Below are 54,939 nucleotides of genomic sequence, written 5' to 3' on the forward strand. Positions count from 1 at the left end.
AAGGATGGCGCCGTGCTCCCGATCTTGCACCTGAATGGGTACAAGATCGCAAATCCTACGGTGCTCGATCGCATCAGCCATGACGAACTCATCGATTTATTCCGCGGATATGGGTACGAGCCCATCTTTATTGAAGGCACCGATCCCGCAGAGATGCATCAGCTCATGGCAGCGACGCTCGACAAAATTCTCGCGGATATCCGCGCGATTCAGCAGCGCGCTCGCAAGCAGGTGACCATCGAGCGCCCGCGCTGGCCATTGCTGATTTTACGTACTCTCAAAGGATGGACTGGCCCAAAAGAAGTGGATGGTAAGCCGGTCGAAGGAACTTGGCGAGCGCATCAGGTGCCGGTGGACGATGTGCGGAACAATCCCGCGCATTTACGCATCCTTGAAGATTGGATGCACAGCTATAAAGCGGAAGAACTGTTTGACCAAAATGGAACTTTCAAAGACGAGCTGGCGGCGCTGGCCCCCGAAGGACGTCGGCGGATGGGGATGAATCCTCACGCCAACGGCGGCATTCTTCTGGAATCGCTGACTATGCCGCATTTTCGTGAGTACGCGGTGAAGGTCGATAAGCCGGGTACGGTGGAAGTTGAAGCCACGCGGGTGCTCGGACGGTTTCTCCGTGACGTAATCAAACTCAATCAGGACAAGAGGAACTTTCGCTTAGTAGGTCCGGACGAAACGGCATCGAATCGCCTCGACGCTGTCTACCAAGCCACCGGCAAAGAATGGATGGCCAGAGTCGACAAAGTTGACGAGAACCTCACGACTGATGGTCGAGTGATGGAAGTGTTGAGCGAGCACATGTGCCAGGGATGGCTCGAAGGATATCTGCTCACGGGCCGGCATGGATTCTTTAACTGCTACGAAGCGTTCATTCACATCATCGATTCGATGTTCAACCAACATGCGAAGTGGCTGAAGACCACTCGCACTTTGCCGTGGCGTAAGCCGATCGCGTCGTTAAATTATCTGTTGAGCTCTCACGTTTGGCGGCAGGACCACAACGGCTTCTCGCATCAGGATCCTGGATTCATCGATCACGTCGCAAATAAGAAGGCGGACATCATTCGCATTTACCTGCCGCCGGATGCGAACACGCTACTGTCGGTCGCCGATCATTGTTTGCGCAGCCGCAACTACGTCAACCTCATTATCGCGGGCAAGCAGCCCGCACTGCAGTGGCTCGACATGGATTCTGCTGTCCGCCATTGCACTGCCGGCCTTGGCATTTGGGATTGGGCCAGCAACGATAACGGCGATCCCGATGTGGTGATGGCTTGTGCCGGCGACGTGCCCACACTGGAAGCTCTCGCCGCCGTCTCGCTGCTGCGCGAGCACGTTCCCGATATAAGAATTCGCGTGGTGAACGTTGTAGATCTGATGACGCTGCAGCCATCGAGCGAACATCCGCACGGACTGGCAGATGAAGATTTTGACGAGCTGTTTACTGTTGATCGTCCGGTGATCTTTGCCTTCCACGGATATCCCACACTCATCCATCGCCTTACTTATCGCCGCCGCAACCACAACAACTTTCACGTGCGCGGCTATAAAGAAGAAGGGACGACCACGACTCCATTCGACATGGTGGTGCTCAACAATCTTGATCGGTTCCAGCTTGCACTGGATGCGATCCGCAGAATTCCGCGACTGAAGAACATCAGCGACAAGGCCACCGAGCGTTTCTACGCGATGATGCAGAAGCACAAGCTGTACGTGTCGGAGCACGGGGAAGATCTGCCCGAGATTCGCAACTGGAAATGGGCCGCGTAAGCAAAAATGGTCGCAGGCGACGCCGTCTTCACCGTGCTGTCACTGAACAGCGGCTCGTCGTCACTGAAGCTCGGACTGTACTCGTTTCATCATGGGAAAGCTGAACGACTTGTCTGGGGAGAAGCCGAACAGCTGGGCAGCTGCAATGGTCAGCTATGGCTCCATGGGGCTGTGGAGCTGCAATCCAATGAAGCGTCATCTGTGGGCTCCGCGGGTGCTGCGGCACAATATTCGATTCAAAAGCTGCTGGACAGTTCGGCGCCGAGAGCTGACGCAGTAGGACATCGCATCGTCCATGGTGGGCCAAGGCTGCGCACGCATCAGCGAATCACCCCTCAAGTAATCGCTCAGCTTAAAGAAGCGATCCCCTTTGCTCCCCTCCACCTGCCGCCGGCACTCGACGTGTTGAAGTGCGCCATGGAAGGCTTCCCCAACGTGCCGCATATCGCCTGTTTCGACACCGCCTTTCATCGCACGATGCCTGAAGTGGCTGCACGCCTGCCGTTTGGCCGCGAATTCTTCGAGCGAGGTCTTCAGCGCTATGGATTTCACGGTTTGTCATGCGAGTCGATCGTGCGCGCTCTTGGATCCGAACTTATGCCGCGCACGGTTATCGCCCATCTAGGGAATGGATGCAGCATCACTGCGGTCAAGAATGGATCATCGGTCGAAACCACTATGGGACTGACTCCGACAGGCGGGGTAATCATGGGAACGCGAACAGGTGATCTTGATCCCGGTGTGCTTCTGAACCTTCTGCGCAGCGGATACGACGAACAAAAATTAGACTCGCTTCTCAATCATCACGCCGGACTGCTGGGTGTGTCTGGAATCAGCAGCGACATGCGCCAACTCCTCAGTGAGCGGGACGGGAATCCAGGGGCGCGCCTGGCAATCGCAATGTTCTGCTACTCCGTCCGAAAAAGCATCGGGGCGATGGCGGCAGTGCTAGGCGGAATCGATTTGCTCGTATTCACCGGCGGCATCGGCGAGCACTCCGCGACCGTGCGAAGTGAAATCTGCTCGGAGCTGCAACATCTCGGAATCGCGCTCGACAACGCCGCTAATCAGAAGAACGCAAGCAGGATTAGCTCAGGTAGCTGCGGTGTGCGGGTGATTCCTGCCGACGAGGATCTTGAGATCGCGCTGCACGCGAGAGCTCTGTCGCAGAGCAACTGACTCCAAGACAGCCAGCAAGCTGTGAAAACCTCTCTCAGCTACAATCGCCACTCATGACCTCAAACAGCATGAAGCTGTATCGCGCGGAAGAGGGAATCCTCGTCGAGCGTGGCGGTTCTCTTCTGCACATCGAAAATGTCTCATGCGATGAGATCGTCACCCGCGATGATTTGTTCGAGCATCTGTCGCAACTAACCAGAAGCGCCCGCCCGCTCTTAAATCGGAACATTACTGAGTTTCATCTGAAGGCACCCGTCGGGAGTCAGGAAGTTTGGGCCGCAGGGGTAACCTATTTCCGCAGCCGCAACGCGCGGATGGAAGAATCAAAGAGTGCCGGAGGCGGTGATTTCTACGATCGCGTCTACAACGCCGAGCGCCCCGAACTGTTCTTCAAAAGTACGGCGCACCGCGTTGTCGGACCCGGCGGCAAGGTCGCCATCCGCAGCGATGCCAAATGGTCGGTTCCCGAACCGGAACTCGCGGCCCTGGTAAGTCCTGCAGGCAAGGTGATCGGCTACACCATCGGCAACGACATGAGTTCCCGCGACATCGAAGGCGAGAACCCTCTGTATTTACCGCAAGCAAAAGTCTATGACCGCAGTTGCTCGCTTGGACCCGGCATTCTTGTAACTTCCACGCCGCTTCCATCTTCGACCGAGATCAGCCTTCAGATTCATCGTGGCGGGAAGCAGGTCTTTGCCGGTTCGACTTCGCTGAGCAGTATGAAGCGCGATATAAAGACGCTCGTCGACTATCTCTACCGGGACAACTCTTTTCCCAACGGCTGCTTTCTCCTTACCGGAACGGGAATCGTGCCGCCGGATTCGTTCACGCTGTTGTGTGGCGATGAGATTCGCATCACCATCGAACCGATCGGAACGTTGGCGAATGTAGTCGGCTGAATTCTCAAGCGTAGCGCAACGTTTCGCTTGACATCCGTTCGTCAGGGGAACATCGTTTTAACGCCCTTAGCGTGGAAAGGAGTCTCCATGAACGCCAACAAGACAGTCCTGATCACCGGATGCAGCAGCGGATTCGGAAAAGTAATCGCCGAGAGCCTGGCTCGCAAAAGCTATCAAGTGTTTGCTTCCATGCGCAATTCGAACACACGCAATTCCGGTGCCCGTGATGAACTCCTGGAGTTAGCGGCACGCGAACAGTTGCAGCTCACAGTCATAGATCTTGACGTGACCGACGATGACTCAGTCGATCGCGCGATAGCGGGAATCATCGCGGAAGCTGGAAGGATTGACGTTCTCATCAACAACGCAGGTTACGCACTCTGGGGCTTGGCCGAGACGTTCAACGTTGAACAAGCCAAACGAATTTTTGATACCAACTTTTTCGGCATCGTGCGCACGAATCGCGCCGTGCTGCCGCATATGCGGCGCGAGCGCGATGGCTTGATCGTTCACATCACCAGCGCTGCCGGCAGAGGCGTGCTGCCGGGCATGAGCGTGTACACGGCCACGAAGTTCGCCGTGGAAGCTTTGGCGGAGTGCTATCGCTACGAACTCTCGCAGGCCGGAGTCGACTCCATCACGGTAGAACCGGGACCATTCCGAACTGAAGTGTTCGCCAAAGCGGAGGCAGCAGCCGACCTCACACGAGCTCATGAATACGGAGCAGTGGCAGACGTTCCGAACCAGATCGCAGCAGGTCTGGAATCCTCTGCGGCCCCCATGCAGGAAGTCGCCGATGAAGTCATACGGCTGATCGAAACTCCAGCCGGCAGCCGACCCATGCGCACTCTGCTTGGGCCAATCGTCGGAGCTCTGCAGCCGATCAACGATGTCTCCGCGCAAATCCAACGCGAGCTCCTAACCGGATTGGGACTCGGCCACTTGCTCTCCGTCGCCGCAGCAAAAGGTCAAGCAGCGTAGCTGGAGTAAGCGAAGGGATATTTACAAAAGGCAGCGCAGCACCATCGGCTTGGAGAGCAAGGCTCTGAGAAGATCCTTGGACCGTGTTTTTCGTCTGTTTTAACCTTGGCGCGCGCAACAATCGTGCAGCGCAAAGTTTCAAGCTGGCGGATAAGCGAGCATCGCATCCTTGCAATTGCAAATACCCTCGCGAATCTGGGGATGTCCACCAGCACGCCTCCACTGCCGGTCTGGTATCCTGCCCAGTCGCATGAACAAGGTTTTCGCTAACGCTGACGAAGCAATACTTGATATCCAGGAAGGGGCCACTGTGATGTTTGGCGGCTTCGGCCTGTGCGGGATTCCGGAGAATCTCATTGCCGCTATGGTGCGCAAGGGACCGAAGAATCTCACAACGATCAGTAACAACGTCGGCGTAGATCATTGGGGCCTCGGGCTCCTTCTTGAAGCGGGACAAATCACCAGGCACATCGGCACCTATGTCGGCGAAAACAAGTTTCTTGAAGATCTAGTACTCACGAAAAAGATCGATCTTGAGTTGGTTCCACAGGGAACATTTGCGGAGCGCATTCGCGCCGGAGGAGCGGGCATTCCCGCTTTCTTTACTCCCACCGGGGTCGGCACCGTGGTAGCCGAAGGAAAGGAGACCCGCGAGTTCGACGGACGCCCTTACTTGATGGAGCGGTGGCTCAAAGCGGATTTCGCGCTCATCAAAGCATGGAAAGGCGACAAATGGGGCAATCTCGTCTTCCGCAAGACGGCAACGAATTTTTCGCCCATGATGGCTACTGCAGCGAAAGTGACGATCGTTGAAGTGGAGCACTTGGTCGAGGTCGGAGAGATCGAACCGGACCAGGTGATGACGCCCAGCATTTATGTGAAACGCATTTTTCAGGGCACTGGTTACGAGAAGCGCATCGAGCGAAGGACGGTGAGAAAGAAAGCTTCGTAGCCGCGAAGCCACGAAGCTCCGAAGCTCGCCAAGCGAATGTCGGAGTCGCCAATAGAGCAATGATCGCGTTTCGCTACCTCGATCTGCAGGGATTCAGCATTTGCCTGCGACTTTGATGAGCAGGACTGCATTGAAGACAACGCCAAGTGCCGCAAAAACGAAGGTCGCCACGGTCAGCGCGCCGCTTGCACTCCGCGTGCGCCAGCGTGACCACAAAAGCATCAGCACCAGTTCGAGGATCAGCAACACGGCAGCGGGTTTTCTGAATCTGCAATAAAGCTCGACAGCTGGCAATAATGAAAGCGAGAAAAAGAAGAGGACAAGTGCAACGGCAAGAAACAGCAGTGTGGTTCCTTGTGAATTGCGCATTAGCTCGATTGTACTAAGTAGCTGAGTTTATGAGCACCCCTCTCAAATCGGACAAGAGCAAAGACGTCGAAAAACGGGAGCGCATTGTGCGCCGCATCGCACGCGAGTTGCGCGACGGCTTCTACGTGAACCTGGGCATCGGCATGCCCACGCTGGTTGCGAATCACGTTCCTCGAGGCATGGAGGTCGTGCTGCAAAGCGAAAATGGCATGCTCGGCATCGGACCGTATCCATTCGAAGGCGACGAAGATCCCGACTTGATCAATGCCGGAAAAGAAACCGTTACCGAAATTCCCGGGACGGCATACTTCTCCAGCGCCGATTCGTTCGCGATGATTCGCGGCGGCCACATCGATTTCAGCGTGCTGGGCGCGATGGAAGTTGATGAAGAGGGAAACATCGCCAACTGGATGATTCCTGGAAAAATGGTGAAAGGCATGGGAGGGGCGATGGATCTGGTGGCCGGCGCTCGCCGCGTCGTAGTCGCGATGGAGCACACTACGCGCGAAGGCGCTCCCAAAATTCTGAAGCACTGCACTCTTCCCCTAACCGGGCTGAAAGTTATCGACACAATCGTTACCGAGATGGCTTATATCCGGGTGACGGCAGCAGGACTGGTCCTCGAGGAGATCGCGCCGAGTCTCACGGCCGAACAGGTGCAGCAAGCTACAGAAGCGAAGCTGATCGTGTCGCCGGATCTCAAAGAAATGCGCTGTTGAGTCTATTTACTTCTCGATAAAGGCGGGCTTGACCGGTCCACCGTCGTCCTGCTCTTAAGCTGTCACCGATCAACCATTTACCCCGGCGCGTATCAACTCAAAAGATACGTGCGGTGACCAACGTCACTTGTCCTTCCTTTAAGACAAGCTCATAAATAGCCCAATAAACCAGCGTCTTTCGAGGGCGGTTCACCCTGAACTGCACTATATGGGTTTTGGTCGCGTCAAGACGGTATTAATCCTCGCAGCAGGACTGTGTGCCTCGACGGCCGGATCTGCCTCAATCCCGAGCCAGCCCCTGATTCTGGAAGCCCCGCCCTCACCCTTCGACATGGAAGACGGAGAGCTTGATCCGGGAGTGATTCCCAATTCGGCAGTGGCGAGCAGTGACCATTGCGACCAGCTTGCGCGCATGCAGGAAGAGTTCGAGCACGGCATGGCAGTCTCGGATCTGAGTCGAGTTCAAGGACCGGAACAGCATGATCCGCTCGGCGTCTTCGGCAAATTTCGACTGGCTGTCGCTAACGTTTCCGATCCTTTTTCGGTGATGGTTACAGCGATGGATTCCGAATTCGGAAATGCCACCGGTCCGGCATCATCTTTGCCGCGCGGAGCCGATGGCTTCGGCGAGCGCTTCGGTGTATCACTCGCTGGACAGGCATCCAGCGAATTTTTCTCCACGTTCCTCGTTTCCAGTTTGTTCCGTCAGGATCCGCACTATCATCGCGATCCCGATGCTTCGACCAGGAGCCGCATCGGCCATGCGTTATCCTATGTAGTGGTGACGCGTTCCGATTCGGGAAACCGGATATTCAACTTTGCAGAATTTCTGGGGACAGCGTCATCGTCGGTGGTCGAAAGCAGCTTCCATCCTGAATGGAAGCGCGGCCCCGGAGCCAGCGCGCAGCGAATCTTCGTGAGCATCGGCTCCGATGCGGCCTGGAATCTCATGACCGAGTTTCTACCCGATGTAGCGCGCCACGTGAACCCGCGATTCATCGTCCTGCGACGATTGGCGGAAAAAGCCGCTGCCCAGAACTAGCGGGTTCCTGTCATTCCGAACGCCTGTTTTGGCATGAGCAATCCCTATCGATTTAAACAGCTGTCTCCTTATCTATCTTCCGCGTTAAACCACGTCCGCTCCCCGCAATCCGCGTCAGGTTTTCCCATTCGACACTGGTCATGCCCGGGGCATATCCTGAGCGCATGAGTTGGTCTCGTCCGGCAGGCGATCGCGAATTGGTGCAGATCATCGATGCGGCGCTTGCCGATGCTGCGCAAAAAGCTGGGAAATGGCTCGCCTGCCGTCCCGGCTGCACGCAGTGTTGTGTGGGAGCTTTCGCGATCAGCGTTCTGGATACAGCACGGCTGCGAGATGGGTTTGAGCTGCTGCAGCAAAGAGATCGCGCACGAGCAGAACGCGTAAGCCATCGTGCTCGCGCGTATGTGGCGCGCACAGCCTCCGAATTTCCCGGTGATCCTCAAACGGGAATCCTGAGTGAGGATGAGGATGCGCAAGAGGCGTTCTCTCATTTCGCCAACGACGAACCGTGTCCCGCGCTCGATCCAGATACAGGCACGTGCGATTTGTACGAGTATCGTCCGATGACTTGTCGCGTCTTTGGGCCTCCAGTGCGCAACGAGGGCGGCGGATTGGGAATTTGCGAGCTATGCTTCCGCGGAGCTACTCATCAGCAGATCGCAAACTGCGAAATGACGCCGGATCCTGAAAACCTCGAACAATCCATTCTCGACGAGATGCCCTCTAACTCCGAGAACACCATTGTCGCCTTCGTCCTGGCGAAATAACGCTGAATGCCACTTGAATTGCTGCAGGTCGGCGAACCCGTGCTGCGCGAGAGAGCGCGTGAGCTATCGCGCGAGGAAATTCTCTCTGATCGGACTCGAGAACTGATTGCGCTTATGCACGAGACTCTGCGCGATGCGCCCGGCGTAGGTCTCGCTGCTCCGCAAATTGGAGAAGGCATTCAGCTCGCGATTATCGAAGACCTCGCAGAATACTCTCGCGATCTGCCGCCGGACGAGGTCACTGCGCGGGAACGAACGCCGGTGCCCTTCCACGTCATTATCAATCCGCGAATCGTCTCGTACGGCGAGCACAAACTCGAGTTCTTTGAGGGCTGCCTTAGTCTCGCCGGATTCATGGGCAAGGTGGCGCGCTCGCGTGAGGTCGTCGTCGAATGTCTGGACGAGCAGGCGAAGTCGCGCGCCATCCGCGCCTCTGGCTGGTATGCGCGTATCCTGCAGCACGAGATCGATCACCTGAACGGCATCATCTACATCGACCGTATGGATACGCGCACCTTCGCTTCGGTCGAGAATTACAAGCGATACGTCGGGGCGTCCACTCGCGCGTCGTCCAACTGAGCTGGACAGATCCGCCGGCTCTTCAATTCGCCGGAGTGACAGTCAGTGGATCGCCTGTCTGATGATCCTGGATCTGAAATGTAAGAAAATCGTGAATGGCTGCAACCGCCTGCGGATTTCGGCTTGAAACCTTTACGCGAGCGCCATGCGGCGTGTCCTGCACGTCGTACCGAATGTCTTTGCGCAGCTTTTTCATCGTGGGCACGCCGGGTGGCGTCTGGGCGTGAATCAACATAGGTGCATTGAAGTTCCCGTTATGGAACATCTGTGCGATGTGCTCCAGGTGGGTACGTATCTCTTCGCGGCTGGTCGCATCCGACGGATTGGTTGCGAGCGCCTCGATTGTGCCGCCATCCGGAGTCAGCCGGAAATGATGAATCGTCTTCTCATGCGAGAAGCCCATCACCTGATCGCCCCGCTGGACTACTCCTTCGTGGTGCTGGTCAGGAGTTTGCTGAGCAAGAGCACATAAGCTCAGCGCGACGGCAAAAGCTACGCAGGAAGCGCTTTTCATGATGCTTTGGACGTGCTTATCCAGATTGGGTAAGCACACTGGGATTAGTGGCCGAGAGTATCGAGGATGTCATGCATGGAAACCAAACCCACCAGGTGCGTGGGATCGGCTCGATGCATGACGGCGAGAAAGGGCCAGTGATGCGCGTGGCGAAGCGCAACTTCCAGACGGTTGTCGGGATAAACGGGCGGCATTCGCGTTTCCGGAAGACTGTGCGCCAAAGTTCGGGTGCCTTCCCCTTTGCGGACAAGATCCTGCAGAGCCGACGCGTCGATGCTCGACCAGCCAAACGGAGGATCATGGACGAGGACCTGTTTGGCGCCGCTTTTCTGTGCGGCTGCCAAAGCGTCTTCTATGATGTTCTGTAATTCCAGAATGGGAACATTTACAGGATGCATGGCATCTTCGATGCGCAGCACACGCTCTTCCCGTTCCTCTTCCATCGAAGGCAAATCGAGACCGTCCTGGCGGCTGAGCAGATCAAAGATTCCCACCGGCTGCAGGCTGCGAGAAATCAGGTAGGCGATAGTGTTGGCGAGAATCACCGGCACGATGATTGAATAGTTCCCGCTTACTTCAAGCACCATGAACACTGAGGTCATGGGCACACGCAGGAATCCGGCGAAGAGCACGCCCATGCCGACGAGCGCGTACGTTCCGATGGATCCGGTAACCAGATGCGGAAAGAGCAGGCGCTCAACTCCGCCGACAGCGCCGCCGAGCATGGCTCCGATGAAAAGCGTCGGCGCAAACATTCCGCCGGGTGTGCCGCTGGTGAACGAGAGAACAGTCGTAAGAATCTTCAAGCCGGCGAGGATCCCGAGCACTTGCCATGTGAACTGGTTGTGCATGGCGCGGTCGATGAACTCGTAACCTGCACCCATCACTTCGGGACGTCCGGCCCAGCCGATGGCTCCGATGATGAGCCCGGCGATCGCGGGCTGCAGGAATTGCGTCCAGCGCGGGAGCGCCTTCATGCGCGGACGCAGAATCTCAATCGCCTTACTGAAGACAATTGATGCGAAGGCACCCACTATGCCCAAGGCCGCGTACGCGAGAAGTTCTGACGGAGCAGTGAATTGGACGGCAGGAATGCGGAAAAGCGGCTGGGACCCGAGAAAGTATCGCGTAACTACGACGCTCGAAATTGCCGAGAGCACTACCGCGCCGAAAATCCCGGCGCTCCATCGGCCGATGACCTCCTCGATCACAAACAAAATCGCGGAGATCGGCGAGTTGAAAGCCGCGGAAAGTCCCGCTGCGGCTCCGATCGGGGCAATCAGCCGCAAACGCTCGCGCGTAAGCCGAAGCCTTCTGCCCAGAGCCGAAGCTATCGAAGCGCCAATCTGGAGCGATGGGTCTTCGGGACCGAGAGACTGTCCTGATCCAATGGCAATTCCGGAGCAGATGAATTTTCCAATCGCGGTGCGAAATGGAATATATCCATCGAAGATATACAGTGCCGATTTGGTCTGATTGACTCCACTGCCGCGGACCTTCGGGAACAGGAAGATCACGAGCACGGCGACCAGCAGTCCGGTCAATGCTGGCGCAAGTAGAATGCGCGGATACGGCGGAGAAAGCGACGGTCCAAGCAGAGTAATTCGCACGTATTCAATTGCAATACGGAAACAGACCACCGCCAATCCGGAGAATATGCCGATAAAAATCGCCAGTAGCAGGAAGAAGCGTTCGCCCTGCACTCGTTCTCGTTTTGGGAACAGCTCTCCCGAGTCCGGTGCTGTAACCGCAGCTGCGGGGACGTTCATTGCTGCAGGTCCTCCGCGTTTTGATAGATACGCAGCATCGCCTGGTCCTCGGCGCTTGGAAGTCCGCAGGGGTCCTGCTGCTCGACGGTGGTGACCAGACTGGCAACAGGAGCCAGGAGTTGCACCAGGTCGGCTCCGGTGCGTGCGCGTCGAATCTGGCCGTCAAGATAAACCCAACGAGCACGTGCTACCTGGAGCGGATTCATCCCGATTGTAGTCAGATCGATATTTTGAGCTTCTGCGCATTGCCGTAATCGATGGTCCGCAACATCCATGGCGAGCAGCAGCCGTTGGCGGCGCTCCTTGGTATCAATACGGCTCTCGAAGGGATTTGAGTCGATGACCAGCGTGACCAGTTGAATGAGCTGCTCAGTCGCGGGATCGTCATGGATTTCGTCAGCACCTTTGAAATATTCGAGAGCATTGCGAAATCTGCCCATGTGAAACGCCGCGCGTCCTGCTCCCAGCAACGCAGTTATATCGCGTCGATTCGCGCGAACCGCAATGCGATAGAAATCGAGCGCGCTGCGATCATCGCCAATGCGGCTGAAAGCCTGCGCTACCCAAAGCTGAGCGTTGCCGTTCTTCGGCATCTCCGCCGTGTAGGTTAAGAGTTCGCCGCGCGCTTGCGTCTTCAGGTCTTTCGAGATCAGGAAATTGATGAACTCCTGGCGGACCTGTTGCCGCTTCGTAACCGGATCGTCTTCCCATGCGCCATAGATGGCGCCATTGAAGTACCGGATCGCGTTGTCCGGCTCATTTTCTTTTTCGGCCAAGCGAGCCAGTTGCAGATTCACCGGGCCGCTTCCTGGCTGATCCTCAAGCAAGTTCAGAAAATATGATTTCGCCTCGGCCAGTCGATTTGATGCTTCCAGTGCCTCTGCAAGCGTGAACAGGTATTGAGAGTTGTCGTGCGAATACACCAATGCGGTTCGCAATTCGCCGATCGCTTCGGCAGGACGGTCGGCGTTGAGTGATGCCCGACCTTTGTCGAAGGATGACGAGCTCAGCTGCTGGCGCCGCTGAACATATAAACGATTTACGCTGAAGGTAAGAGCAAAGAAAACGGCGGCCATTAACGACAGCCAGACGACATAGATCGGCCGCCGATAAGCACGGATTCGCGCGCGTCCTGCGCGAACGCGCGCAGTCCACCAGGACTGTCGGGGAGTGCTCATTTAATGCTGTTTACAAAATAGCATCTGAGCGAGGTTAGGGCTGTCGAGTTGTATGAGACCAAGGCTATCGAAAGTGCAACATCGGACGTTTTAGGCGAGGGATGAGGATATCTGCATTGCTAAGGCATGCTTACGGCTGCATATTTACTGCACGCGTAGCGAACGATGGCGGACTGTCTAGAGACTGTCATCCTTCGCACAAAAGAAGCGCTTCAGGATGGCAGGTCTATGACATGCAGATCGATAAGATGGCAGGTCGTAAAACGTTTGATGAGAGCTTCGCCGACAATTAAGTCGCTATCCGAAATTCCAGCCCCACACAGTAGAATTCTCCCAGCTTTGCGACGTAATAAAAACCGCAGCCCGCTGCTGCGGAGGAGAATCTACTGTTGTTCAGGAACCGATGATCCCCAAACCAGTCGTCTTCCGCAAATTGTTTCTCAGTCTCATTCTCATCAGCGTTGTTGCTGCTTCTTCGCGCCTGGGAGCAGAAAAACCGACTCTCGCGCAGGATCAGGGCTTTGTCGCTCTGCAACAGGAATTGCAGCGCCTGCGCACCACCGCGCGTTTGATGCACACCACCGCACATCCCGACGATGAAGATGGAGGCATGCTAACGCTCGAATCGCGCGGCAAAGGCGCGACCGCCTTACTCTGCACGCTTACCCGCGGCCAGGGCGGTCAGAACAAGTCTGGTGACGCATTCTCTGACGAGTTAGGAGTGCTACGGACGCTGGAACTCCTGGCTGCGGATGAGTACTACGGGGTCGAGCAGCGGTTCACGCGCGTTGCAGATTTCGGTTTTTCTAAAACTCCGGAAGAGACGTTTGAGAAGTGGGGCGGGCACGACATCGCGCTGGGCGACATGGTTCGCGTGATTCGCACCTTCCGTCCTGACGTACTTGTGGCGCGTTTCAGCGGAACGCCCCGTGACGGACACGCTCATCACCAGGCGTCATCGATTGTGACGCAGGAGGCGTTCAAGGCCGCAGGCGATCCCAATCGATTTCCCGAGCAGATCAAAGCAGGTCTTCTTCCCTGGCAACCGAAAAAGCTCTACATCGGACACTTCGGCTCCACTGAAGACTCGAACGTGAAGTTCGACATTGGGACCTACTCGCCGTTGCTCGGCATGTCCTATACGCAATTCGCGGTGGAGGGCCTGGCGCACCAGACGTCGCAAGGCACAGGCGGTTTCCGCGTGTCTCCCGGACACCGCTACACGTACTACGCGCGCGTCGATTCCACTCTCCCAAAACAGGAATTGAAGAGCGAAGAATCGGATTTCTTCGACGGCATCGACACTTCGCTCCCCGGGCTGGCTTCAAGGCTGGGTTCTGACGAGAGCAAAGCTCAGTTTTTACGGCCTGCTCTCGAGCAAATGACGAAAGATGTGAACCAAGCAGCACAGGCAGCCAAGCCCACCGATCCCTACGAGGCCGGAGCGCCACTGATCGAAGGTCTGAAGGTCACGCGTGATTTGATCAAGCAAGTCGATGGATCCTCGCTTTTGGCACCCGAAAAGCTGGAGCTGCTGACAAACCTCCGCACCAAGGAAGCGCAATTCGAACGAGCGGCGGATCTGGCAATGGGCGTGCTGCTCGACGTATCCGTCGATCCTCCCGAAAGCGGGCAGGGCGGATTCTTTCGTCTTGAACAGACTTTTCAAACCGCGGTGCCCGGACAGACATTTACGCTTACCGCACGCTTTTACGATCGCGGAACACAAGAGGTAGATCCGGAGCAGATTGCGCTCGACATGCCTCAGGGTTTCAAGTCGGAAATCGTGAAGAGCGATCTCAAGCCCCTGCACTCCGGCGATATGGCTTCTGTGCAGTTCCGCGTGACTGTGCCCGAGAACGCGCAATACACGAAGCCCTACTGGGGACGCAAAAATCCGTACAAAGAGAGCGTCGACACGATCAGCGTGCCTGCGTATGAGACCTTGCCTTTGCCACCGTGGCCTTTTCAGGCGCACGCGGATTACAAGATCGCGCAGGGCGAAGGGGTTGCTCATGCGGTCGTGATGGCAAAGTTCATCGATCCGCTTACCGGTCAAGGGCAGCACGAGCTTCCTGTCGCGCCGGCGCTTTCCGTTGAATTCGATAATCCATCAGAACTGGTCCGTATCGACTCGGGAAAGCCGTTTTCTGTGGGCGTGCGCGTACGCAGCCAGCTCACCAGCGCCGCTGACGCAACGCTGCGATTTCAACCTCCGCAGGGCTGGACTGTTTCGCCTTCCAGCCGCGCGGTGCATCTGGAGCACGAAGGTGATGTCGCTGAATTGCAGTTCTCAGTGCAGCCGAAACTCGATCGCGAGCAACACTACGATTTCAACGGATTCGCCGACTATAAAGGCAAGGAGCTCAACCAAGGTTTTGATGTGGTCACGCGCAGCGATCTCGACCGTTTTTACTACTATCGTCCAGCCACCCTCGACGTGAGCGCCGTGCGTGTGAACCTGCCGCCTGGGTTGCGCGTGGGATACGTGATGGGAGCCGGCGATGAGATTCCTGCTGCGCTCAAGCAGCTCGGCATGGACGTGCAGGTGATCTCGCCGGCGAACCTGCCGAATCTCGATCTGTCCCGCTTCCACACCATTGTTATGGGCATTCGTGCTTACGATGTCAGCACGGACGTGCGCGTAAATAATCCCAGGCTGCTCGATTTTGTTCAGCAGGGAGGGACGCTGATTCTTCAGTACAACTCAGGTACTGGCGCGTTCAACGCCGGACACTACACGCCGTATCCCATAACCGCCAGCAATGCGCGCGTGAGCGTGGAGGAAGCGCCGGTAGAAATTCTCGATCCGCAGAGTCCCATTTTGAACTATCCCAATAAAATCACGACTCATGACTTCGACGGCTGGGTGCAGGAGCGCGGGCTTTACTTCATGAGTAACTGGGACGATCACTTCCATCCGCTGCTCGCGTCCAATGATCCAGGCGAGCAGCCGCAAAAAGGCGGCCTGCTGGTCGCCCAATACGGGAAAGGAACATACATTTACAGCGGCTACGCCTTCTTCCGTCAGCTTCCCGCGGGAGTGCCCGGTGCGATCCGGCTCTTCGTAAATCTCCTAAGCGCTGGAAGCCGGGGTTGAACACGAAGGACACGAAGATCACAAAGGTTGTTTGTCTCTGGTGCCCGCGTATTTCTACACGGAATCGTTGAACTCAAATGAGCAATCCTTCGTTTCCTTTGTGACCTTCATGTTAATCCGTTTTTGTTTTTCGCATGAAGATGGCCGTCAAATCTGAACAAGGGCTACTGCGCGGGATCGGGCTGCGCGAGGGTATTTCGCTCAATGTGATCGAGATGATCGGCGTTGGGCCGTTCATCACCATTCCTCTCATTATTCACGCGAGCGGCGGTCCTCAGGCGATGCTTGGCTGGATTCTCGGCGCGCTACTGGCAATGTGCGACGGCATGGTGTGGGCGGAGCTCGGAGCAGCGCTGCCGCGCGCCGGGGGATCTTATGAGTATCTGAAAGAAGTCTATGGGCCGCGCCGGCTGGGTAGATTGCTGTCCTTTTTATATGTTTGGCAGCTCATGATGAGCGCGCCGCTTTCGGCGGCGTCAGGCTGCGTCGGCATTGCCCAGTATGGGGCGTACATCTTCCCATCTCTGCAAAACGTCATTACTTCGCACAAATTTCAATTTGGCTCTGGGCGGCTGGCCTCACTCAGCGCCGAGGTCTCGCTTACTCACGGTACCTTGATCGCGATCGCCGCTTGCGTGGTGGCGATTGTTTTGGCGTTTCGCCGCGTGGACATTGCGGGAAAGATTTCCAACTGGCTGCTGGTTGGAGTGCTGGGCACCATCGCCTGGGTGATCTGGACCGGCATTGCTCACTTCAACTCTGCGCGTGCTTTCGACTTTCCGGCGGGCGCTTTCACTGTGAATCACGGTTTCTTTTTGGGACTCGGCTCGGCAATGTTGATTGCTACGTACGACTACTGGGGCTACTACAACATCTGCTATCTCGGTGCAGAGGTGCGCGATCCGGGCAGGACAATTCCGCGCGCAATTCTGTTCGCTATTGTGATCGTCGCTGCGATTTACGTAGTAATGAACATCAGCATTCTCGGCGTCGTTCCCTGGCGGGAACTCGATCAATCAGCGGTTACAGAATCACGTTTTTATGTCATCTCGACGATGATGCAGCAGGTCTATGGAACCCGCGCCGGACAGATCGCCGCTGTGCTGATCATCTGGACTGCCTTTGCTTCCGTGTTTTCGGTTTTGCTGGGTGTCTCGCGAATTCCCTATGCGGCCGCGATGGATGGCAATTTCTTTTCCGCTTTCGGGAAACTCAACCTGCGCGGACGATTTCCTTCGACCGCTCTCCTCTGTATGGGCGCGCTCACGTGCGTGTTGTCGATGTTTCGACTGGCCGACCTCGTAGCTGCGCTGGTGGTCATCCGTATCATGATGCAGTTCGTGCTGCAGGCGATTGGAGTAATGATCTTTCGCCGTACGCAGCCGGGGCACGAGCGTCCATTTCGTATGTGGCTTTATCCCATTCCGGCGCTTTTGGCCCTTGTCGGCTTTCTCTACATTTTGATTTCCCGCAAGAACTTCGAGCGCGAAGTGCTCTTCGCTACGGTTCTGGTTGTAGTCGGCACCGCGGCCTATTTGCTGCGCGCACGAGGCCGTCGGGAATGGCCATTCGCGGCATCAGAGCTCGCCCGCTAGTCCCAGGGTGGTATTCTTTCGGGTTCTAATTTCATCCCAGGAGATGCAACCGTGAGACTCAAAAACATCGCAGTTGTTGCGACGATCGTTTGTATGTCATGCGCGCTGAGCGTCGCTCAGTCCAGCGGATCGACTTCCAGCTCGACGCAGGCTTCAACGGCAGCTCCGACGATTGCTTCCATCGTCAACGGTCAGCTCAGAGGCATCGAACGCGAAATCATGGGTGCGGCTGAGGCAGTGCCGGAAGATAAGTTTGATTTTTCGCCCGGCACGGCGAATATACCTGGAGATTTCAAGACTCCTGAACCGGTCCGCACCATGAGCGAGCAGTTCAAGCACATTGGCGAAGCCTTAGATGCATACAGTGCGGGAATCATGGGCCAGAAGCCACCGTCGAGCTCCGGCGAGAACGGACCGAAAAACATTAAAACCAAGCAGGAAGTAATTGACTATCTCAAGGGAGCATTCGCGAAGGCACACAGTGCGATTGACACGATCACCGCGCAGAATGCAACCGAAGAAATGCCGAGTCCGTTCGGCGGGAACAGGAAAGTGACGCGTCTGAATCTCGCGGTGCAGATGGTCGGCCATAGCAACAATCATTATGGGCAGATCATTGAGTACCTCCGTATGAATGGAATCGTGCCTACCGAGAGCCGCCCGCGAAAGTAGAAACCAGCTTCAGTGGCAGTACTCATCGAGGCGGTAGCTAGCTTCCGCCTCGATGATCCACTAAGTAAGGAAGTGCTTGCATTGGCGGCAACTCACATCTGCGCTTCCCATTTATAGCTAACTGTGATCTCCCACGCGCGTCTTAATTAGGGAACATTCGCGGACGTCTCTGCGTAAAATCGCAGTAGCGTTGCTCAGGTCTAATCCTTCCAGCTTGATAGTCGATGTTTTGAGGTCAAGATGTTGGAATTGAGCCGAAAAGCGGCGGGAATTGCGCAATCGGAAATTCGCATCATGTCCGTCGAGTGCGAGAGAGCTCGCGGCATCAATCTCGCACAGGGAATCTGCGACACGGAAGTTCCCGAACCGGTACAGCGGGCGGCAATCGATGCCATCCGCTCACGCCAGAATTCGTACACGCGCCTAGACGGAGTGGCCGAGCTTCGGCGCGCAATCGCCCGGAAAATGCGCGATTACAACGGAATTGAAGCTGACCCAGAACGGGAAATCGTTGTTACCGCTGGTTCTACAGGCGCCTTCTACTCCGCGTGCCTGGCGCTGCTAAATGCAGGCGATGAGGTCATAGTCTTCGAGCCCTACTACGGCTACCACGTAAACACGCTGCGCGCTTTCGATTGCGTGCCGGTCTATGTGACGATGCATCCGCCTCGCTGGATCTTCAGCCGCGAACAATGCGAGCAGGCGATTACGACGAAGACACGCGCCATCATTCTCAATAGCCCCGGCAATCCCTCAGGCAAGGTATTTACACGTGATGAGCTTGAGTTCATCGCCAACCTGGCGATTCGTCACGACCTGTTTGTCATCACAGACGAGATCTACGAATATTTCCTCTACGACGACAACGAGCACCTGAGTCCGGCTTCTCTGCCTGGAATGGCTGAGCGCACGATTACCATTTCGGGATTCTCCAAGACCTACAGCATCACGGGATGGCGCATCGGATACGCCGTATGCGACGCGCGCTGGGCGCATTCAATCGGCTACTTCCACGACCTCGCCTACATTTGCGCGCCTTCGCCCTTTCAGCACGGAGTCGCGGCAGGTCTCGAAGAGCTAACCTCAGACTTCTACTCCAGCTTGGCGGATGAATATCGCGCCAAGCGTGATTTGCTCTGCACCACCCTTGAGCAAGTGGGACTTTCCCCATCGTGGCCGCAGGGGTCCTACTACGTGCTGGCGGATGTCTCAGCGTTGCCTGGCAGCAACAGTAAAGAAAAGGCCATGCATCTACTCGCCAGCACCGGCGTGGCCGCCGTTCCGGGTGAGGCGTTCTTTAGCGGAGGCGGTAAGAACCTGCTGCGTTTCTGTTTCGCCAAGACTGACGCTGATCTGGAAGAAGCCTGCCGCAGGCTCAGTCGAATGTCGGTAGCCGCGGCTTCGCGTTAGTCGAGACCGATTCCATCACGATAAACAAAGGTTGGATCCGGCTTCCATCGCTGAAGCGATGTCCGTTTACGAGCCTTTTTCACGCAGCCGAAACTGGCTGGTGGGCAACGATGGTCGACGGGGCGGCCCCGCTCTTCACCAGAGCGTGAGCCTCAGCGTATTGCTCGTATGCATCGCGCTCCGCAGCCCATGCGCGGAATGTAGGCAGCATTTTCAAACCAGCTTCGTAACCGACTTTCACGATTCCCAGCGCTTTCTGGAAGTCATCGAACGCATAGGCGCTTACGTCGGGCTCTATGAGCAGGTCGGCGTGGGCTTGCCATAGACAATTCATGTTGGCCTGAGCGATTGAGAAGCACTGGCCGATGACTTCCAGCACGTGACGCGGACTCTTCTGTACCCAATGAGCACTGAAGAAGATTGCCGCCACGCGATCGGCGCCCATATCCTTCAGCGGCTTGGCCGGCACAGCATGACCGAGCAGGCCATCGACCATCAGTCGGCCGCGCACACTTACAGGAAGAAACACGCCGGGATAGGCGCAGCTTGCGCGTACGGGATCGATCAGGTCTCCCTGGGTGAAGACGACAGGTTCGCCGGTCAGGAAGTCAGTTGCCGTGACGGCGAGCGGAATGCGCAGTTCCTCAAAAGTCTTAACTTTCAGGATGCGGTGCAGGAAGCCTGTCATACGGTCGTTGGTACAAAGACCGAAGCGGGAAATGGTGTAACGGGCGAAGTCTTTGAAGCGAACGATGGCGGCGATCTCTTCGAGTTCTTTTGCTGATACTCCGCTGCAGTAGGCCGCGCCGATTACGGCGCCGACGCTGGTTCCGGCTATGAAGTCAGGAAGAATTCCATTCTCTTCTAATGCTTTGAGGATGCCGACATGCGCGAGTCCGCGGGCGAATCCCCCGCCGAGGGCGAGTCCGATGCGACAGGGTTTCGGAGCTTCAATACGCGGTTGATGCGCGCTCTTTACTTCGCGTGCCAGAGCTCGCACGGACTTATGGAGGCCGTCGAAGAGTTTCACCAGGGCACCTCGCCCAAGCTGGTCACGCCGCCTCGGGCCGCGGCTTAAGGCCAGCACTATTCGGTAGATACGATGCTCAGGTGTCACAAACAAGATGCAGCTCTGATGCAGGTTTTCGTCGTTATTCGCGAGGCAACCAGATCCACGCGTGGCGCCCCGAACGCGTACCGGGTCGGCTTGCTCGTCTACAATCTCGGTATGAAGTACGTTTTTCGCCTGGCGTTAGTTGGCACATTCGGTGTTTTGGTCCCATCTCTCGCGGCCCAGCAGCCCGCCGCTTCGACACAGAACAGGCAATCGACGCACGCCTCTGATCCGCTGCCGCGATCCGACTCCGATCAGTCCACCGAAGCTCCGCCGCTGTCCCCTAATGAGAGTTCGAGCAAGCAGACGCAGATTGACCTATCTCCGCCCGCGAACGACGCAGCCACGCATCCGAATAGCGAGATCCCGGATGTAACCGAGATGCACGCATGGAATCCACACAAGGCTCAGAAGGATATCGAAGTTGGCGAGTTTTATCTGAAGCGCAAGAACTATCGGGCGGCCGAGGATCGCTTCCGCGAAGCCCTGGAGTATAAGCCAGGAGATGCCATCGCGACGTATCGATTGGCGGAGGCACTGGATGGGCTGGGACAGTATCCCGAGGCAATCAAGAACTATCAGGAGTACTTGAAGATTCCCTCTAACGACAAGTTCGGTTCGGAGGCGAAGAAAGCATTAGCACGGCTGGAGAAGAAAGAATCAGCGGAGAAGAGATGAACGGGTTGGTGATTTCGCGATTCGTGATTGAAAATCGCGAATCACGAAATCGCGAAATTACTTCTCCACGCGCACGAAGTCATCCGTCGTCGCATTTACCACCACGCCCAGATCCGGCTCATTGGAGTTCTTGCCATAGTTCACGTGCCAGACCAGCATCTGGCGGCGCGGTTCCCAATTCAGGCTGAAGTTCACTGGAGTATCCGGATCTTTTTTCAACAGGGCTGCTCCGCCGTGTTTCTGCGCAGTTTCAAGTGCTTTGTCGGAATCGATCTTCAGGTACACAAGATCGAATGGAGCCGTGGAAGTATTGTTAGGGCTGAAGCTGTCTTCGCTGCCCGGATTGATGCCCGGGCTGGGCGCGTCTGGTCCGGTCAATCCCGACCACATGTATGTCTTCATTGCCTGGCGCGAGCGTGAACCGAACAGTCCGCGCCATACGGCTGATTTGCCATCATGGCCTAGTGGCGCATTGGGATTGCCACCGGCGTTTTTGTAATTCTGCGACTGAATGCTGATGGGCTGCGTGTCAGGAGCCCAGCCGCGCGAAGTGGTGTAAAGACGCTGTAGAGCCACGCGCCCAGTTTCGGCTTCCGTAGGCTTCGGTGCGGGCTTCTCCGCCGGCGCGCTGTTCCCCGAGGGGGATGACGAGCAGGCACACAGCATCGCTGCCATGCCGAGAGTCAAAAGAATCTTGCCGGTCATGGACCGTACTATACCTGCTCCTTTGAATTCGCCAACGCACTCAAGTAACGGTTGGTATCAAGAATGCAACTGCGCGGGTTTCAGTTTTGAGCGGTGCTGAAATTGGCGGGCCAAGTTGACATGTCGCGCTCGCGATTCCGCTGTATGAAACCCAAGCTCTAAAGACGTATGTGACTGTCAATTGCGGCGAACCGCGCCGAAGAGACCGATTGCGATGCCGTATAGTTGATATATGGCCCGAGGTTTCGAGAGTAAGTCAGTCGAGGAGCAGCAGGCAGAAGCAAAACGGGAATCAAGTACAGGACAAAAGCTCAATCCAGAGCAGGCAGAGCGTCGCCGTAAGCGTGATGGGCTGGTGCTCTCGCGCAAGAATGTGCAACGCCGACTCGAATCGATCTCCAATCCCAGCCATCGTCAGATGTTAGAAGGCGCTCTAGCCGAAATCGATCGACAGATTGCGGAGCTAGGCTAAGCAGATTTCGCGCTTTATCTATCGCCGACGCGGCGCGGCTCGCGGTGGACTAGCGACCATACCAACAAGAAAGCTAGCCGCTAATAGCTAGCGGCTAGCTGCTTGTTTATCGATGTTTGATGAACGCCCCGGTATGCAGCTCGGCGATTGCCTGGCGAAGCTGCTCTTGCGTGTTCATCACGATCGGCCCGTACCACGCTACCGGCTCTTCGATCGGCTTGCCTGAAACCAGCAGGAAGCGAATTCCTTCAGGTCCTGCTTGGACGCTGATCTCGTCGCCACGGTCAAAGAGTACGAGCGAGTGGTTGCTCACGTCGTACTTGGCCGGTGCGTTCGGATCATGTGCCTGCTCGGTGAGCACAGCGCGTGGATCGGAGGCATCGCGGAACGTGCCTGAGCCTGCGAAGACGTAGGCAAAGGCATTGCGCGTAGTCTCCACCTTCAGACGCTTGCGCTGATTCGGCGGCACGGAGATGTCGACGTAGTTCGGGTCTGCGGCTACTCCCTCCACCGGGCCTTTCTTGCCCCAGAACTCGCCGCAAATTACGCGCGCCTTTGTGCCATCGTCGTCTGTGACCTCAGGAATCGCATTCGAAGGAATGTCCTGGTAACGCGGATCCGTCATCTTCAGCGAAGAAGGCAGGTTTGCCCAGAGCTGGAAGCCGTGCATGCGACCGTGCCCGTCACCTTTTGGCATCTCCTGATGCAGGATGCCGCTGCCAGCGGTCATCCATTGCACGTCGCCGGCGGTCATCTTGCCTTTGTTGCCGAGGCTATCGCCGTGCTCGACCGAGCCGGCGAGGACGTAGGTGATCGTCTCGATGCCGCGGTGCGGATGCCAAGGGAACCCTGCCAGATAATCTTCTGGATTCTCGTTGCGGAAGTCGTCCAGCAGCAGGAAGGGATCGAACTTGCTGGTCTGCCCAAAGCCGAAAGCGCGCTGGAGCTTTACCCCGGCACCCTCAACCGTTGCCTTGGTCTGGATGATGTCTTTAACTGGACGGAGCGACATAATTTACCTCCTTCTCTGTCGCTGGACAGGTTAACGAATCAGGTATTTGATGCTTGAGAACGATATTCGTTGCAACGAGTAATTTTACGGCTAGTCACTGTAACCCGTAGAACCTGTTGATCTGTCATCCCTTCGACCGCGGCGATCAGGCTTCGAGCTACATAGGTTTGGTGTTGCGGTCGAGGGGATCTGCTGTTCGTCGTACCGAGTAGGAAGCAGGTCCCCCGCTCCGCAAAGCAAATCCTTGATTCGGAAACACTGTTGCGGCGGAGCGAGGGATGACAGTGTCTAGAGTGAGCGAGGGATGACCGTGTCTGGAGTGAAGATGCATGTGAATCCTCGCCATCCGTTGATTCATATCTTGAAATACTCATTTCGGGATATGCAAAGTTCATTCTCACCAGCTATCGTATTGGGGCGAACTGTATGAGCCAGCAGCCGACCCCATCGCCGGGAAGCGAAGGCCGATGAACACGCACGCCCCTTTGACTGAACGACGCTTCCTTGTTCCTTTCGTTCTGATCACGACCCTCTTTTTTCTATGGGCGTTTGGCGTCAATCTGAACGATATCCTCATTCCCCGCTTCCGCACCGCCTTTGCGCTTAACGACTTTCAATCTTCCTTCATTCAGGTCGCTTTCTTCGGCGGATACTGCTTCGCGGCGTTTCCCGCGGGCAAACTCATGGAACGAATTGGTTACAAGCGCGGAATTCTCATCGGCTTGTGCCTGTGCGCATCAGGAGCGCTGCTGTTCGTACCGGCCTCATCGGTCAGAGTCTACGGCTTCTTTCTTTTGGCGCTGTTTGTAATGGCGTGTGGCCAGAGCTTCCTCGAAGTCGCCTCGAATCCATACGCAACGATTTTGGGACCTGCCCAGAGTTCAGAGCGGCGATTGAATTTTGCGCAATCGTTCAATGCTGTAGGCGCCGTTGCTGCAATGGTGTTGGGGCGTGTGTTCATTTTGACTGGTGTCGAATACACGCCTGCGCAGTTGGCCACTATGACTGGCGCGCAAGTGCATGCTTACCGTGCTGAGCAAGCTAGTACTGTGAAAATTCCGTATGCACTCATCGCCGGCATATTTGTATTTGTGGCTTGCCTCATCATCTTTGCTCATATTCCTGATGTGATTGAAAAAGTTTCTGACTCAGAGACGGAAGAAGATCCTTCCTGGCGCCGCGTGCTCAGCCAAAGTCACCTCGTCAAAGGTGTAATCGCGCAATTCTTTTACGTTGGCGCGCAAGTTGGGGTTGGCAGCTTTGTTATTAGATTTGCGCAACACACGATGCGCAATCTTACGTCGCAGGATGCGTGGTACTACCTTCTGGGGCACTGGATTGGTTTTATGGTAGGTCGTTTTACAGGATCAGCAATCATGAAGCGAGTAAGCCCCTCTCGATTGCTATTCCTGTTTGCTGGGGCTTCATTTACCTGTGCCATTGTCGCAGTCGCTGCGAACGGTCTTGTCCCAGTTTGGGCTGTGGTTCTGATCGGATTCTTTCACTCGATCATGTTCCCAACAATTTTCGCTCTTGGCATTAAGAACCTAGGGCCGCTGACAAAACGCGGTTCGTCTCTGATGGTGATGGCGATCGTTGGTGGCGCGGTGATTCCCGCAGTTATGGGAAAGGTTTCTGATCTGACGAATATACAAACGGCGTTCTTCATTCCACTCATTTGTTACGGCTATATTTTGTACTTCGCTCTCGTCGGCTATCGACCTTCTCCGCTCGCCCTGACAGAAGTCGCGGTAGGGGAGGGATAGCGATCGTGAGTCGCCGTTATTGCCTTGCCCTGGATCTGAAAGACGACCCGCAACTCATCGCCGAGTACAAGCGCTATCACGAGAAGATCTGGCCGGAGATCACGAAGAGCATCAAGGACGCGGGAATCGAGGACCTTGAAATCTATCTCCTCGGCTCACGGCTGTTCATGATCATGGAAGTGAATGAGGCTTTTTCTTTCGCAGCGAAAGCGGAGGCAGATCGCACCAATCCTAAAGTGCAGGAATGGGAAAAGCTGATGTGGAAATTCCAGAAGCCGCTACCGCAGGCAAAGCCCGGCGAGAAGTGGATTCTGATGGATCGCATTTTCAAGCTGGAGCGTTCATAACATCTTCATAATCGAAAGGACCAATTCATGATCGATACTCGAATTTCACGCCGCGCGTGGCTAAAGGGAGTAAGCGCGTCACTCGTTACCGCGGCCACGATGCGCGGCCAGACTGCGCCAACTCAGAGTGCTCCGGCAACTCAGGCTGCGTCCGAAGACCAGCAGCAGACTCCAGTAGGCGAGCCGCCGGCGATTGCTGCCAATCGCGAGCAACGGATGCAATGGTGGCATGCCGCCAAGTTCGGCATGTTCATCCATTGGGGCTTGTACAGCGTGCATGGCCGGCACGAGTGGGCAATGGAAGACGAGGCGATTCCGATCGAGGAGTACATGCAGTTCGCGAAGCAGTTCAAGCCCAAGCCGAATGCGCCGCGCGACTTTGCGCGCCTTGCCAAAGCTGCGGGGCAGAGATACATGGTGCTGACGACCAAGCATCATGAAGGATTCTGCAACTTCGACACCAAGCTGACTAACTATTGCGCAACCAAGCAAGGCCCGGGACGCGATCTGGTACGCGAGTACGTGGAAGCAGCGCGGGCGGAAGGAGTGCGCGTCGGCTTCTATTACTCTCTGATGGATTGGCATCATCCTGACGGCGCGCGGTGCGCAACCGATGAAGCTGCGCGAAGGCGCTTCGTGGACTACACGCATGGTCTGATCCGCGAGCTGATGACCAACTACGGAAAAATCGACGTTCTCTGGTACGACGTTGCATGGCCACTCGATCGCGTAGGCTGGGAATCGGAGAAGATGAATGAGATGGTCTTCGAGCTCCAGCCGGAGATCATCGTGAACAATCGCAACAAGCTGCAGGGCGATTTCTCCACTCCAGAGCAGCACATCACTGCAGAAAAGGGCGGACGCGCGTGGGAATCCTGCATGACGCTCAACGACAGTTGGGGATACCAGCGTGCGGATAACAACTGGAAGAGCGCCAAGACTGTAGTCCGCAACTTGATTCAATGCGCGCGCGACGGCGGCAATTATCTCCTGAACATTGGTCCCCGCGGCGATGGTTCAATTCCGGAAGAGTCGGTGCGCATTCTTGAAGAGGTCGGAAGGTGGATGAGCAAGAACGGCGACACCATCTACAAGTCCGACCTCTGCCAGCCGCGCCGCTCAAACTATGCCAGCTTTACCCGAATTGGGAATACGCTGTTCATGCATGTTCACTACTGGCCGGGTGGCGATGTGGAAATGGGCGGATTGATGACGAAGGCCAAATCGGCGCGGCTTTACGCCACCAATCAAAAGCTCGACTTCAAGCAGGATCCGTATCAGCTCAAAATCTACAACCTGCCTCAGCAGGCGCCGGATCAGCCGGTCACAACCATCGCGATTGAATGCGAGGCCGAGCCAACTCAGGACAACATTTTTGTGCGTAAGGAGAAGCCGCGGGACGGGGTGTAGAACGGACTAGAAATCATGAGACCCACGTGCTATTGGATACACGGTTCGCTCCCAGCCTTTTCGCTGGCTTAGAGAGCGTCGGTTCAAGCATTGCGAAATGTATTCGGAGGACCGTGCTATGGTGAGGCGTATGTTCTAAGGAACAGTGATATATACAGCGATCTTTTATTTTGCGAAGAGAAAATCGTGGAATTTTGCCCAAAATCGGCAAATTCCAGGCTGAGGCAGGGATTTAACAGGGATGCGCATGCTTTCCGGTGGAAGTCATACAGTGCTAACGCTTTACCTCGGTTTTTCGGCAATTGCGGAAAAAGATCAGGGATTCCGCAGGGATTTTTTTGTCCCGAAATGGAACTGATGGCTGAGCCCAGTATCCGAATTGACCAAGCTGGACAGGTAATGCCCACCTCTGTAACGCAGTCCTGCGCCTTCAACCATGGGGATCATTTCACTTCAGTGCCGCTCTTCGCGATCGCCCATCTTCATCAGAACCACTTCCCCTCTGTGATTCACAAAGACGTCAGCCGAAAGCGGTGTGCGCCGCGGGTTCTGCTGTCCGAAGTTGGTGGCCGAGTAGTCGAAGCGGAGATCGCGGAAGTGAACGTCGTAATCCTGACCAGGGGCGGAGGGTGGCTCGGTATCGAGCAATGGGAACCGTGACCAGTCCAGATATGCGCGTCCTAAGGGCGATTTTTTTGCTGCCAGCGTAATCGCGGTATCGGTCGGCTTGTAGAAGATCTTTGCGCGGTCCTGGAGGTCGAGATTGGCTACACGCAAATCGATTGGCATCTTCGCATAGAAGCTCTGTGTTTCGACAACTCCCTCCCACACGAACGGGTTGACCGGATAAGGCATAGCGGCAGCCTTAGCGACAACTTCACCCCGATAATCGGCCGAGGTGAGCAGCGTGACGGCTTTGCGGTGCTGGTAATCGCGAACCCACCATAGAGCCACAACAGCAATCAAGGCCCACACCGCGCACCATCGGCCGCGAAACTTCTCTTTGCGCGCTCCTATCTCGCCGCCTACGAGACCGAAAATCGAGGGCAGAACCAGTCCCAGAAAGAGCGCCACCAGCATGATCGGCTCAACGATGAAAACAATGTCCCAGGAATACCAGCGCCAGTTGAATGGCATCAACGGCCGCACGCCGTAGTTGTTGGTGAAGTCGAGAAGTATGTGGCTAAGCGTGGCGACAATCCCAAAAAGGAACAGCAGTCCCCATCGAGGTGCGAGTGGCGGCTCTTTGCCACGGTGCTTCTGCCAGCGATTAATGCCATAAATGATGGCGAGCACAATCGCAGAATCAATCGGCGCGCCGATGAAGCTGTGCGTGACTCCGCGGTGATGAGCAAGTTCCTCGACTGGGCCTTTGATACCCCACAGAATGTCGACGTCAGGAAATTCGGCTGCCAGCGTCATCATGAGAGTGGCGTAACCACTGGCGCGGTTGAAGCCTGCGCGTCCGATGCATGCGCCGGTAAGGAAGTGTGTGACTGGTTCCATGCGGCGTCGTGCTGCAGTTTCTCTCCAATAAGACGCAAGCTTGCTTTTGCCTGCCGAGATGAACGTTTGAGTGTAACGGACGGGTGCGCGGAACGGGAACCGCCGGCTATTCGTGGTAAACGGTCACAATCGCGATGGCGATGGCCACAACGACTATCGCGATTACGGGGATCGCGATCGCCACAGGATCAAGATGGGCGTGAAGCGGCCTGTTCCAGATCAGGTGGCGCTCACTGCGGAGGATTAAGCTTGGATCGCTGGGATGCTCAATCTGCCAGGGAGGAAATAGAAGAAAGAAGCCTGCACCGAGCACCGTCAGGATAACGGCCAAGAGTAGTTGCCAGGGGCGACGCCTCATTCAAAAAGTATGGCGGCTTGCGGAGAATCGCTCGATACGACTTTGGTGGGAAGGCCCCAGGCGCTTGACCGGAAGGCGTACACTGTTCGGTTTCAAATCATCACCACTGAGGTTGGGATGAAATTTCGTCTGCTCATTTTCATTACATGTCTGTGCGCTGGAGCGCATCTCACAGCGCAAACCAATAACAACGCGAAAACCTCGTCCGAGGAAATTCACGAGATTCACGGCTTCGATATGTCGGCCATGGATCGCAGCGTGAATCCCTGCGACGACTTCTATCAGTTCGTGTGCGGGAACTGGATCAAGAACAACGCGATTCCTCCTGACCAGGGGCGCTGGGGACGCTTCAACCAGCTTGCCGAGCGCAATCGTCTCATTGCGAAACAGATTTTAGAAAAGGCTTCAGCTGACGACCCCAAACGGGACGCCGTCCACCAGAAGATCGGCGACTACTACGCTTCGTGCATGGATGACAAAGCGATTAACGACAAGGGCATCAAACCACTGCAGCCCGAAATCGATCGCATCGACTCCATGAGCGATAAGGACAGTGCCCTCGCCGAGTTGGCCCATTTGCACGAACTCGGGGTTCGCGGCGCAGCCTTCTTCTTTACCTCGAGTCCCGACATGCACAACGCGAATAGCGTGATTGCTTACGCCGATCAAGGCGGGCTCGGCCTTCCCGATCGCGACGATTACCTCAAAGATGACGCGAACTCGAAAGAGAAGCGCGAGAGATATGAGAAGCACGTAGCAAACATGTTCAAGCTCGCCGGTGACAGTGATCCGGACAGCGAGGCCCGCCAGGTGATGGATCTCGAAACCAAGCTGGCGCAGGCTTCGATGGATCGTATCGAGCGCCGCAAGCCGGAGAATCGCGATCATAAGATGACGGTGGCGCAGTTCGCCGCGCTTGCTCCTGACATTGGATTCGAAGAATTTGTGAAGGGCACGACCGCCCCATCGTTCGATTCGCTTAATGTGGGCAATCCGGAGTTCTTCAAGCAGCTGAATGAGCTCGCCAATACTGTTCCATTAGAGGAATGGAAGGCATACTTCAAATGGCACCTGCTGCACGAGTTCGCCGGCGTCCTCTCTGATCCGTTCGTCGAAGAGAACTTTGACTTCTATGGCAAATATCTAGGTGGGGCCAGAGAGCTTGAGGCTCGGTGGAAACGTTGCGAGCGTCTCACGGATCAGCAGCTCGGCGAAGCGCTGGGCCAGCCCTACGTCGCCGAGGAGTTCACGCCTGCCGACAAAGCACGCATGCTGAAGATGGTCGATGAGATCGAAACGGCTTTGAAACAGGACATCGAGAGTCTCGACTGGATGACGCCGGAAACCAAGAAGGCAGCTCTTGTGAAGCTAGGCGACATTCGCAACAAGATCGGCTATCCCAGCAAGTGGCGCGATTATTCGAAGCTGAACATCGTTCGCGGAGATTTTCTCGGCAACGTCGAACGCGCCAATACGTTCGAGGTGAATCGTCAGCTTGCAAAAATCGGCAAGCCGCTCGACCGTACTGAGTTCGGCATGACTCCGCCAACGGTCAATGCGTATTACAGCCCGCCCTTCAACGACATCAACTTCCCTGCTGGAATTCTGCAGCCTCCGTTTTTTGACAAAACCGCGGACGAAGCCGTGAACCTCGGCGGCATCGGCGCCGTGATCGGCCACGAACTCACCCATGGCTTCGATGATCAAGGGCGCAAGTACGACGGCCAAGGCAACCTGCGTGACTGGTGGACGCCGGTTGATGCGCGAGCGTTCGAAGAGCGCGTGTCGTGCATCGCCGACGAATACTCGTCCTTTGAGCCGCTGCCCGATTTGCATATTCGCGGCCGGCTCACGCTAGGCGAGAACACCGCCGACAATGGCGGAGTTCGCGTAGCCATGCGCGCACTACACAACATGGAGGCGGAGCAAGCAAAATCCGGAAAGAGCGGTGCTCAACGCGTGAACACGAAAGCCATCAACGGCTTCACTCCCGAGCAGCGCCTCTTTATCGGCTATGGCCAGATCTGGTGTGAAAACCAGAGCGACGCCGCGCTTCGCCAGCAAGTCCAAACCAATCCGCATTCGCCGGGTAAGTTCCGAGTAATCGGCGTGGTGCAGAACAGCGACGATTTCGCGAAGGCGTTTAGCTGCAAGCCAGGTCAGAAGATGGTGAGCGAGAAGGCTTGCCGCGTTTGGTGAGTCAGAAGCTTCTACCGGACATGCCCGGCCTTCCGCGCCGGGCATGTTGTTATTAAGCCCAATTCTTCTGCGCCCATTCTTCGTGTGCGATACTTTTGCCCACAAATGAAATCCAAATCACGCAGCGTTGTTGTGCTTCTGTTCGCTTTGTTCTCCAGCACGTTGTGCTTCGGCAAGGACGTCCGCACGTCGAAATATCTCCTTTACGTCGGCGCCTACACAGACAAAGGTGCAAAGGGCATTTACGTCTATGGTTACGATCCGGCATCTGGGCAGCTCAGCAATTCTCAAGTGGCCGCTGAGACTGTGAATCCATCGTTCGTCACCATCGATGACAACAAGAAGTTGCTGTACGCCGTCAATGAAATTCAGAAGTACGAGAATGAATCGAGCGGCGGCGTGAGTGCGTTTTCCATTCAGCCTGGTGGGCAGCTTCATTTCCTGAATGAGGTCGCCTCCGGCGGCGCTGATCCGTGTTACATCTCGATCGATAAGACGGGCAAGTATGTGCTCGTGGCGAACTACACCGGAGGCAGCGTTTCGGTGTTTCCTATTCAGCAGGATGGAAGCCTCGGAGCCGTGAGTGCATTTGTTCAGCACAAAGGCTCAGGCCCAAATCGGGAGCGCCAGGAGACAGCACATGCGCACTGGATTGAGACCTCTCCCGATAACCGTTTTGCCATTTCTGCCGATTTGGGAATGGACGAACTGCTCGTCGACCACTTCGACGACTCCACAGGCAAGCTCAGTCCGAATGACCCTCCGTTTGAAAAGACCGAGCCCGGCGCAGGACCCCGGCACCTGGTGTTTGCTGCCAATGGCAAATTCGCCTATGTGATTAACGAATTGCAATCCACCGTTTCAGTGTTCTCCTACGACGCCGCGAAGGGTGTGTTGCATCCCCTGCAGACAATCTCCGCTCTGCCCAAAGAATTCTCAGGCGAGAATACTGCAGCGGAAATTGCAATCCATCCAAATGGACGATTTCTGTTCGCCTCAAATCGCGGGCACGACAGCATCGCAGTTTTTTCGATCGACAAAGCGAAAGGCACGCTGCGGCTCATCGATAACTTCTCTGTGAAAGGCAGGACGCCGCGCAGCTTTGTGGTCGATCCCACCGGCTCGCGTTTGCTGGTTGCGAATCAGGACACTGGGAACATCGTTGTCTTCCGGATCAATCGCAGCACGGGCCGCCTCACCGCCACCGGGCAGGAGGTGAAAGTGCCGGCCCCGGTGTGTCTGAAATTCATCGCGGCTAAGTGAGGCGTTTGAGATTCCGAAGTGCCACCTGCGCAGCATTGTAACCGCACATGCCATGCACGCCGCCCATTGGTGGCGTCGAGGCCGAGCAGATATAGATGTCCTTGGCCGGAGTCGTGTAATAACGCCAGGTTGGACGAAGAATGAATTGCCGCCAATCGGCGAGACCTCCGTTGATGTCTCCTCCAACGAGATTCGGGTTCATGCTCTCAAGATCGGCCGGTTTGAAGACTCGGCGAGCCAGCACGCAGTCGCGAAAGCCGGGAGCGAAGCGCTCGATCTGAGCTTCGAGGCGCGGCAGCATGTCGAAGGTTGAGCCGTTCGGCACATGACAATAAGCCCACGCGATGTGCTTGCCTTCCGGTGCGCGGGTTGAGTCGAACAGTGTGGGTTGAGCCAACAACACGAAGGGACGCTCCGAATGATGTCCGTGCCGAGTTTCGTACTCCGATTGCGCAACCTGTTGCATGGTTCCGCCAAGATGAACTGTCGCTGCTCTCGCGCACTCCCTGGCTTTCCACGGAATCGGCGCCGATAATGCGTAATCGACTTTGAATGCTGCTGGCCCATATCGGTAACTCTGCAAGAGGCGTTTATATGCCGGACTAAAGCGCTCCCCGGCAATCTGCAGGAGCTGTCGCGGTGTGACATCGCAAAGTGCAACGGTGAAATCACGGAGCGAATTTACGTCTGTCACGCGCCGCGATACTGTCACTGTTCCCCCAACCTTCTGCAGGTAACCGATCAGAGCATTCGTGATCGACTGTGATCCGCCACACGGAATCGGCCAGCCCACTGCGTGCGCGGTGATGCCGAAGATCAGTCCCACAGCGGCGGTCATAGGTTCGTCGAGCGCAAGAAAAGAGTGTGCCGCCAAACCGGCGAACAGCGCTCTTGTGCGTTCGCTTTGGAAACAGCGGTTGGCCAGGAATTGCGCCGAAGGCAGGCCATGAAGCCCGAATTTAGCCAGCCGCAGCGGATGCCGCGGAATACGTAGTAAAGGGCTGAGAAGATCGGGAGCCACTTCCGGCCAGCATCCTGCAAGCGGACCGATCAGCTTCCGCCAGGCTTGCCCGTCCTCGCCGAATTCGCGTACCGCGTCGGAAAGATTGCGTTCCAGCAAGACAGCAGTGCCATCATCCAGCGGATGAGCGACAACAGACGGCGAGTGAATCCATCCGAGCCCGTGTTCCCGAAGTGGGAGAGAGGAAAAGAACGGTGATCCGACTGCCATCGGATGCACAGCCGACCCGAAGTCGTGATGGAAGCCGGGCAGCGTGAGCTCCATGGTGCGCGCACCGCCTCCGGCTTGTGCCTCAGCTTCGAAAACTTCGACCTGCATTCCGGCTCGCGCGAGGACGATGGCAGCCGCAAGTCCGTTTGGCCCTGCTCCGATGACAACTGCGCGTGAGTTTGGCGCAGCCGGATTTCTCGAGGCGTGGGCGTCGCCTACGGCCATCGGCAGGTCACGACGCGCGTTTCGGTGTAGAACTTCACGCCGTCTTTGCCGAGCGCGTGCAAATCTCCGAAGAACGATCCTTTCCAGCCGGTGAACGGAAAGATCGCGACCGGAGCTGGAACACCAACATTGATGCCGACCATTCCTGTTTGTACTTTCGCGCTGAACTCGCGAGCAACTTGTCCCGATCTGGTGAAGATTGAAGAAGCGTTGCCGTACTCCGAGCCGTTCACGATATCAATCGCTTCTTCAAGGGTCTTGGCCCGCACTACGGACAGAACGGGGCCAAAAATTTCTTCGCGAGCAATGCGCATGGAGGGACTCACGTGATCAAAAATAGTCGGACCGACGAAGTAGCCGTCGGAGTCGCAGCAGGAATCTTTACGTCCATCGCGCGCCAGCTTCGCTCCTTCTTTCTCCCCGACTTCGATGTAGCTGAGGATGCGCTTCTTGGCCTCACTGTTGATGATCGGTCCCATGATGGTGTCGCGCTCGGAACCGTCGCCAACTTTCATATCGTCGGAGGCTTTTTTCAGAGCAGCGAGTAGCGGGTCTGCGGCTTCGCCGACCGCAACCACCACGCTGGTTGCGACACAGCGTTCGCCGGCGCATCCGAACGATGAAGACATGATGGTGGCGGCCGAATGCTTCATGTCGGCATCCGGCATCACCACCGAATGGTTCTTCGCTCCACCCAGCGCCTGCACGCGTTTTCCATTCGCAGCCGCCGTGGTGTAGATGTACTTCGCCACTGGACTCGAGCCCACAAACGAAACCGCTTTCACGCGCGGATCGGTTAACAGCCGATCGACAACATCCTTCGTTCCGTGCACCAGGTTCATGACTCCAGCCGGCAGCCCGGCGTCATGCACTAGCTCCAGGAGGCGCACCGCAGATCGTGGCACGCGCTCGGAAGGCTTGAGCACAAAGGTATTTCCACACGCGATGGCGACAGGGAACATCCAAAGCGGAACCATGAGTGGGAAGTTGAATGGCGTGATTCCTACGCAAACGCCCAGCGGATGGCGCGTGGACCATCCATCCACATCGGAGCCCACGTGCTCCACCGTCTCGCCCATCATCAGACTCGATACGCCGCATGCAAACTCGACGCATTCCAGCCCACGCTGAAACGATCCGCGCGCTTCATCGTAAACTTTGCCGTTTTCCTCGATAATGAGCGCGATCAGTTCGTCGGCATGCTTTTCCATGAGCTCATGGAAATGGAAAAGCACGCGGCACCGGTTGAGGACGGGCATGGCGCTCCAGGCGGGAAACGCCGCCTGGGCTGCTCCGATTGCTGCCGAGACTTCATCGGGCGTGCACAACGGAATTTCAGCAACCGGCTCCCCAGTTGCTGGATTGTGTTGGATGAGAACTTCTCCGCGAGAAATCTGCGGCTTACCGTTGATGTAAATCGGACAAGACTTGAGCTGGGTGGCAATGGCACTGCTGGACATGATTCGCCCCTCAACGAACCTACGAATGTTAGGCCGAAGAAGACGAGGAATCAACCCGCGAAGAACTGGGTGCCAACCGACGCTTGGTCGCCCATTTTGGCACAGCTGGAACTGAGAGCTGAAGAAACTCCAGAGTAGCTGAATTGCCTCTGCAATCGCGTGAGGAGCGTCTTTTGTGCTCACTCACGCAGTTGCAGACGTTACTTTGCTTCGGCCTTTTGGGCTTTCACCAACTCCGTGCCGAGCGCGTCGGCAGTATCGGCTTCACCGAGCCGTGCTAATGCGCGATTGATGTCCGCCTCTTTATCCACCAGGTTGCGCAAGCGGTTTTTAAGGTACGCCCACAACGTCGGAATGTTCGTGTCGTACCAGCAAGACTCGTACATGTGCGGCGACAATCCGCAGATGATGCGGAAGCCGGTGTGTACGAGATGCGGTGACACCAGCATCGCTGCCGCCAACCGGTGATTGCCTTCGAGAATCGTCAGCGGCTGTTCTTCGTCGACGCCAATCAGCAGTACAGCGGAGTTCACCGAATCGCGCTGCAGGCGATAGCGGAGCAGTTGGATTTTCGAGAACGCCGGATCTGATTTGGCGATCGCCGACCCGCGAATACGCTTCACAATCTCGCTCAGCAGGAAGCTGCCGTCAGAGATCTTGCGCCAGTGTGCGCGCGGGAAGACGCGAATGCGTCTCAGATCTTCGGCATCGATTTCGGCTTCATGCCAGACGGTGTCGCGCGGAACTTCGCGCCACATGTGTCCGCGGCGGCGATAGAGCAGCGCGCGGCGAACTGCGTTTTGCGCTTCGTCGGCCAGATCCGGATCGAGTACGATCGCTTCATACTGATCGCGGTCGCGATCATATTCTTTTTGATAAAACTCATTCTTCAGAAACTCAGCAATAACTTCTGCCTCGGTTATGCGGCGCTTGAGAATCATGCGACCTCCTTCCATCGCAAACTTCTGATGGAACGCAAAAATGGGAGTGAAACTACGAGCAGCATCAGCAGCATCAGCACGATCTGCACGACAATCACCTGTCGCAAACTGGAATGAAGCATGTAGATCAGCAAGACCAGCGCTCCGCTGAATATCAGTTGTACCCAGCCTGTATTCGCAATCTTGCGGGACATTTCATAGGTCATGAGCACGACAGCCAGGGCATACAGTCCGGTAGCTACCGCGTACAGACTTAGCAAGGGCTCGGCGGAGCGGAAGCCTTCGCCGAGTATGAGGTGAATGATGAATCCTGGGAAGAGCGCCAGGACGACTACGAACGCGAGCGACATCAGCAACACGATCATGAAGGGCAGCAGCAGCACGTGAACCTTGTTCTGATCGTCTTTTGCCGCGGCGCTGATCGGGAACATGGCACTGACGATCGACCAGGCCGCGAAGTAGAGCACACGTCCAACCAGGGCGACCGCCGCGTACAAGCCGGCCAGTTCTGAAGCAAAAAAATGCTTCACAAGGATGATGTCGATGTTGTTGATCACTACTTGTCCGACAAAGAAGACGATTGCCTGCATCCCCTCACGGAAAGATGCAGGAACGAGCGTCTTGCTGCCTGCGTCATCTTGTGCCTTGGGACTTCGGATGAGGACGGCGGCGAGAATTGACGCTGAGATCGCGCCGACGGCACCCATCACTCCATAGCCGAGTTCCACCAGTAGGATGGCGCAGGCCAATTTGGAACCAGCCTCAAGGATGTAATTCCGCGATAATGCGCCGAATGCGCACAATCCCTGCATGTTGCCGCGCTTAACACCCAACGGTGTATAGAAAGCCATTCCCAAGGCGAAAACAGCGAGCACCCAGGAGTTTGGCATCTGCAGATACGCGGCAACCGGCTTCTGCGCGAGCGTCAGTCCAATGGCGATTGCAATGCCAACAATCCACGCGCGCTTTCGCAGCCCATGAAAAACCGCTAACTTTCCGAATGTGCTCTCATTGCGCGCAACGAATTTTGCGCAGACCATCTGGAAAGAGAGGCTCACGGCAGAGGCGAGCATCAGCAGCGTGACCACTGCAGCCACTTGTGCAAACAGCGATGGGCCAAGCAGGCGGGCCATCGAGACGTTAAACCCGAAGTTGATGGCTGCCACCAGCACTGAGCCAACCAGCATTACGATGCTTCCGCTCAAAACGCGCGATGCGGCTCCGCGCTCGCGCCAATCATTTAAGCGCCATCGCCAGCCATTGCGAAGGGGAAGGGAAATTGTTTCGGAACCCGAGTTCATCTGCTGCTTACGTGCTGCTGCTTTGGATGTAGAAAACCGTCAACAAGGTTTCTGCAGTGATTGCTGGAGCTGGGATGGGAGTCGGTAACGTTTGCGGTAGCGAATGGGCCTGGCTTATACCGACACCCATCCGTTACCGAGGACGGTACGGACGTGAACTTGTTAAGCCGCCAACCTCTCTGTAGATACTGGCTGCTGAAAGACCGGAATGGGACGCATCGCGTTGGGCAAAAAGCCGGAGAAGCTGCGTGCTGCTTCGGTTGATGTCTCGTAAATTTCGAACATCCTGTCCGTGCGCGTGAGTTCCAGCACCATCGCGGCTTGCGGCGAGAGTGAGGCCAGCTTGAGATCGCCGTCGCGCTTCATGACCTCGGAGACGCAGTGCAGGAGCATCTCGACGCCGGCGGCATCCAGCTGTCGTACTGCAGAAAGATCGAAGACAAGCTGCGGACGATCGGCGCTGAGGAATGGCTGTACATCCGAAAGAAACTTGCGAGCTTCGCGCTGGTTTACTTTCTCGGGCATGCGTTTCACGACTACGGGCCTGCTGAGTTCCATCTATTCCCTCACTCTGGCAATCACACTTGAAGTCAACGCCGCGTGCTCCTGCACGGCAGGGCGAGTTACTGCAGCGGCATCAAAGCCGGACGGACACTCGACTTCGGCAGGCGCCGGCTTGGGCTTGGAGCCGCCAATAAAGCTGCGAATGAACTGACGCGGAATGAATGTCGCGAGGTTGGCGGCATCCTGTAAGGTACGCAACGCCGACGCTGCAGGCACGGCTGAGACCAGGCTCTTGTCTTCCACCTCAAGCTCGGCTCGGTACTTCATACTCACGATTCGCTTGTTTCCCAGGATGGAATGACTCAAATCCAATCCGGCGCCCAAATAAGAAAGCGGCAGCAACGTGCTGGCTTCTACAACGCTGCCGCAATCGACGACGCTGTGATGTTCGATGGCACTACCGCGAGTAATCAATGCGCCTTTGCGGACTTTGCTGTAGGGTCCGACGTAACACGGAGCCACAAGCCGCACGCTGCGATGGACTCTCGCACCGGTTCCGATCCAAATGCCTGGACGAACCTGCTCGCCCGCCGGCTGAATCGACGTCTTCAACGAAAAGCTGTCGAGCACGAGGCGGTGAAAGTCGGCGGCATTCCGCAGCGAATTGACGTACCCGCGCGTCATGAATGGCTTGGCCGATACGCGCATCTTGACCAGCTTGCTGCGCAAGAGGAAGGCAGCATCGTTGCGGCGGGAAGAGGAGAGCACGAAGAAATCCAGTGCTCCGTTCTCTTGCGCTACCTGCGTGACATGATTGCGTTGATCGAGATGAAATTGAATGAGTGGATCGATTTCAATTTCGGTGTAAGTTCCGAGCCTGACCAGCAGGACAAGATCGGCGCCAGAGTGCACGAATTCGTCGAACTGTTCTTCCGCTTCCCGCCAGGCTTGCTGAGCTGAAACATCCTTCCACTTCAGGTCGGAGCGGCGCGCGTCCTCGACCAGCGGCGAGGAGCATTCGCCAGTGTTGAGCACCGCAATGGAATCTATTCCGGCCTTTTTCAGCCGATCGACAAAGCGATGCAGGAGAGGCTTTCCGAGAACGGGAAGCAACGAAAGCGGCACGCCAGAGAAGCTCTCTCGATCAGGCGAAGCTGCAGCGACATCGCTTGCATCCGGATTCCCGATGAGGAGAATTGCTCTTACATCCATTGCCCCCTCCGGAGCTCGAGCCTGCGAGCACTGTTCGAAGGTGCAAATCGAAAAAATCGATCCGAGTTGCGGTGGTCGTGATCACGCGACGGCAGATACAAAAGCGCTAACACGCAAGCTTTACTCATCGGGCCCCTCTGGCTCGTTAAAATAACGTCAGACGAATAACTGGAACGATTTCTGTCTGTCCGCTGCCAGCTAAGTTAAAGAAATTTTGTTGTTGCACGCCGACCGAGAATCGAATCGGATACTCGACCGGAAACTCACCTAGTCCATCACGCTGGTTCTGGCGTAAGGGCTTTAGGTAAGAGATGTAAATTCCACTCTGCACGTTGTCATAAGCGTGCAGCAAAGGATCTTTGCCGCGGCCGGATTGCCAGGCAAAGTTGCCGTCTACCGTCCACTTCTCTGTCGGCCGGTATTCAAACGTTGCCGCCGGCATAAAAGCTTCAGCACGCGCATATTGCGGCGCTTCAACTCTCCATGAACGAATCATTTGCACCATCGGTGTAAGCGTCAGCTTTTGCCCGAATTGGCGCTGGAATCCGACGTAAGAAGAAGTCGAGAAGAACTCGCTGACCACGGGATTGAACTGCAAATCGCGAATGGTGTAGCCGGTAACCAGCGCGTTCTTACCCCAAGGGCGGCCGACCGTGAAATCAAGGCGCGCTCCCTTCTCTCCTGAGCTGAGATGCTGCAGCGTGAACGGACCAGACTCGTGGTAGGCCATTCCGCGAATGGTGAGCGCATTGAACAGCGGGCTCGACGACATATACGCGAACTGCCGGAACAGGTTTTGATTGACATCGAACTTCGTCCGCTCATTGCTATCGCGGCGCACCGTGAACTGCAGTCCAGTGTTGAACGCGAACTTGGCCGAGCCAAGCCGTAGGACAGGATTGATGCCGCCGTTCAGGTTGTAGTTGTTAGTGTCCGTGGCAACAACTCGTGACGCAAAGGGCAGAGAGTAGTTGCCGGCGTAGTGATCCAGCTGAAAAAAGCCGCTCACAACCGGAATTCCCGGTCCGGGATGATATCGGTAGCCCTGCGTGAATTGCGTCTCAACCAGTCGACGGCCGGTGGGTAGCTGGCTGGTGTTGCCGCTCAATCCTGCAAGCCGCGCATCGGTCGTGTAGATGGTGGAATCATCGAAGACCGGAGCAATGGAAAAATCGGAAAGGACGTTCACGTTGCCGGTGATCGGCATTCCCGCTTCTCCGGCGGCTTCATGCAAGCTGCGCTGGACTTCGTTGTTGTCGTTCTCCGGAGCCAGTGCATTGGCGCGGGCAAAGGCGCTTACTGCATCGGGCATGTCGTGCCGCATGCGATAAATGGAGCCTTCAGCCAGCATGTAGTCATAGTCATCGAGATACTGATCGCGATTCCCTAAGCTCGCCAGGTACTGTTCGGCGCCACGATCATCTCCCTGCGCCAAGGCGACGTTCGCCATGCCAATTGCGACTTGCTCATCGGCGGCGCCGGCTTCTTTCGCGCGCTCGTATAGCTTCTGCGCCAGATCGAAGTCGTTCATCGACAGGAAGATGTTTCCTGCAGCCACCAAGTCATCCGCTGTGGCCGGCATCGACTCGCCGACGCGGGCTTCGGTGAATCCCAGCGCTACCTGCTGGCGCGCGTCGTCGTACTTGTGCTGATTCACGAACAACCGCGCGAACGCGAGGCGGGTTTCCACGCGATTTGTGTCGGGGGCATCGAGCGCGCGTGCGAAGCGCTGTTGCGCAGCATCTTTTTCGCCGAGCAGCAGCAGTGCATCGCCGGTGGCGAGCAGCACCGCGCCTTGATCCGCAGCCTGATCTTCGGCGAGCTTCACATCTTCGAGCGTTGCCGAGCGCATCTTGAGCTCAGCTTCGGCGTGAGCCCGCTGGGCATAGAGGAATGGGTCGTCGGATTCCTCGCGAATGGCGATGGTTAGCTGATCGATGGCTGGCTTGTATTTATGCTCGTAATACAGTGTGTCAGCCAACGCGGTGTGCAGCGAGACGTCGCTGGGCGACATAGTGATCGCCGCCCGATACTCGGTTTCCGCCTTCTGCAACTGGCGAAGTTGGCGGTACGCGGTTGCTTTTACTTCGTGCGTGGCGGCCGAAACGCCAAGAAGTTTTTCCGCCTGCGCCACCTGATCGAGTGCCGCGTGCGAACGATGCAGTTCGAGATTCGAGAACGCCGCTCCAAGGCGCGCACTGCCGTTGTTCGGCTGGAGTTTCAGCGCCTGAGTGAAGTCGGCTATGGCGGCGTCGGCATCCTGCAGATCGTTTTCGACGTAGCCGCGGTTTACGAATGCCTCGACCATCTTGGGATCGCGCTGAAGAGCCCGTCCGTAGTCGTCCACGGCTTTGTCCAGCAATCCTTGCTGCTTGTGCACGTGTCCTTGCAACAACGGGAAGTTTGGTTCCTGCGGCAACATGACTTCATAGCGAGAAGCGAGTGCCAGAGTGTCGTCGTAGCGACCGAGGTTATAAAGCGCGTAGGCAAGGTATACGGCGCCATCGAGATCCTTCGGACGCTGAGCCAGAACTTTGTAACCAAACTGTGCAGATTCGCGATACTTGCCTTCAAAGAACAGCGACCGCTCCCACTCACGCTGTACGCGCGGGTCGTCCATCATCGCGGGGGTGGAGCGGTGTACCCACACCTGGGCTAATTGGAACTTGTGGTTCTGAATCGCGGCATTGGCGCCGCCTGCGACCAGCGCCGGACTCTGCGGAGCGAGCTTATAGCCTTGCTCGTAAGCGACCTCTGCCTGGTCGAGCTTGTCGATGGCCGTATACATGTCGCCGAGGGCGAGATACGGAACGTAATCGTCGGGATACAGTTTCGCCATCTGGTAGAAGTACTGTTCCGCTTCGGGAATCTTGCCCATGTCGCGCATGAGATATCCCAGGCTTTCGAGCGCGAAGCGGTTGGCTGGATCGTGCTTCAGAACCGCCAGATAGATCTGCTGGGCATCGCTCTTCTTCTGTTGAATCCAGAGAAGGTTGGCATATTGGAGCTCGATGTTGGAGTTGTTCGGATCGAGCTGCATGGCGTCCTGCAGGTCTTTGGCGGCGGCAGCGTAATTCTGACTGCCCATTGCGATGGAGGCGCGAACGCGAAGGAACTCGGCTTTCTGCGGACCTTCCACCTGAATCTTATCGATCGCCTGTTCGGCCAGAGCGATCTGCTGCTGAGCGGCCGCATTGTTACCCAAACCTTTGTAGATCTCTGAGAGATTCAGGCGCAGTTCAATTGGGAAGATTGGTCCTTCCGGAACATCTTCCGGCATGCGCGCCAAGGCGGCTTCGTACTCCTGCGCGGCCACGGCATCTTTGTTCTGTGATTTCGCCAGCGAAGCGCGGACCGCGTGCAGGCGGTAGTAATCCGGATCGATGGTCGCGGCCTGACTGATGAATTGCTGCGCTTTGTCGAAATTGTTCAAGCGCATCCACGCCTGCGCCGCGCTTAGCTGTGCATTGATGTTCTTTGGATCGCTCGCTGCATACTTCGAGTAAGTGTCGGCTGCTTCCTGCTTCATGCCTGCAAGATCGTAGGTGTAGCCGAGGTCGGCAAGGAGATCCGGTTTCTGTATCGGCGCGCTCTTCAATGTTGCGATTGCGCCCTGATAGTCGTGTCCCTCGCGCTGGAAATTTGCGACTGCGCGGAAGATGTCGATGTTGTTGGGATCGCGACGGCGCGCCATGTCGAGCAATTGCTTGGCGCGTGCGGTCTCGTGCTGCTTCATGTAGCCGATTGCCATCAGCAGCTCGGCATGAGCGGATGGCTTGATCTGCTCGGCGTGCTGCAGGATCTTGAGAGCCTGCGGAATGTCTCCACTCTGCATGAACAGTTCGCCGGCCATCATCTGATCGTCAATACGGTTCGGATACTTCTGAATGACGTCGAGCAGCATGCGCTTGGCATCGTCGACGCGGCCCTGACGAAAGTAGGTCTGCGCCAGTCCCGACATTCCGTCGGGAGAATTGGGCGAAAGCTGGAGTCCGTGCTTGTATGCTCGTTCCGAATCGGAGAGATGTCCGGCAAGCCGAGCAGCGTATCCTAAAGTGAACCAGGTGGATTTATCTCCGGGAGCCATATCTACTGCGCGCTTTGCGTGTTCATAAGCAGCCGGCGCATTGTTATGGCGCAGAGCGTCATCGGCAGCCCGCTGTTGACGCGTGGCTTCAATGCTCGATCCAAATTGAAGGCTGTTCTCCTCAGGAGCAACCGAAGGCGCGGAGGATTTTCCCGCCTTATGCCGCGCTTGACTCTTCTGCTGCGCGGGCTGGCTCTGTCCGCCGACTTCCCAGGTTTGCGCCAAACAGGACGAAGTGGCGAGCGCAACAACTACAAATGCGGTTTTCCACGCCAATGCGAGGGGCGCGAAATCTTTTGCTTCCGAACTACTCTTCATCATCTCTGCAGGGGTGAACTCTGGTTCAGATTGCGTGCGGGTTGAACAGCAGAACTGCACGCGGAAGCGACAACCGCTTCAGCAGCAGCTCTGCCGACCAACAGCTTGGATGCGAGCAGAGTGTCTAAGAGTTAGCCGAAAAACGGCTTTCGGCATTCGGCTGTCGGCGTTCGGCCAGCCACCATTTAGGCGCTTGCCGCACGTGCTTTTTCTCTCGATTCATCGACTGTGCGGATCAGAGAGCTGAGCATGCGCTTAACGCGTATTACTTCCGCCGTGAGGTCTTTGTGATCGGTCGGATTAAGATATTCGAGATCTCGTGAAAGAAGCAGATGGTATTCAAGTTCGCTTGCCGAACCCATTGCCATCTGAAGAAAGCGGTGGAATTCAGCATCGCCTCTGCGGCCGCAGCCTTCAGCAATGTTGGCCCCGATCGATGCAGCTGCACGGCGAATCTGGCTCGCCAAGCCAAACCGTTCATCTGGCGGAAATAGTTTCGTAAGCCGATAGGCTGCGAGCGTAATCTGATGTGCCTTCTGCCAGACTTCCAAGCTTCTGAAATCCTTCATTCTCCCCCCTGCGCTTTGTGAGCAGGAATAATAACCGACCCGAAAGGGTGGCTGGCCCAACGCCGATAGCCGAAAGCCGATAGCCCGCGCGAAGCGCGATCAGAGCTGCGGGAAAACCAAAGCTGCCGAATCGGAATCCAAACCTACCCTGTAAGCACTCTCCCGGAGGCGTCCCTTGTATTTGAGTTCCACCAGTTTTTCTTCTACCTCCAAGCGTGTGCCGATTTACGGATGGCTGCTGCTGCTTGCTCTCGCAGCGCACGCGCCGCTGCTCTTATTCCAACTGCAAGCGGGATCCTTCGACGCCAACACGCACATGTTCTTTGCCGATCACTATGCTCATCACTGGTTCAATCCATGGAATGAGAAGTGGTTTGCCGGCTTCTCACAGACGACGTATCCGCCGCTCGTCCATCAATTAATTGCGCTGTTCTCGCACATCGTAGGACTGTCGTTCGCCTACACCATCGTGCAGGCGATCGTGATTCTGCTGCTTCCGATCGGCGTGTATCGATATGCGCGCCTGTGGGTAAATGATCGCGCGGCGCTCTATGCCGCCATTGGCAGCATCTTCCTGGGATCGCTGGCCCAGATGGTCTACCAATCCGGACAGATCAACACGACGTTCGCCTCGGTGATGCTCCTCAACTCGCTGCCGTTCTTTTATGTATGGATTCGCGAAGGCAGTGGGCTGGCGTTCTGGAAAGGCATTGCAATTTTTCTCGTAGGCTGCGCAGGCCACCACGTGAGCATGATCTTTGCCACGCCGTTTTTCGCAATTCCGATTATCTGGTTGGCATTCATCGATCACCGCGAGGATCGGGCAGATGCGACCGCGAAGGGAATCGCCGTTCGGACTGGGATTTTTGCCGCGCTCGCAATTATCGGCGTCCTCGCCGTTCTTTACCCATACTGGGTAGAACTGTGGCACAACCCAATTAAGCAGGCTCCGATTTATCACGAGAGCCGCGCCAATTACATTCTTGAGCCACTTCAGGGAATGAACTTCTTCATCGTTCCTACCGGGGCTCTACTTCTCGCGATTCCGTTCATCTTCTGGCGGGGCGCCACTGACCGGCGCTTGCGTCCATTGTTCCTGGGCTGGTGGTTCACCGCCCTGATTGGACTGGGCGGCACGACCCCCCTTCCCAAAATAGTTTTCGGCACTCGCATTTGGGAGGTCTTGACGTATGAGCGCTTCACCTATTGGGCCACGCTGATGGCTCTGCCGTTTGCGGGAATCATCGCTGACTGGCTCATTGAGCGCTTCCGGGGAAAGGCCATGGCTGGACTTGCGCTGGCGGCGGTACTTTCCGGCGCGGGCGCCCTCGCCTGGCTGCACGCGAACCCAATCAATTCGAACTCCTTCAGCATTGAGGAAGTCGTCAACTTCCTGAACCGCGATGATCACGTCAAATACCGCTATATCACCCTCGGATTCGGAAACCAGCTTGCTCGTGTAGGTGTGCAGGCCAACGCCAGTTCGGTCGACGGCGACTACAACTCTGCGCGTCTGTTGCCCGAACTGATGGAAGGTGGATCGGCACAACTTACTAACTCGAAGTATTTCCGCCACGGCATGGAAGCATTGCGTGCAGTGTTGAAGCATGCAGACCACTATGGCCTGAAGTACATCTTCGTACGCGATCGCTATTACGAGCCTCTGCTTGCTTTTGCCGGATGGCGTGAAGCCGAAATCTACGACAACGGCAACGTCACTTTGTGGACGAAGGAAGATGTTCCTCCGGCGCACAAGATCACACCTCCGCCGGGCGCTGTGCCTACCGAATTTCAGGACATCCTCTGGGGCACGCTTCCTCTGGGAACTGTGGTATTTGCACTTGCTCTGCTGATTCTCTTCCCAGAACGGAAACGCATCGCTGAAACCATCGACTTCCCGGCCACCGCTGCTGCGGAGCCGGTGGTACTGAGGGAGGCACAGTAATGGGTCGTCTGTTCTTCGTCATCATGATTGTCATCACGGGAGCGCTGGTCGCCATCGGCACGGCTCCCGCAAAAGAAAAAGAAAGCACGAACTCGCCCGCCGGCACCGTGCAGGCCTTCTATGATCGCGTAAAGGCTGACGATTATCGCGGAGCGTACGCGCTTATCGCACCTTCGAGCAATGTCGACTTCAAGACGATGTACCACGATATCGCTGGACGCGACGGCAGTCTCAAGACGCTCTCGCGTTTGGAGAGCTTTGAGCCGCGGGTGATCGCCCATAACGAAAACCAGACCATTGTGCGGACGAGTCTCGATTGGGCGACAGCGGTCGGCGCTCTGCATGAAAATCGCGATCTCAAGCTGATCAACGACAACGGAACATGGCAGATCGTATGGCCGCAGCGTCATGTTCCGAACTTGCCTCCGCAGGTGATTCCAGTGAACTACCTGCGCTGGGACATCATCCATAGTGATTCGGAAGATAACGAATGGGGCGCGCAGAACGTCGAGAGCCCGCATGTACGCATCACGTCGATGAATGCCGTCGAGCGTGAGGGCAAAGTGATCATTCTCGGCGAACTGGTCAATGAAGACACTGTCCCAGGTTATGTCGATGTGGAAGGCATTCTCATCGGCAAGGACGGCGAGCAGCTTGGTGAAGAAACCAGCTTCGACAAGATCTCGCACGTGCTTTTGCCCAAAGAAGTCACGCCATTCCGCATCGACTTCGATGGTGTGCACCTGAATCAGGTGAAGAAAGTCACGCTGAATCCGACTTCGATCCTGGTGCCTGCCTCGGCTGATCCGGTAATTGGAGTGATGCATCAGCAGATTGCGAAGACCGATTCGGGACACTCGGTTCTGAAGGGCGAACTCGTAAATCAGAGCGGCGAACTGGTAAACATCCCTCAGGTGCTCGCGACGTACTACGACTCGCAGGGACACGTGATCTGGATTTCCGACGGCTACGTCGATCAGGCGCTGCGTCCGCAGATTCCCGTTCCATTTGCGGTGAGCATCAATGACGATATCGCGCCCAACGTGCACAGCTATCGCGTGGTCGTGAACCACTATTCGATGGATCGTCCGAGCGCATAGGTGAGTATCAGGATGAAGCGATTATTTCTTGCAACTGTGGTCGTGCTCGCGACTGGCGTCTGGGCGGCAGACCTGCGCCTGCCCGACAAAGCAGTGGCCGGACAGAACACCACGATTGCCACAACGGGCAGCGGCGACGCCACTCTCTACATAGTCGGGCCGGGCACGGCGATCAAGCGCGACATCAAGCTGGGCAGCGATGTCGAAATTAAAGGCGAGCAACTGCGGAAGTCGGGCTTCTATGAGGTAGTGGTCAAAAGCAGCGATGGCGATAGCACCAAGCAGCTCTATGTCGCTCCCGCGGCTGCGGAGAAGATCAACTTTCTCGCTCGTCCTTCACGCGTGCCCGTTGGACAACCGAAGGTGATCGCGGGGACGGCATTTGTCTTCGATCAGTTCGAGAATCTCGTCCTAGCGCCAACTGCCATCACGTTCAATCTTGCGGTGCCGGGTGCTCCAGCAAAAACGCAGCGCATGACGACGAGAGATGGCGTGGCGTATTTGCAGACCGGATCGGGAACGAAAGCCGGACCGGGACAGTTCATCGTCAGCGTCGGAGATAACTCCGTCCGACGGGTGGTGGAAGAGACCGCCTCCGAGCCCTGCAATTTGCGTTTCACAGTTCACAAAGAGAAAGAAGGGCTGATCGCGGAGACAGATCCTGTGCGTGACTGTTCCGGCAACGCTGTTCCCGACGGCACGATTGTGACCTTCATCTCAAACGAGCCCGGCCAGGGACGCTCGACGGTCGATGCCCGCATCAAGAAAGGCGTGGCGCGGGCAGTGCTGCCGGCGGTTCCGGGCACTACGATCTCCGTCGCCTCGGGAGTGGTTCTCGGCAACGAAGTGCGCTGGGGAGGAGGACTGTGATGCGGCGCTCAATCCAAGATCGTCCCAATTCGGGAAACGAGACTGTTTTGCGCTGGGTAGTTCTGGGCATCGCGTTGGCGCTGATCCTCACCGGCGGAGTGCCGCTGTTATCGCGCGTTTTCGCCGATACTCCTGACGTCGTGCAGGTGCGGCTCGACGCCTCCAACATCCAGCCCCGCCCGCTCGAGCAACTCACCGGACAAGCGATCGTAAAGAAGTACTCGCAAGCGTGGAAAGACATGGAAACGGCGCTGGCGGAGAACCGTCCGGGAGTGCTCGACGAAAGCTTCGTCGGGTACGCCCACGACAAGCTCGTGTCGCAAATCAAGGAACAGCAGAAAAGCGGATTGAGCACGCGCTACGTCGATCATGGCCATCAGGTCGAAGCGACGTTCTATTCTCCGGAAGGTTCGGCGGTGCAGCTACGCGACACCGCTCAGCTCGAAATCCAACTACTGGATGGCGATAAAGTTGTGAGCTCGCAAAATGTCACTCGCAAATACATCGCCGTCATCACTGTCGTTGAGGATACCTGGAAGCTTCGCGTGCTCGAAGGCGTGCCGGGATCCTAGCTTTTTTCTCTCCTGTGTCATTCCGACGCCTGCCTTTGGGCGGAGGAATCCCTATCGACACCCATGCTCCGAAGCAAGCGCGTGGAAGTCTGTAGGGATTCCTCACTCCGGTTCACGCGAAACGCCTGCGTGAACCTACGTTTCGGAATGACACCCTCGTACATTACATTTCTTTACCCTCTCGAACTCCGAGCCCTGCTAAACCCATCCTAATGCGCGACTTTCGATCGTCCGTACACGTCTAATTACGTACTCAGGATTGGTATTAGGGCGCCGGCCTGAGTGCACGTGGAATGCAGTAATGCGACAATCGTAAGAACCCAAAGTCTGCGGCCGTTAGCGCCAGTCCGCGAAGTCGAGTACGAATGCCAGTCACCGAGGCCCCACCCAAGTCGCCGTCCGAGCAACGCGCGTTGCGCCGCGACTTGCCGCAGGATCCCGCCGAACTCCACCTGCTTATCGAAGAACTTGAAGACGAGCGGGACCAAGGACGCCGACGCGAGGCGGTATGGGTTTCGGTCATCCTGCACTTGCTCGTCATCCTGACGATCGTGCTGCAGCCGAAGCTCTTCCCCAATTGGTTCTCGTCAAAGGACAAGGTCGTCCTCGTCACGCCCGATATGCAGGACAAGGACATCCAGTTTCTGGCTCTGCCCAAAGACGCGCAGAAGGCCACGCCGCCGCCGAAGACCAACATCATCTCCGACAAAAACCGCATCGCGCAGGCGCGAACGCCGTCGCCAGACCGGCACACCTTGGAAGAGCTGCAGAATGCACGGCGCCAGGGCGCTCCGGGGAACCGCGGCATGCAAGCGCCGCCTGCCCCGCCAAAGCAGGCCGCCGCTCCCGCTGCTGCGGCACAGGGACAACAGCAGGCACAGGCTGCGCCTCCGAAGCCGGCTGAGAATTCGAGCACCGTGGCTAAGCTCGAACCGCCGGAGCAGGAACCACGACCTACAAATCGGAATGTCTTCAGCACCGCTGGTTCGGCTGGATCGGTGATTCAGCAGGCAGCCCGCGCAGCTGCTCAGGGTCACGGAGCCGGTGGAGAATATGGGATCGGTCCGCTGTCGCCGAATACTGACGCGCAAGGCGCAGTCGATATTCTCAGTGACACCCTCGGCGTCGACTTCGGTCCATACCTGTCCCGCGTCCTCGAAGACGTGCGCCGCAACTGGTATAACCTCATCCCGGAAGAGGCGCGCTCGCCGATTTTCAAACAGGGGAAACTGATGATTCAGTTCATCATCGACAAGAACGGTGCCGTGGAAGGACTGCGCCTCACCTCGCCTTCCGGTGATGTTGCACTGGATCGAGCCGCCCTCGGAGGGATCACCGCTTCGAATCCGTTCCCGCCGCTTCCCAAAGAGTTCAACGGGCCTTATCTCGCCCTGCGTTTCCGCTTTTACTACAACCCAAACCGGGGCGAGTTGAAATAGGTGGATGCTCAGCGGCAGCAAGCACAAGGCTTACTGTTGCTGGCCTTCATCGTTCTGGTGCTGTTGCTGATCCGCTACTGGGGACACATCCCCTGGCTAGCAAGGTAAGTTCCACCTTAATCAGCCTTACGCGATGCTGAATGCCGACGTTTCGCTGTGTGCAAAAACTCCGAAATTCATATTTCCGAAACCAAGGTAACGGACTGTAAATTCGTTCAGTGTTTGTCTTGTAAGCCGCTGAAATCAGGTGTCTTATGTGTGCATCAGGATTTAGGCAAACTGTATAAATCGCTGAAATCAGGCGACCTGTTGTCACGGTCAGTGGTTTTCCCACAAGGTTTTCCACAAAACTTAGGAAATCTCATTTTGAGACGACGGCCAACACGAGAAAACCCGACGTGCGTCAGTACCGTCCGCGGCAGCGGACGGGTGAGAGTGCATTTTGACCCATTCGCTACCCGCGAACGGTACCGACGCTTCGAGAATCATCGGGCGAGATTGACAGCGGGATCAATCGTTGTCCGGCGGAGATGTGCCGTAACGACGCTTGTTGCGAACCCGTCACTTCGACTTGCAACGACGTTTCGCACATCGTAAGCTCACGCTTCTGGCCAAAATTGAATCTAAGTTGATGCAGAATCCTGGCACCTCAGATTTCGTCATAGCCAGAACGGAGGGATTTTGATCGTGAGTACAAATCTACCGTCTACGGATGTTCAGATTTTGCACTCCTGGAAAGAAATTGCTTCCTACACAGGCCGGGGCGTGCGTACCCTTCAGCGCTACGAAGCAAATCTTGGCTTTCCCATTCATCGCCCACTGGGCAAGCCGCGCAGTTCGGTTTTGGCGTTCAAAGACGAGATTGATCGCTGGTTTGCCGCAACGCCGCACAATCGCGCAGAGCAGGCAAACGGGGATGGAGTCGCGCCCCAGGGACTGCCACTGCGTGGAACGGCGCGTCCGGTAGAGGATCTCTATAGGGCGGCCGAAGTGTGGCGCACGAAGACCACTTCTATGCAACATGGGTTCAGCGCGATGGAACAGGCTGTGAACTGCATGCAGCAAAGCCTGAATTCAATGCTGGAGCGTTTGCAGACAACGGAAGAGCTGATGCAGCGCTCCAGGCAGCATTGGGAGCGAGCCTTGGTTCGCAGGCAGAGTCGAGCCAGCGCGGCGGTCACGAGTTCAACTGCACTTCACAGCGTGTCAGCATCCGCCAGTTAGTCTGCACCGCAATGCGCGGTCTGGATGTGGCAGTCGGTATCGTCCCGGCGCGCGGGGACGGGTGTGTGCCTCCCACTCCGGGTAGCAACGTCAAACGCCGCAGCGACAGCTACAGCGTAACCACAGACCCATTAGCCACCGCGCGGACGGTAGTGACTCTGCACCGCGTCGCTCGTCAGTCCAGAGTTTCCCCGTTTAGCGTACGTTACCGTACCGACTGACTGCTGCCTCACGCTCTAAAGTCGATGCTAGGCCGAGTCCATGCATCGAATACAGCATTCTCCCGCACGCATCTCTGATCTTCCGCGATCTGCCGCGGGTGACAACCTGAACTACTGCGGGTTCGAATGCCCCTCGTGCGGATATCAGCTTCGCCTTGCTGACCGCGTCGGCGACGTCCTCCTCCTCGAAATCTTCCGTGCTAACGACCTCGCGCACGCGGTCGTTTGTCCCGAATGCGGAATTAGCAACAACTTCAGGCGAAGCAATCTCAAGTTATTCAGTCGCCAACGCGAGGACTAATGCACACCAGAGAGCGCATCGTTCACGTCAAGGAAAAAGTGAAGATGCTGCGCCGCATCTCGCGTGAGTTGGTGGAGCACTCCAACACGCTACACCGACAGTCGGCTCGCCTGCGCGCGTTCACGCCAGTCTTGTCCGAACATCTTGTCAAATTGCGCCTCGATGATTCCATAGCACTCACAGGCACTCTCGCGCAGCCCGACGGGATCGTCGATGGTGATATGTCCGCGACGGTAACTGATTAGGCCGGCAGTCTGCAAAGTGCTGGCTGCAATCGTCACCGCCGGTCGGTGTACGCCGAGCATCATGGCCATGAACTCCTGCCGCATAGCAAACTCGGGCCGTTGAACGCGGTCGTAAATCAGGCTGAGCCACCGCGCCAGGCGCGTATTCACTTCGTGCATGCGATTGCAGGCGGCGGTTTGCCCAGTCATGGCGAGGAAGGCATGTATGTAAGACGCAACCAGCCTGTTCAGCGGCGAAGGTTTATCCATGACTTCACGCTTAAACTCCGCCGCGGTCATGCGCAAGGCTGTTCCGGCAATCTGTACGATGGTGCGGCTGTTTGTGGTCTCCTGCTGCAGCCAGAACTGGATTCCAACCACACCTTCGATGCCCATGAGTCCGATCTCGACGCTGGATCCATCGCGCAGGTCCTGCAAAGTGGAAGTAACAAGATCGATCGGAAAGTAGATATACCGAATCGGCTGATCGGGTTCGATGAGATGTTTGCCGACCTCGATTTCAACTGGATCAAGCAGCGGAAGCAAGCGCCGGCGCTCGTCTTCGGGTAATGCCGCCAGGATAAGGTTGTCGCGACCGTTCTGATATTGCACTCATAGATTTGAGCGCATTTTCACTCCAGAATGACCCACGCAAAGATGCGCCCGCAGAGTCTCGATCCGGGGTACGCCGTGTGAGTGCGACCTTGCCGCTGTTCTGTGAACAGGCTTCAGGCCGATGTGGATTGTGTCTTCGGAGCGGACGTGGAAAGAGAGCGTGATCGGCGCCCCATCGCCTTCAGCATGGAGTTGTTGAGTTTTGTTAATAGTTGACTTGTATCCTCGAGCCGCTTCTGCATCGAGGCGGCGCGGGCGTGGCTCAGACGTGCCTTCTGATAGATTTCGTCAACTCGCAGTGCGTTGATGAACTTACCGCCGCGTACTGGACTACGATTGAGCCAGACATCAACTTCGTCTGAAAACGCGAGGACAGCACTGCGCGGTGACCCGGCAGGACGGTGAATGGGAAACCCAAGCCGCACTTCGTAGCGCTGAATTGTCCGCACGCCGCGGCCGGTATAATTCGAGATCTCTTTCCATGAATGTAGAACCTGACGAGTGGACGAGACCTGCGGGTTCATCGTAAATTCCTTCGCGTTCAAGTACATTCTAATCCCGTTTGAGTCGCGGGAACGGAAATGTTTCTCCTTAATCCACCACGAATGGCAGCGATTTTTTCGTCAGATGGGTCCAGGCCTTTTCCAATGCGCCATGCCCGAAATCATGCGGTTGATCAGCTCACAATTTTGGCCGACGCCTTTGCTCCCGTGCTTTACGCGCGTTGGCACGTTGCTGTGTGATGCGCGCCCGGAGCCGCTCAGTGCGTTCGTGAGCTACTTCCAGCGATTCATGCAGGTCGTGGGCCTCTTCCAGCAGCAGGCGAGTCTTGGCAGTGGCTCTCTCGGCGGCCTTCACGAGTTCTTCGAGGGTTTTTTTCTTTTCCGGCACAGCAAGATTGAGCCTCTAACTTACCTGTTCCACCTGCTCGGTAGTTTCTTCTTCGGTCCCCTCAGCTTCGCTCTGGCGGCGCTTTGAGCCTAGCAACACTTCCCGCAACACAGCAGCATGATGGGTGCGCTCAGTAGCGCGCTCTGCGAACCTCTTATAGGCGTGAGTGCGGCCGCGCTTCTGCGCCGTCTCCGCCAAACGTCGTTCCAAAGCGGCACTCTCTTCCAAAGATCGCAGTGCGACCCACAGCGAGCGCTCCACGTCTTCATCATTGGCCTGGAACATGCCTTCGGGCGAATACGAATGTCCAACGCGGCATTCGAAGCATATATCTCCGTTTTCCTCCACTTCCCAGATGGTGCCGTGACAATCGGGACAGGTGAACGGAGTTTGCGTGCGTTTCTTTTGCGTCTTTTTCTTGTGGTTAGAACGATGAGCCATCGGTTTGGCCTCCACTCCGGCGAGGCGGTTGATGATGTTGGCAATTTCCGTCAGGGGCACACAGTAATCGGGCTGCACTTGCTCGAGCGCACTCTTCGGCATGGAGGCCACTTCGGCGTCATCTGGGCTTTGTATGATGGTCGTGCCGCCGGCGTTATGAATCGCGAGCAGCCCGGAGCTGCCGTCGTCCAGAAATCCGGTGAGCACCACACCGACTACGCGCTCCCCAAAATGGCGCGCCGCAGTTCGAAACAGCAGATCGATTGCCGGCCGATGGCGGTTGTGCCGCGGCCCGTTCACCACGCGTACTTCATTGCCTTCCAGCAGCAGATGGCGATCGGGAGCCGCTACATAAATTCGCCCGGGGCGGATTGCCTCTCCATCTTCCGCCTGATGGGCGGGGATTTTGGAACGTCGATTCAGGATGTTGGCCAGCAGCCCGGAGCTGTCGGGTGAGACATGTACTACGACGAAAATAGCCGCATCGAGGTCAGCAGAAAGCCCGCTGGTAATTTCTTTCAGCGCTCCGATACCGCCGGCCGACGCTCCGATCACTACGATATCGTGCACTGGATTGGCTCCATCGTTGGTTGGAACTCAGGTGGTAGGGGAAAGATGTCCGGCGGCAAGCAAAGCACTCAGCACTCAGCATTCAGCCAGACCGCAGCACTCACTAAATCAAAAATCAGCCACAACAGTCCGTCGAGCTTCGTTTTGCCCACCTGCTGAGTGCTGATTGCTGACTGCTCACCTCTGCCTCCCACAAATAAATACGCCAACTTGCGCCCACGCGGGTGTGTAATAGAGAAGTACCCGACAAAGGTTCGGCCGCCATCGACCCAACCCCTGCTGGGCGGAGGCGTAATGGCGCAGTTTGATGTCCACGACGACCGGACGGAAAGTCG

At 56.5% G+C, this 54,939-nt stretch carries 49 protein-coding genes (1 of these 49 cut by a window edge); 27 read left to right on the forward strand and 22 right to left on the reverse strand.

Going from position 1 to position 54,939, the window contains the following annotated elements:
- The 5 genes from VFU50_10255 to VFU50_10275 all read left to right on the forward strand — a co-directional run.
- Positions 1-1,785, forward strand: partial view of a phosphoketolase family protein gene (locus VFU50_10255; protein ID HEU5233233.1) — the 3' portion only. The gene continues 633 nt to the left of window position 1, outside the view; the window shows 1,785 of its 2,418 coding nt (coding positions 634-2,418); the start codon falls outside the window, past its left edge; the stop codon is at positions 1,783-1,785.
- A gap of 6 nt (positions 1,786-1,791) precedes the next feature.
- Positions 1,792-2,964 carry an acetate/propionate family kinase gene (locus VFU50_10260; GenBank protein ID HEU5233234.1) on the forward strand — a complete coding sequence of 391 codons (1,173 nt, stop codon included), beginning with the start codon at positions 1,792-1,794 and terminating at the stop codon, positions 2,962-2,964.
- A 53-nt stretch (positions 2,965-3,017) separates the two neighbouring features.
- Positions 3,018-3,866 (forward strand): fumarylacetoacetate hydrolase family protein, encoded by an 849-nt coding sequence (locus tag VFU50_10265; protein HEU5233235.1) that lies wholly within the window; start codon positions 3,018-3,020, stop codon positions 3,864-3,866.
- Positions 3,867-3,953: 87 nt separating this feature from the next.
- Positions 3,954-4,847, forward strand: coding sequence for an SDR family oxidoreductase (locus tag VFU50_10270; protein ID HEU5233236.1), 894 nt, complete (start codon positions 3,954-3,956; stop codon positions 4,845-4,847).
- Between the two features lie 250 nt (positions 4,848-5,097).
- Entirely contained in the window at positions 5,098-5,799 is a 702-nt protein-coding gene (locus VFU50_10275; GenBank protein HEU5233237.1) for a CoA transferase subunit A, read from the forward strand.
- Between the two features lie 93 nt (positions 5,800-5,892).
- Here the strand turns inward: VFU50_10275 and VFU50_10280 are convergent, their stop codons facing one another.
- Complete coding sequence (locus tag VFU50_10280) at positions 5,893-6,168, reverse strand: hypothetical protein (protein ID HEU5233238.1); 276 nt, start codon at positions 6,166-6,168, stop codon at positions 5,893-5,895.
- 29 nt (positions 6,169-6,197) lie between these two features.
- Here VFU50_10280 and VFU50_10285 point away from each other — a divergent pair, with 29 nt between their 5' ends.
- From VFU50_10285 to def, 4 genes are all read left to right on the forward strand, one after another.
- On the forward strand, positions 6,198-6,887 hold the full coding sequence (locus tag VFU50_10285) for a CoA transferase subunit B (protein HEU5233239.1): 690 nt from the start codon (positions 6,198-6,200) through the stop codon (positions 6,885-6,887).
- Between the two features lie 331 nt (positions 6,888-7,218).
- Complete coding sequence (locus tag VFU50_10290; GenBank protein ID HEU5233240.1) at positions 7,219-7,929, forward strand: hypothetical protein; 711 nt, start codon at positions 7,219-7,221, stop codon at positions 7,927-7,929.
- Positions 7,930-8,093: 164 nt separating this feature from the next.
- Complete coding sequence (locus VFU50_10295) at positions 8,094-8,696, forward strand: YkgJ family cysteine cluster protein (GenBank protein HEU5233241.1); 603 nt, start codon at positions 8,094-8,096, stop codon at positions 8,694-8,696.
- Between the two features lie 6 nt (positions 8,697-8,702).
- Positions 8,703-9,275: a peptide deformylase gene (gene def, locus VFU50_10300; GenBank protein ID HEU5233242.1), complete on the forward strand. Its 573-nt coding sequence runs from the start codon at positions 8,703-8,705 to the stop codon at positions 9,273-9,275.
- Between the two features lie 22 nt (positions 9,276-9,297).
- Here def and VFU50_10305 read toward each other — a convergent pair whose 3' ends face one another.
- From VFU50_10305 to VFU50_10315, 3 genes are read right to left on the reverse strand one after another with little or no spacing between them, the layout of a single operon-like run.
- Positions 9,298-9,789 (reverse strand): hypothetical protein, encoded by a 492-nt coding sequence (locus VFU50_10305; protein HEU5233243.1) that lies wholly within the window; start codon positions 9,787-9,789, stop codon positions 9,298-9,300.
- 44 nt (positions 9,790-9,833) lie between these two features.
- Positions 9,834-11,558 carry a chloride channel protein gene (locus tag VFU50_10310; GenBank protein ID HEU5233244.1) on the reverse strand — a complete coding sequence of 575 codons (1,725 nt, stop codon included), beginning with the start codon at positions 11,556-11,558 and terminating at the stop codon, positions 9,834-9,836.
- Positions 11,555-12,736 carry a tetratricopeptide repeat protein gene (locus VFU50_10315; protein ID HEU5233245.1) on the reverse strand — a complete coding sequence of 394 codons (1,182 nt, stop codon included), beginning with the start codon at positions 12,734-12,736 and terminating at the stop codon, positions 11,555-11,557. Before VFU50_10315 ends, VFU50_10310 begins: the two co-directional genes overlap by 4 nt.
- A 403-nt stretch (positions 12,737-13,139) precedes the next feature.
- On the opposite strand from VFU50_10315, the gene VFU50_10320 reads away from it, so the two are divergent.
- The 4 genes from VFU50_10320 (at position 13,140) to VFU50_10335 (ending at position 19,513) form a co-directional block, all read left to right on the forward strand.
- Positions 13,140-15,836 carry a PIG-L family deacetylase gene (locus tag VFU50_10320; GenBank protein HEU5233246.1) on the forward strand — a complete coding sequence of 899 codons (2,697 nt, stop codon included), beginning with the start codon at positions 13,140-13,142 and terminating at the stop codon, positions 15,834-15,836.
- 140 nt (positions 15,837-15,976) lie between these two features.
- Positions 15,977-17,431, forward strand: a complete 1,455-nt coding sequence (locus VFU50_10325; protein ID HEU5233247.1) for an APC family permease — start codon at positions 15,977-15,979, stop codon at positions 17,429-17,431.
- A 51-nt stretch (positions 17,432-17,482) separates the two neighbouring features.
- Positions 17,483-18,103, forward strand: coding sequence for a DinB family protein (locus VFU50_10330; GenBank protein ID HEU5233248.1), 621 nt, complete (start codon positions 17,483-17,485; stop codon positions 18,101-18,103).
- A 240-nt stretch (positions 18,104-18,343) separates the two neighbouring features.
- The gene (locus VFU50_10335) at positions 18,344-19,513 is read left to right on the forward strand and encodes a pyridoxal phosphate-dependent aminotransferase (GenBank protein HEU5233249.1); all 1,170 of its coding nucleotides are present in this window, start codon (positions 18,344-18,346) and stop codon (positions 19,511-19,513) included.
- Between the two features lie 79 nt (positions 19,514-19,592).
- On the opposite strand, the gene VFU50_10340 is transcribed toward VFU50_10335, so the two are convergent.
- Positions 19,593-20,543: a patatin-like phospholipase family protein gene (locus VFU50_10340; protein HEU5233250.1), complete on the reverse strand. Its 951-nt coding sequence runs from the start codon at positions 20,541-20,543 to the stop codon at positions 19,593-19,595.
- A gap of 105 nt (positions 20,544-20,648) precedes the next feature.
- On the opposite strand from VFU50_10340, the gene VFU50_10345 reads away from it, so the two are divergent.
- Positions 20,649-21,305: a tetratricopeptide repeat protein gene (locus VFU50_10345; protein ID HEU5233251.1), complete on the forward strand. Its 657-nt coding sequence runs from the start codon at positions 20,649-20,651 to the stop codon at positions 21,303-21,305.
- A 57-nt stretch (positions 21,306-21,362) separates the two neighbouring features.
- Here the strand turns inward: VFU50_10345 and VFU50_10350 are convergent, their stop codons facing one another.
- On the reverse strand, positions 21,363-22,010 hold the full coding sequence (locus VFU50_10350; protein ID HEU5233252.1) for a hypothetical protein: 648 nt from the start codon (positions 22,008-22,010) through the stop codon (positions 21,363-21,365).
- A gap of 232 nt (positions 22,011-22,242) precedes the next feature.
- Between VFU50_10350 and VFU50_10355 the strand changes: the two genes are divergently transcribed.
- Positions 22,243-22,482, forward strand: a complete 240-nt coding sequence (locus VFU50_10355; GenBank protein HEU5233253.1) for a hypothetical protein — start codon at positions 22,243-22,245, stop codon at positions 22,480-22,482.
- A 106-nt stretch (positions 22,483-22,588) separates the two neighbouring features.
- On the opposite strand, the gene VFU50_10360 is transcribed toward VFU50_10355, so the two are convergent.
- Positions 22,589-23,494: a pirin family protein gene (locus tag VFU50_10360; protein HEU5233254.1), complete on the reverse strand. Its 906-nt coding sequence runs from the start codon at positions 23,492-23,494 to the stop codon at positions 22,589-22,591.
- A 467-nt stretch (positions 23,495-23,961) separates the two neighbouring features.
- Between VFU50_10360 and fucP the strand changes: the two genes are divergently transcribed.
- Genes fucP through VFU50_10375 form a run of 3 tightly spaced genes read left to right on the forward strand, consistent with a single transcriptional unit; the run spans position 23,962 to position 27,017 of the window.
- Positions 23,962-25,260: an L-fucose:H+ symporter permease gene (gene fucP, locus VFU50_10365; GenBank protein HEU5233255.1), complete on the forward strand. Its 1,299-nt coding sequence runs from the start codon at positions 23,962-23,964 to the stop codon at positions 25,258-25,260.
- A gap of 5 nt (positions 25,261-25,265) precedes the next feature.
- The gene (locus tag VFU50_10370; GenBank protein ID HEU5233256.1) at positions 25,266-25,607 is read left to right on the forward strand and encodes an L-rhamnose mutarotase; all 342 of its coding nucleotides are present in this window, start codon (positions 25,266-25,268) and stop codon (positions 25,605-25,607) included.
- 27 nt (positions 25,608-25,634) lie between these two features.
- The gene (locus tag VFU50_10375) at positions 25,635-27,017 is read left to right on the forward strand and encodes an alpha-L-fucosidase (protein HEU5233257.1); all 1,383 of its coding nucleotides are present in this window, start codon (positions 25,635-25,637) and stop codon (positions 27,015-27,017) included.
- 453 nt (positions 27,018-27,470) lie between these two features.
- Here VFU50_10375 and VFU50_10380 read toward each other — a convergent pair whose 3' ends face one another.
- Positions 27,471-28,523: a metal-dependent hydrolase gene (locus tag VFU50_10380; GenBank protein ID HEU5233258.1), complete on the reverse strand. Its 1,053-nt coding sequence runs from the start codon at positions 28,521-28,523 to the stop codon at positions 27,471-27,473.
- Positions 28,524-28,629: 106 nt separating this feature from the next.
- Complete coding sequence (locus VFU50_10385) at positions 28,630-28,881, reverse strand: hypothetical protein (protein HEU5233259.1); 252 nt, start codon at positions 28,879-28,881, stop codon at positions 28,630-28,632.
- Positions 28,882-28,998: 117 nt separating this feature from the next.
- On the opposite strand from VFU50_10385, the gene VFU50_10390 reads away from it, so the two are divergent.
- The gene (locus VFU50_10390; protein HEU5233260.1) at positions 28,999-31,080 is read left to right on the forward strand and encodes a M13 family metallopeptidase; all 2,082 of its coding nucleotides are present in this window, start codon (positions 28,999-29,001) and stop codon (positions 31,078-31,080) included.
- A gap of 105 nt (positions 31,081-31,185) precedes the next feature.
- Positions 31,186-32,343: a lactonase family protein gene (locus VFU50_10395; GenBank protein HEU5233261.1), complete on the forward strand. Its 1,158-nt coding sequence runs from the start codon at positions 31,186-31,188 to the stop codon at positions 32,341-32,343.
- On the opposite strand, the gene VFU50_10400 is transcribed toward VFU50_10395, so the two are convergent.
- From VFU50_10400 to VFU50_10435, 8 genes are all read right to left on the reverse strand, one after another.
- Complete coding sequence (locus tag VFU50_10400) at positions 32,336-33,799, reverse strand: NAD(P)/FAD-dependent oxidoreductase (protein ID HEU5233262.1); 1,464 nt, start codon at positions 33,797-33,799, stop codon at positions 32,336-32,338. The genes VFU50_10395 and VFU50_10400 overlap by 8 nt on opposite strands.
- The gene (locus tag VFU50_10405) at positions 33,790-35,259 is read right to left on the reverse strand and encodes a CoA-acylating methylmalonate-semialdehyde dehydrogenase (GenBank protein ID HEU5233263.1); all 1,470 of its coding nucleotides are present in this window, start codon (positions 35,257-35,259) and stop codon (positions 33,790-33,792) included. The genes VFU50_10400 and VFU50_10405 overlap by 10 nt, the downstream gene beginning before the upstream one ends.
- Positions 35,260-35,459: 200 nt before the next feature.
- Positions 35,460-36,200, reverse strand: coding sequence for a hypothetical protein (locus VFU50_10410; GenBank protein ID HEU5233264.1), 741 nt, complete (start codon positions 36,198-36,200; stop codon positions 35,460-35,462).
- Positions 36,197-37,501: an oligosaccharide flippase family protein gene (locus VFU50_10415; GenBank protein ID HEU5233265.1), complete on the reverse strand. Its 1,305-nt coding sequence runs from the start codon at positions 37,499-37,501 to the stop codon at positions 36,197-36,199. The genes VFU50_10410 and VFU50_10415 overlap by 4 nt, the downstream gene beginning before the upstream one ends.
- A 162-nt stretch (positions 37,502-37,663) precedes the next feature.
- Positions 37,664-38,026, reverse strand: coding sequence for an STAS domain-containing protein (locus VFU50_10420; GenBank protein HEU5233266.1), 363 nt, complete (start codon positions 38,024-38,026; stop codon positions 37,664-37,666).
- A 33-nt stretch (positions 38,027-38,059) separates the two neighbouring features.
- Positions 38,060-39,217 carry a hypothetical protein gene (locus tag VFU50_10425; GenBank protein HEU5233267.1) on the reverse strand — a complete coding sequence of 386 codons (1,158 nt, stop codon included), beginning with the start codon at positions 39,215-39,217 and terminating at the stop codon, positions 38,060-38,062.
- A gap of 145 nt (positions 39,218-39,362) precedes the next feature.
- Entirely contained in the window at positions 39,363-43,625 is a 4,263-nt protein-coding gene (locus VFU50_10430) for a tetratricopeptide repeat protein (protein HEU5233268.1), read from the reverse strand.
- A gap of 182 nt (positions 43,626-43,807) precedes the next feature.
- On the reverse strand, positions 43,808-44,191 hold the full coding sequence (locus VFU50_10435; GenBank protein HEU5233269.1) for a four helix bundle protein: 384 nt from the start codon (positions 44,189-44,191) through the stop codon (positions 43,808-43,810).
- A 181-nt stretch (positions 44,192-44,372) separates the two neighbouring features.
- Here VFU50_10435 and VFU50_10440 point away from each other — a divergent pair, with 181 nt between their 5' ends.
- From VFU50_10440 to VFU50_10470, 7 genes are all read left to right on the forward strand, one after another.
- Entirely contained in the window at positions 44,373-46,136 is a 1,764-nt protein-coding gene (locus tag VFU50_10440; protein ID HEU5233270.1) for a hypothetical protein, read from the forward strand.
- Positions 46,136-47,236 (forward strand): hypothetical protein, encoded by a 1,101-nt coding sequence (locus VFU50_10445; GenBank protein HEU5233271.1) that lies wholly within the window; start codon positions 46,136-46,138, stop codon positions 47,234-47,236. Before VFU50_10440 ends, VFU50_10445 begins: the two co-directional genes overlap by 1 nt.
- Before the next feature lie 12 nt (positions 47,237-47,248).
- Positions 47,249-48,106 (forward strand): hypothetical protein, encoded by an 858-nt coding sequence (locus VFU50_10450; protein HEU5233272.1) that lies wholly within the window; start codon positions 47,249-47,251, stop codon positions 48,104-48,106.
- On the forward strand, positions 48,106-48,678 hold the full coding sequence (locus tag VFU50_10455; protein HEU5233273.1) for a hypothetical protein: 573 nt from the start codon (positions 48,106-48,108) through the stop codon (positions 48,676-48,678). Before VFU50_10450 ends, VFU50_10455 begins: the two co-directional genes overlap by 1 nt.
- Before the next feature lie 365 nt (positions 48,679-49,043).
- Positions 49,044-50,117, forward strand: coding sequence for a TonB family protein (locus VFU50_10460; GenBank protein HEU5233274.1), 1,074 nt, complete (start codon positions 49,044-49,046; stop codon positions 50,115-50,117).
- A 687-nt stretch (positions 50,118-50,804) separates the two neighbouring features.
- Entirely contained in the window at positions 50,805-51,341 is a 537-nt protein-coding gene (locus VFU50_10465) for a hypothetical protein (GenBank protein ID HEU5233275.1), read from the forward strand.
- Between the two features lie 261 nt (positions 51,342-51,602).
- On the forward strand, positions 51,603-51,863 hold the full coding sequence (locus tag VFU50_10470; protein ID HEU5233276.1) for a hypothetical protein: 261 nt from the start codon (positions 51,603-51,605) through the stop codon (positions 51,861-51,863).
- 89 nt (positions 51,864-51,952) lie between these two features.
- On the opposite strand, the gene VFU50_10475 is transcribed toward VFU50_10470, so the two are convergent.
- The 5 genes from VFU50_10475 to VFU50_10495 form a co-directional block, all read right to left on the reverse strand.
- Positions 51,953-52,699, reverse strand: a complete 747-nt coding sequence (locus tag VFU50_10475; protein HEU5233277.1) for a Crp/Fnr family transcriptional regulator — start codon at positions 52,697-52,699, stop codon at positions 51,953-51,955.
- 116 nt (positions 52,700-52,815) lie between these two features.
- Positions 52,816-53,226: a hypothetical protein gene (locus VFU50_10480; protein ID HEU5233278.1), complete on the reverse strand. Its 411-nt coding sequence runs from the start codon at positions 53,224-53,226 to the stop codon at positions 52,816-52,818.
- A 157-nt stretch (positions 53,227-53,383) separates the two neighbouring features.
- Positions 53,384-53,593, reverse strand: a complete 210-nt coding sequence (locus VFU50_10485; GenBank protein ID HEU5233279.1) for a hypothetical protein — start codon at positions 53,591-53,593, stop codon at positions 53,384-53,386.
- A gap of 15 nt (positions 53,594-53,608) precedes the next feature.
- Positions 53,609-54,604, reverse strand: coding sequence for a chemotaxis protein CheB (locus VFU50_10490; protein HEU5233280.1), 996 nt, complete (start codon positions 54,602-54,604; stop codon positions 53,609-53,611).
- A 68-nt stretch (positions 54,605-54,672) separates the two neighbouring features.
- Positions 54,673-54,939 (reverse strand): hypothetical protein (locus tag VFU50_10495; protein ID HEU5233281.1); only part of this gene is annotated, 267 nt, incomplete at its 5' end.

It is taken from the genome of Terriglobales bacterium, assembly GCA_035764005.1.
Taxonomy (GTDB): Bacteria; Acidobacteriota; Terriglobia; order Terriglobales; family Acidobacteriaceae; genus Gp1-AA112.

Bases quoted from the DNA above. Each gene is read 5' to 3' on its own strand.
- VFU50_10310 (HEU5233244.1), bottom strand. From the start codon at position 11,558: ATGAACGTCCCCGCAGCTGCGGTTACAGCACCGGACTCGGGAGAGCTG.
- VFU50_10275 (HEU5233237.1), top strand. From the start codon at position 5,098: ATGAACAAGGTTTTCGCTAACGCTGACGAAGCAATACTTGATATCCAG.
- VFU50_10350 (HEU5233252.1), bottom strand. From the start codon at position 22,010: ATGACCGGCAAGATTCTTTTGACTCTCGGCATGGCAGCGATGCTGTGT.
- VFU50_10325 (HEU5233247.1), top strand. From the start codon at position 15,977: ATGGCCGTCAAATCTGAACAAGGGCTACTGCGCGGGATCGGGCTGCGC.
- VFU50_10355 (HEU5233253.1), top strand. From the start codon at position 22,243: ATGGCCCGAGGTTTCGAGAGTAAGTCAGTCGAGGAGCAGCAGGCAGAA.
- VFU50_10315 (HEU5233245.1), bottom strand. From the start codon at position 12,736: ATGAGCACTCCCCGACAGTCCTGGTGGACTGCGCGCGTTCGCGCAGGA.
- VFU50_10285 (HEU5233239.1), top strand. From the start codon at position 6,198: ATGAGCACCCCTCTCAAATCGGACAAGAGCAAAGACGTCGAAAAACGG.
- VFU50_10400 (HEU5233262.1), bottom strand. From the start codon at position 33,799: ATGGCCGTAGGCGACGCCCACGCCTCGAGAAATCCGGCTGCGCCAAAC.
- VFU50_10335 (HEU5233249.1), top strand. From the start codon at position 18,344: ATGTTGGAATTGAGCCGAAAAGCGGCGGGAATTGCGCAATCGGAAATT.
- VFU50_10410 (HEU5233264.1), bottom strand. From the start codon at position 36,200: ATGATTCTCAAGCGCCGCATAACCGAGGCAGAAGTTATTGCTGAGTTT.
- VFU50_10420 (HEU5233266.1), bottom strand. From the start codon at position 38,026: ATGCCCGAGAAAGTAAACCAGCGCGAAGCTCGCAAGTTTCTTTCGGAT.
- VFU50_10470 (HEU5233276.1), top strand. From the start codon at position 51,603: ATGCATCGAATACAGCATTCTCCCGCACGCATCTCTGATCTTCCGCGA.
- fucP (HEU5233255.1), top strand. From the start codon at position 23,962: ATGAACACGCACGCCCCTTTGACTGAACGACGCTTCCTTGTTCCTTTC.
- VFU50_10480 (HEU5233278.1), bottom strand. From the start codon at position 53,226: ATGAACCCGCAGGTCTCGTCCACTCGTCAGGTTCTACATTCATGGAAA.
- VFU50_10380 (HEU5233258.1), bottom strand. From the start codon at position 28,523: ATGGAACCAGTCACACACTTCCTTACCGGCGCATGCATCGGACGCGCA.
- VFU50_10280 (HEU5233238.1), bottom strand. From the start codon at position 6,168: ATGCGCAATTCACAAGGAACCACACTGCTGTTTCTTGCCGTTGCACTT.
- VFU50_10260 (HEU5233234.1), top strand. From the start codon at position 1,792: ATGGTCGCAGGCGACGCCGTCTTCACCGTGCTGTCACTGAACAGCGGC.
- VFU50_10435 (HEU5233269.1), bottom strand. From the start codon at position 44,191: ATGAAGGATTTCAGAAGCTTGGAAGTCTGGCAGAAGGCACATCAGATT.
- VFU50_10295 (HEU5233241.1), top strand. From the start codon at position 8,094: ATGAGTTGGTCTCGTCCGGCAGGCGATCGCGAATTGGTGCAGATCATC.
- VFU50_10320 (HEU5233246.1), top strand. From the start codon at position 13,140: ATGATCCCCAAACCAGTCGTCTTCCGCAAATTGTTTCTCAGTCTCATT.
- def (HEU5233242.1), top strand. From the start codon at position 8,703: ATGCCACTTGAATTGCTGCAGGTCGGCGAACCCGTGCTGCGCGAGAGA.
- VFU50_10460 (HEU5233274.1), top strand. From the start codon at position 49,044: ATGCCAGTCACCGAGGCCCCACCCAAGTCGCCGTCCGAGCAACGCGCG.
- VFU50_10395 (HEU5233261.1), top strand. From the start codon at position 31,186: ATGAAATCCAAATCACGCAGCGTTGTTGTGCTTCTGTTCGCTTTGTTC.
- VFU50_10425 (HEU5233267.1), bottom strand. From the start codon at position 39,217: ATGGATGTAAGAGCAATTCTCCTCATCGGGAATCCGGATGCAAGCGAT.
- VFU50_10345 (HEU5233251.1), top strand. From the start codon at position 20,649: ATGCAGGTTTTCGTCGTTATTCGCGAGGCAACCAGATCCACGCGTGGC.
- VFU50_10390 (HEU5233260.1), top strand. From the start codon at position 28,999: ATGAAATTTCGTCTGCTCATTTTCATTACATGTCTGTGCGCTGGAGCG.
- VFU50_10430 (HEU5233268.1), bottom strand. From the start codon at position 43,625: ATGATGAAGAGTAGTTCGGAAGCAAAAGATTTCGCGCCCCTCGCATTG.
- VFU50_10415 (HEU5233265.1), bottom strand. From the start codon at position 37,501: ATGAACTCGGGTTCCGAAACAATTTCCCTTCCCCTTCGCAATGGCTGG.
- VFU50_10445 (HEU5233271.1), top strand. From the start codon at position 46,136: ATGGGTCGTCTGTTCTTCGTCATCATGATTGTCATCACGGGAGCGCTG.
- VFU50_10405 (HEU5233263.1), bottom strand. From the start codon at position 35,259: ATGTCCAGCAGTGCCATTGCCACCCAGCTCAAGTCTTGTCCGATTTAC.
- VFU50_10270 (HEU5233236.1), top strand. From the start codon at position 3,954: ATGAACGCCAACAAGACAGTCCTGATCACCGGATGCAGCAGCGGATTC.
- VFU50_10375 (HEU5233257.1), top strand. From the start codon at position 25,635: ATGATCGATACTCGAATTTCACGCCGCGCGTGGCTAAAGGGAGTAAGC.
- VFU50_10265 (HEU5233235.1), top strand. From the start codon at position 3,018: ATGACCTCAAACAGCATGAAGCTGTATCGCGCGGAAGAGGGAATCCTC.
- VFU50_10305 (HEU5233243.1), bottom strand. From the start codon at position 9,789: ATGAAAAGCGCTTCCTGCGTAGCTTTTGCCGTCGCGCTGAGCTTATGT.
- VFU50_10450 (HEU5233272.1), top strand. From the start codon at position 47,249: ATGAAGCGATTATTTCTTGCAACTGTGGTCGTGCTCGCGACTGGCGTC.
- VFU50_10385 (HEU5233259.1), bottom strand. From the start codon at position 28,881: ATGAGGCGTCGCCCCTGGCAACTACTCTTGGCCGTTATCCTGACGGTG.
- VFU50_10360 (HEU5233254.1), bottom strand. From the start codon at position 23,494: ATGTCGCTCCGTCCAGTTAAAGACATCATCCAGACCAAGGCAACGGTT.
- VFU50_10455 (HEU5233273.1), top strand. From the start codon at position 48,106: ATGCGGCGCTCAATCCAAGATCGTCCCAATTCGGGAAACGAGACTGTT.
- VFU50_10290 (HEU5233240.1), top strand. From the start codon at position 7,219: ATGGAAGACGGAGAGCTTGATCCGGGAGTGATTCCCAATTCGGCAGTG.